The organism is Streptomyces sp. ISL-43 (genome assembly GCF_018614195.1).
In the GTDB taxonomy this organism is placed as follows: Bacteria; Actinomycetota; Actinomycetes; order Streptomycetales; family Streptomycetaceae; genus Streptomyces.
This window is the reverse complement of sequence record NZ_JAGGOT010000035.1, coordinates 114915-170756: the sequence shown is the minus strand read 5'-3', so window position 1 is coordinate 170756 and position 55842 is coordinate 114915. Positions and strand designations below refer to the sequence as shown.

Here is a 55842-nt window from a genome sequence, read left to right as displayed (position 1 = left end):
GCCGGAGCAGTACTACAAGGAGGCGCACCTGCCGGGCGCCCTGCTCCTCCCGCTCGACGACGTCGACGCGCTCGCCCCGGGCCTGCTGCCCGACAAGGACGCCGAGGTCATCGTCTACTGCACCGGCACGACCTGCTCCAACTCGGGGATCGCGGCCGAGCGGCTCGCGGAGCTCGGCTACTCGAAGGTCTTCACGTACAAGGACGGCAAGGAGGACTGGGTCGGCGGCGGTCTGCCGACCGAGTCCGGCGTCTGAACACCGGCGCCCGAACACCGGCGTCCGAGCACACGAGGAAAAGGAACGGACGATGACCAGTAGCGCAACATCGCCGACCCGCACCGTGGACGGCGTCGAGCTCCCGGCCGTGGGCGACTGGAAGGTCGACCCGGGGCACGCGGAGGTCGGCTTCCTCGGCCGGCACTTCATGTTGACGAAGGTGCGCGGCCGGTTCACCGGCGTCGACGCCACCGTCTACATCGGCGAGCGGCCCGAGGACAGCAAGGTCACCGCGGTGATCGACATGGCCACCGTCGACAGTGGTGACGCGACTCGGGACGACCACCTCCGGTCCGGCGACTTCTTCGACGTGACCGAGCACCCCCGGGCGACGTTCACCTCGACGTCGGTGAGCTGGGACGGCAAGAGCGGCGTACTCGCCGGCGATCTCACGATCAAGGGCCTGACCCGGCGCGTCGAGCTCGCGGTCGACTACCTGGGGTACGCCAGGGACCCGTGGGGCAACGACCGCACGGTCTTCTCGGCTCACGGCAGGATCAACCGCGAGGACTGGGGCCTGACCTGGAACATGGCCCTGGAAACCGGCGGAATCCTGGTTTCCAAGGAGATCGAGCTCTCGCTGGAGATCGAGGCGATCAGGGAGGTCTGACGCCCGGCGCGTCGCCGACCTGACGGTCCCGGCACGGCCACCGCCGTGCCGGGACCACCCGTACCCGCCGTGCCGGGACCACCCGCACCCGCCGTGCCGGGGCCACCCGTACCTGCGGGGTGGCGCTCAGGCCTCCAGGACCCGCCGCACCATCTCGCCCAGCGCTCCCCGGATGCGTCCGGGGGTGAACTCACTGCTGCGCAGAGCCTGTTGAAGGTCGGCGTCGACCATGGCGAGCAGGAGGTGCGACGTGCCCTGCGCGTCCAACTCCGGCCGCGCCTCGGACAGCAGCATGGAGAGGTGGCGCTGCCACAGGCAGTACGAGCCGATCTGGTAGCGGACGCCCGGCGCGGTGGTCTCCGAGAGCCTGACGAGCTCCAGGTTCGTGTCGAGCAGATCGAGATACGTATCGAAGAAGGCGGCGATCCGCATGCGCGCATCACCCCCGGGCCCCAGGGGCGGCGGCCCGTGCAGCATCTTGTCCTGCAGCTCGCTCTCCTGCGCGTCGAGGAGGGCCACGGCGAGCCCGGACTTGCTGCCGAACCGGCGGTACAACGTGCCCTTGCCGACGCCCGCGCGCGTCGCGATGGCGTCGAGCGACACGTTGTCGACGCCCTGCTCCCTGAAGAGCTCCGCGGCGACCAAGAGGATACGGGTGCGGTTGCGGGCGGCATCCGCCCGCTCGCGGGCCGGCTGGCGGCTGGATTCGGTCACTTCATGTGACCCGGCGGTCATGCTGTGCCTTCGTCCGTGACTTCGTAGGTACGTGGGTGGTCGCGAGTGTACCCATCTCGGACACGACTCGCGCCGGAGCGGCCGGGGTGGCCCCTCGTCCCGTCTCCCGGTCTTCGCCGTTCATTCGCTTGCCCCCGAGAACCTGATGTGCCAAGGTCGTCCCGAACCGGACCGCAGTCCGCTTACGGGGGATCACCATGACACAACTCGAGGGCCGCCGCACCTGCGCCCCATCGGGTGCGGGCCTCCCAAGGGGATGTCCAGTCCGCCGGAACGGCAACTGACCCCGCCGTCCGCGACCGTGAAGCAACAGCGCTCCGCGCGAACTCCCCATGGCACGCCCGTCCCTGATCGGAGGAACCGTGAACTCGCACACCAGCTCGGCCAGCTCGGACAACCAGCTCCTCGACCTGACGCAGCACGAGATCCAGGCCTTGCGCACCAGGTTCAACCTCGCCGACGCCCACACCCACCAGCAGCAGTCGGACAGCCAGCGCGAGATCGTCGCCCGGCTGCCCGAGCTCTGGTACGAGGCGGAGCGAGGCCTTCAGGCAACCGCCGAAGAACGTTTCACCGAGGCGTTCTTCACCCTGCACCGCCAGCCCACGGCCCTGGCCAAGAACAAGACCCTGCTCTCGTACGCCGCTTCGATCTCGACCATGGTCGCCGGCATGTACCTCAAGCAGCAGCGGAAGTCGGTCACGCTGGTCGAGCCCTGCTTCGACAACCTCTACGACGTCCTGAACAACATGGGCGTACCGATGTACCCGATCGACGAGTCCGCGCTCCACGACCCGGAGCGGATCTACGCCGAGCTCAAGCGCCGGGTCCGCACCGACGCGCTGTTCCTGGTCGACCCCAACAACCCCACCGGTTTCACGCTGCTCCAGCACGGCCGCAAGGGTTTCGAGGAGGTCGTCCGCTTCTGCAAGGACCACAACAAGCTGCTGGTCATCGACTTCTGCTTCGCCTCGTTCACGCTCTACGACGAGAAGCTCGCCCGCTTCGACATCTACGAACTCCTCGAAAGCTCCGGCATCTCGTACCTGGCCATCGAGGACACGGGCAAGACCTGGCCCGTCCAGGACGCCAAGTGCGCCATGATCACGGCCAGCGACGACATCCGCGAGGACGTCTACAACCTGCACACCAGCGTGCTGCTCAACGTCTCGCCGTTCGTGCTCAACATGCTCACGCAGTACGTCGAGGACTCAACCCGCGACCAGCTCGGCTCCATCCGCGACGTCCTCACCCAGAACCGCGAGGCGATACGCAAGGCGATCGACGGCACGATCCTGGAGTACCAGGAGCCCGTCGCCGAGGTGAGCGTCGCCTGGGCCAGGATCGAGCACCCCGAGCTGACGGCGACCGAGCTGCAGCGACTCCTGGCCGAGGCCGAGGTCTACGTCCTGCCCGGCCGGTTCTTCTACTGGAGCCAGCCCGACCGCGGCGAGGCCTACGTCAGGTTCGCCCTCGCCCGCGAACCGCAGGTGTTCGCCGACGCCATGGCCCGGATGCGTGAGGTGCTCGACCGCCATGCAGTCTGAATCCCACCCGGCCGACGAGTACGCCGACGCCGCGCTCTTCCTCGGCATGAACAGCGTGGACGAGGACGTGCGCCGCGCCTGCAAGGCCTTCTTCGTGGACCGGCTCGCCGGCCGGCTCGTCATGAGCCTGGAGCAAGTGGGCCGCTGCGACGACATCGTCTGGGGCTTCTCCCGCGAACTCCAGGACGCCTACTACCCTTTCATGGACAATCTGCACACCGTCATGGACATCCGCCGCCTCGGTTACGACGAGGCCGATGTGGAGCGCGGCACCGGCCCGGAACCGCCCCGGACGCTTCCGGCGCATGAGCGGCTGCTGCTCGGCATGGTGCTCAACCGCAAGGGCCTGCTGCATACGGCCAGCCCCCGGCTGGCGGCCACCACCGGGTTCGCCTTACGCGTGGCGGACTGCGCGGACGGGCCGGAGGCACGCTTCCCGGAGCCGCTGGAGAGCCTCTACCAGCAGTCCCTCGCCCTGCGCGTGCCCGCCGAAGCCCTGTGACGGAGGATCGATGATCACCGGAATGACCACAGCACTCGTCACCCCGATCGACGGAGCGGGAGAGGTCGACGAGAAGAGCACGGCCCGCCTGATCGCCTCCGTACGGCCTTACGCGGACGCCCTGCTGCCGGCCCTCAGCACCGGCGAGGGAAGCTCCCTGTCGGACCGGCAATGGCGGGACGTGCTGGCCGCCGTGGTCCGGCACGCCGACGGCGTACCGGTCCTCGCCGGCATCCTGCGGCCCACGACGGCCGAAGCCGTCGCCCGCGCACGTACCGCGAGCGGCCTCGGCGCGGCCGCGGTCGTGGTCACCACCCCGTACGGGCCGGACGTGACCCAGGAGGAGATGTACCTCCACTTCGAGGCCGTGGCCGGGGCCGGACTGCCCGTCGTCGCCTACCACGAGTCGGCCCTCTCCCGGAACAGCCTCGACCTCGACACGCTGCTGCGCGTCTGCGCGCTGCCGGGAGTGGCCGGGGTCAAGGACTCCGCCGGCGATACCGACTTCACCCGCGCGCTGATCGCGGCCGGCCCGGGCGTACCCGTCGTGCAGGGGCTCGAACACCTCCTGTTGGAGTCCGGCCCCGTGGACGGCTGGGTCGTCGCGCTGGCCAACATCGAACCAAAGCTCTGCAAGGCCCTGTTGACCGACCGCGGCGAGGAACGGGCAGCGCAACTGCACGCCGCGTGCGAGCGGTACGGCCTGGAACGCGACGACTGGTACCGCTCGCTGAAGACCGAGCTGCTGCGGCGCGCCGTGATCGAGACCGACCGGGAGGTTCCGTGCTGAACGTGACACCGAAGCCGACCGACAGCCCGCACAAGCGGCTGTTCGTCCTCAACCGCACGCGACAGACCTCCACGGTCCTCGCCCGGATCGAGGAGCTCGAAGCGGCGTGGATCGAGCCCCTCGTCAACGACCTCGCGGACCGCACCGCGCCGCTCGCCGACCGCGCCGAGTGGAAGCTGCGCCTCGGTGAGCTGCTGGCCCGCGAACGCGAGGGCAGCCCGGCCGGCAGCTTCCTCGCCGAGAAGTCCACGCGGGAGCAATTCGCCCACGTGGTAAAGGAGTTCGCGCTCGACGGACTGACCGAGGCGCAGAACTTCTTCCCGGCGATACCCCGGCTTCCGATGCGCGCGCAGATGGCCGTGATGCGGGTCCTCATCGACGAGTTCGGCTGCGGCAACCTGCAACAGACCCATTCGCAGCTCTATCTCGACCTGCTCGCCGAGCTGGGGCTCCCGCAGGAGCTGGAAAGCTTCCTGGACACCACGGGCGACGAGACGTACGAGTTCCTGAACGTCTTCTACTGGCTCACGCAACGCGCCGTCCACGTCGAATACTTCCTCGGCGCGCTCGCCTACCTCGAGGCCAGCATCCCGGACGCCTTCACCGTGCAGGCCCGCGCCTGCGCCCGGCTCGGCCTCGCGCAGGGCAAGTACTACACGGAGCACTTGCACATCGACACCTTCCACATGCGGGAGATGCAGACCGCGATCAAGGAGTACGAGGCCGCGCGCGGACTCGACGCCACGAAGCTCTGGATCGGGGCGCTGCTGCTGTCCCAGCTGATCGGCGGCGCCTTCGACGCCGCCGTCGAGCGGGCGCGGGAGCTGGCATGAACGACGCCGTACTGGAGGAACTGCCCGGCGACCGGCTCCGGGTCCGCGTCGCGGGCCGCGAGTTCGTGATCGACGCCGCCTGCACGCACCGGCTCGGCCGCCTCGTACACGGCCACGTCAATCCGCGCACGCTGCGCATCACCTGCCCCCTGCACAGCACCAGCTTCGACCTCACTACCGGCTGCCCGGTCGCCGGACCGTCGGCGCAGCCGCTGACCGTGCACCACACGGGTGTGCTCGGGCAGCTCTACGAGCCGCAGGACGTCTGGCTGCCGGCTTCCGAGCGCCTCCTCGAATGGGACGACGGCTTCCACGACCTCATGCTGGGCGACCGGCTGCGCATGGAGGCGTACAAGGCGGCCGTCACCGAGGCGGTCCGGCCCGGCGGGGTCGTTCTCGACCTGGGCACCGGTACCGGAATCCTGGCCCAGTGGGCGCTGGAGGCGGGAGCCGCGCGCGTCTACGGCATCGACCTCAACGAGAAGATCCTCGAGACCGCGACGCGGCGGCTCACCGAGGCGGGATTCGCGGACCGCTTCCACCCGCTCTCCGGGTTCTCCTTCGACATCGAGCTGCCCGAGCGGGTGGACCTCATCATCTCCGAGATCATGGGCAACCTCGCCGACAACGAGAACTGCGTCGCGATCCTCGACGACGCCCGCAGTCGCTTCCTTCGGCCGGGCGGCGCCATGCTTCCGGTGGCCGTGGAGAGCTATCTCGTGCCCGTGACCGCGGAGTCGGCCCACAGTGCGCTGAGCGACGGGGTTCCGAAGGACGCCGGCAGCCCGGCCGACTTCGCCGAGCTGCTGCGGGCGCGCGGGGCACGGGACGCCTTCGACCTCTACTACGACGCGATCATCCCGGTGAGCGGCCAGCTCGCCGCGCCGCGGCTCGCCCGCCGGTACGCCTTCGAGGGGACGCACGGTGCGCACGAGACCTCGTACGAGGTTCCGCTCGTGTACACCGTCCAGCGGGACGGCCTGTTCACCGGATTCAAGGGCTACTTCGTGGCCACCCTTTCGGACACCGTGGCACTGGACATCTCCGGTGACGACGTCTCCCCCGGCGACCCCGCGGCCCGTACGACCTCGGACAGCTGGAAGCACGCCTACCTGCCGGTCCGGGACGCCGTACCCGTACGGCGCGGCGACCGGATCGCGCTCGCCTTCTCCAGGCGGCGCCCGGCGGCCGGCGGATCCGGATCCTTCGGGCAGGTCTACGGCTGGGAGGGGTCGGTCGGGTCCGGGGACGTCACCGTCGCCCGGTTCGCACACAGCACCCAGCCCGATCAGGAAGGTCGGACCCCGTGACCACGACGAACACGACGACCGGAGCGGCCGCGACGGCCACGACGGCCGTCCACTCCGCCGCGGACCCGCGGCTGCCCGCGACGCCCGACACGATCAGCGTCTACACCGACCTGAACTGCTCCTTCGCCCACGTGGCCGTGCACCGGCTGCACGAGGCCCGGCGCAAGCTGGGCCTGGAGGGCCGGATCTGGTTCGACTTCCGGGCCTTCCCCCTGGAGCTGTTCAACCGCGAGGTCAACGCCCGCCCCGGCGTCGACTCCGAGATCTCGGTGCTCGGCGCGCTCGAACCGGAGGCCGGCTGGCGGCTCTGGCAGGGGCCCGACTGGACCTACCCGGTCACGACCCTGCCCGCGCTCGAAGCGGTCCACGCGGCCAAGTCCCAGTCCCTGGAGGCCAGCGAGCGACTCGACCGTGCGCTGCGCCGCGCCTTCTGGGCCGAGGGCCGCTGCATCTCGATGCGCCACGTCATCCTCGACGTGGCCGCCCGGGCGGGCGCCGTCGACGTGGACGCGCTCGCGGCGGCCCTGGACACGGGCTCGGCCAGGGCCGCCGTGATGGCGCAGTACGACTCGGCCCGCGAGGGCCGGGTCAACTGCAGCCCGCACGTGTTCCTCCACGACGGGACCGACATGGCCAACCCCGGGATCGAGGCGCACTGGCTGAACGGCGCCTTCGGCCAGGGATTCCCCGTGATCGACCGGGACCGCCCGGAGGTGTACGAGCAACTCCTCGCGCACGCCGCGCGGCTGGCCTGAGATCTCTGATGCGGGAGGAGCGGAACGGAGGGTGTCGGCGCGTCGCGCCATCTGCCACACTGTCGCCCGACCCGGCGCGGGCAGACTCCTCGGCCCGCCCGCGCCCCCTGGGAACCACGGGCTCTCGCAGGAGGAAACACGGTATGGGACTCACCGTCAGATCCTTTGTCGCCACCGGAATCGGGCTGCTGGGCATGGGCGCCGGACTGGTACTGGCCCCGGCGGCAGCGGCCGCCGCACCGGCCTGCCCGTATCCGTACGTCTGCTTCTACAATCTGGACGACCTCAGCAACCCGGCCGCGAAGATGACCGGCAAGTACCAGGTGGTGACCAGTGGCTGGCAGTGGTTCACCGGCAGCTCCCGGGGCGCCGACTATGTGGTGAACACCCGCAATGACGACGTGGTGTACGTGCACATGACGGACGGCAAGGTCATCTGCGTGGAGAACAACAGCAGTCACTCCTTCATCAACGACGAGCCGGCCCGCTACGCGGATGCCGTCCGGATCTCCTCCGCGTCCAACTGCTGACCATCCCCCGTACGACATTTCCGACACCCTGTCACCCCCACCCGGGTGGCGGGGTGTTGGCGTCCGAACCGGGGAGGGTGACCAAGGCGCGCATGCGGGGGTCCCGACGTGGCCGGCCGCACGGTGAGCCGTCCGCAACAACCCCCGTATGTGCGGCGCTTCCCATTTCGGCAGGCGTGCGTGGGAAGCCACGGCCCGGCCGGCCGCCCGACGTCAGCGGCCGTTCGTGTCACCGCCCTCTCGACGTCTGCGGTTGCGTCGGCCGAAGGCCCCCGCCAAACCGATCAAACCGCCTGTGAGCGCGCCGCCGACGAGGATGCGCAGCAGGTCTTCCATGGAGTACTCCCCTCTGGGTCAGGTTCACCGTTGCCCGGTCCGCCCCCGACTTCCGGTCGGAGATCTCTCCTTCTCGCGGCAGGGGCGTTCCACGCGCTCGGGTGCCTGATCGACTACGAAGGGGGACACTATCGACGCGTGGACGGCCTGGCTTGGATAAATTTGACCTCGCCTCTCACAAGGCGAGGGCTCCCTCCGCCACACATGCGGCGGCCATCCGGCCGGGGGTGGTCCCGGCCAGATCACGGAACTCACGGTTGAGATGGGCCTGGTCGTAGAAGCCACAGGCAGAGGTCACTTCGGTGAGGTTCGCACCCTCTCGAGCGAGCAGCCCCGCGGCCCGGTGGAAGCGCAGTACCCGGGCGGACATCTTGGGCGTCAGGCCGATCTGTTGGGTGAACCGGCGGATCAGGTGGCCCTGGCTCCAGCCGACTTCGGCCGCGATCGCGCCGACCGGGATCGCGCCACCGGCGCGGGACAGCAGTCGCCAGGCGTGGCTCACCTCGGGCGCGGGACACGGGCCGCGCCCGAGACGGGCCGACAACGCGATGTCCAGCAGGTCGAACCGGGCTCCCCAGTCGCCCATGGCTGCCAGTTGTTCCACCAGCACTCCGGCCTCGGGTCCGAGGACGTCGCGAAGCTCGACCACCCTGTTGGTCAACTCGCTCATGGGCACGGCGAACAGCCGATAGGCGCCGAGCGGGGTCAGCTCGAGCCGGATCGCCTCCTGGCCACCGGGGTGGTCACACACCCGGGGCCCGTCCTCCAGACCGGCGACCAGCGAGCCGGTCACCTGACTGTTCGGGCTCGCGTCGCCCAGCCGGCGGATCTGGGCGAACGGCTCCCCCAGGCTGATCACCAGCACGGCTCGCCCCGTGGGAACCAGCCGCACCCGATAGGGCGAGGCAGCCGCCTCCCAGTAGCCGGCATAGCTGTGCACGAACGGGCGCAACTGGGAGGGCCACGGCCGGGTCACCCGCCACCGGCCACCCACCCGCGTCACCTCGACTCCCTGACCGGCCGTGCCTGTGCTCGCGACCACCGGCACACCCCCTCCCTCCCGCGGCTACGGGCGTACAGAGCCGGCAATCGCTCGCCGTCATGGCGATGGCGATGGCGATGGCGATGGCGATGGCGATGGCGATGGCGATGGCGCCAGGCTACTGACAGCATCCGATATCGCCGCCCCGGATGCAGGGGGGCCGGGAGCGTCAGGGCGCGTGCAGGCGAGCACCTCCCGACGGTGCGGCGGGGGCGGGTGGGGCGAGCACGGTGTCCAACCGGCCGACGGAACAGCGGCGTTGGACGGCCGACAGGGTCACGATCGCCGCGCCGAGAGCGAGCCAGCCTGCCGGGCCTGCCGTCATCACCGCACCGGTCAGGAGCAGCGGTCCGGCGGACTTCTGGATGGATTGGGCCATGCCCGCCACGCCCAGGTAGGACGCCTTCGCCCCCGCGGGCGCGAGCGAGACCGCCAGCTCCCAGGAACTCACCGAACGCATCAGCTCCGCCGCGGTGGCCAGGACCGCCGCGGCGAGGAGCGCGATCGACGCGGCCCCGGCCCCGGCCCCCGCGGTGCCGGCCAGGAGGGCGCAGCACGCGAGCATCGTCAGCCCGTAGAGGAAGACCGCTGTCGCGGCCTGGCGCGGCTCCTGGACCTTCTCCGACACGCGCAGCTGGAGTACGACGACCAGCACGGTGTTGATCACGAGGAAGGCCGGGACCAGGGCGTGCGGTGCGTCGGTGTGGTCCACCAGCCACAGCGGCAGGCCGATGCTCAGGATCGAGTCGTCCAGGTTCATCGGTATGTCGAGCAGTACGAAGCGCAGATAGGCGCGGTCCCGCCAGGGGCTCGGCGCGCCCGGCTTGCCCGCCGCTGCCGCCGTATCGCCGGTGCGCGCGGCCACGCGCCCGTGGCCGCGCGGCTCTCGGGTGCGCCAGACCAGTGCGGCAGCCGCGAGGAACGACAGTGCGTTGGCCAGGATCAGGGCGTGGTAGGCCTCGCGGGTTCCCACGGCGAGACCGGCCGCGGCGATGCCCGCGCCGAGGGCGTAACCGGCGTTCGCCGTACTGCGCGACAGCGCCTGGTAGGTGGCTCGCCGCTCACCTGCCGCGCGCGTGGCGAAGAGCATTTCCAGGGTCTTGGCCGCGCGGTCGCCGAGGTACGTGACGGCGACCACGGGCAGCAGCACGTCGAAGCGGGTTACCACGAGCAGGGTGCCGAGGGTGCCGAGGCGCAGGAGGTGACAGCCGATCAGCAAGGAGCGCACCGGGAAACGGCCGGCCAGGTGGCCCGCCAGGGGTGATCCGGCGATCCCCGCCACCGCGGCCGCGCCCAGCAGGAGGCCGAGCCGACCGGCGTCCAGGCCGATGACGAAGGTGAAGAACAGGACCGAGGAGGCGGCCCACACTCCCGTACCGGCGCGGTCGAGGAACTGGGCGAGCAACATGATCCGGGCATCCCGGCCCCCCGGCGGCCGACGCAACTGCGCCACCAGGCCGGGCCGATCCTGGCGCTCCTTCCGGCTTCCCGCACCGCGCCGCCACATCCCAGGCCTCCGAATCCCCCACGAAAGTATCTCGATGTCGAGATACCTGGCGGTAGCCTGCCCGAGATTAATCTTGACGTCAAGATACTTGCGGCTCCCAGCCCCACCGCCGTCGAGTGCCGCACAGGGACGCCGCCGGGAGCGGTTGATCACGGGAACTTGCCGCAGTAGCATGCATTGCATGGTTCCTGGCAAAGCAAGACGAGAGCCGACCGGCAAGGTAGCCAGCCAACTGCGCAAGGGCGTGCTCGAGTACTGCGTCCTCGCGCTGCTCCGGGACGGCCCGCGATACGGCGTCGAGATTCTCGACGAGTTGGCTGCCGTCAGCGTCATGACCACCAGTCAAGGCACGATCTACCCCCTGCTGTCCCGGCTGCGCCGGGAGGAACTGGTCGACACCGAGCTGCGTGACTCCGCAACCGGTGCCGCACGCCGCTACTACACGCTTACGGCATCAGGCAGGGCGGCTCTCGCCGAATTCAGCGAGAGCTGGCCCTTCTTCCGCGACGGCGTCGACCACTTCCTGACCCCACTCGACGGAGGTTCCGCGTGAACGGCACAGAACACCCCCTCGTCACGGCCTACCTGGCCGCGTTCACGGAAGAGGCCGACGTCCTGCCCGCCTCTCGCCGGGACGAGCTGATCGCGGACCTGCGCGAACACCTCGACCTCGCCGTCAAGGACACCACCGACGAGAAGACCGTACGAGCGGCTCTCGAACAGCTCGGCAGCCCGGACGTGATCGTCGCTGCCGCACTGGCCGAGGAAGACGCAGGCGCGCCACACGGAGCCGCACCGCGGGCCACCGACCGCCCCCAGACGCGATCGCGGACCGTGATCACCGCCGTCCTGATCGGCGTGACGGGCCTGGCCGGCCTGTCGGGCTCCCTGGTCGGAGGGATCGCCCTCCTCTGCGGCCTGATCCTGCTGTGGACCTCCGCGCAATGGCAGCGCGGAACCAAGCTGCTGGTCACCGCCCTCGCCCTCGCGACCCCCGGGGTGCTCGCCCTCGGCGCGGCCACCGGCGTCCTCTCGAAGGGCACCACCCCGATGCAACTGCTCGTCCTCATGACGGCGGGCATCGTCCTGCCCGCGGTGGCTGCCGTGCGCCTCCTCCGCGCACCGGAGGGCCGGGCCCGGTAGGGAGGCCTTCAGCCGCCGACACGGCGCTCCGCCCGAGGCAGTGGGCCGCGGCCGCTCCTCCCGGGAACGACGCCGCGGGTCGGCGATCACGCCTCCAACTGCCAGGGGCGGTGCGGCGGGAAGAGGGACGCGGTCGGCAACAGTTGCCGACCGTCGGCGCGTCCGATCAGGACCTCCCCTACAGCGCGGCCCTGCCCGTCCTGTAGGGGAGTTGCCCTTCAGCGGCGGCGTGCGCAGGTCCAGGCCCCCATGCCCTGCATCTTGGCGAGTCTCCTCGCCGTCGCGATCTGCTCCGCCTTCGTGGCGAGGTCGGCGCGCGGTGCGTACTTGCGGCCTCCTGCCGCGTTCCAGCTCGACTGGGTGAACTGCAATCCGCCGTAATGGCCGTTGCCGGTGTTCGCCCGCCAGTTTCCGCCGGATTCACACCGGGCGATGGCGCCCCAGTCGGGGTTCGGTTTGGAGTGGACCGCTGCGGCGTGAGCACCGGAGGCGTCCAGTAGGACCACGGTCAACAAGACCGTGGAGACCAGTAGTTGACCGATCGTGCTCCGGCTTCGCCGGTCCTTCGGGTGGCGTGACATCAGTCCTCCTTCGCTGTTGGGGCGGACCTGCCACGAACAGCGGGCGGGCCCGCGTACGGCCTTCTTGGGGCCGTGGCCACAGCACAGCACGGACCGACGTGCTTCCAGCGGCACTTGCCGTCGGTGAAGGCATGACGCCACCCGAACGGACGCTGCACGGCCCCTGTGAGACCGCCGCGGCGGGGATACGGCTCGTTCCACCGGGTGGCGGCGTCGCGTTGTTCAGGAACGTGTGGGGGCTCACATGTGAGCCCGGAAGGTACGCAGCCGTTCGTCCGGAGCGGGACTACGCTCCACAAGGTGGAACGCGCAGAGGTACTCAAGCGAGTGATCGGCATCCTCACCGAGGCCCAGGACATCCGCCGGGCCGTCGAGACGGGCGAGGAGGACACCGGCGGCGGAGACGGCCCGGCGGCAACGGCCGGAGTGGCCACGATGCTTCTGAACGAGATGCTGCCGTCGATCAGTGTGCCGGCCGACGCGTCGCCGCAGCAGGTGGCGGCGCTGGTTGCCGAGGCCCTCGGCCCGGCACTGCACACGATGGTCTCCGGATTCAGCCTGGCGTTCACCAGCCTCGCGATCGCGCACGACAGCGGACGGACGGACGTCTCCGCGATCGAGGTCCTCCAGGAACTCGCCCTCGAGGTGGAGGCGGGGACCTACGACGAGGGTCCGTAGGAACGGGGCGCGGGCTCCTCCCTCAGCGTCCGCCCCAGGACATCACCGAAGGTCCCGCGGACCTCCCGCGCGACCCGGCCCCCGGCCGCCGGCCGGACCGGGAAGCGGTCGCCGTCGCCCCGCTGGGGGCCGGAGAAAGTACCGCCCCGCCATGCGTCATCCGGCGACGTCGCGGGAAGGTGTCCGGACATGCCCGAAATGATCAGCAGGCTTGTCACCCGTGTCGCACGGCGCCGCCGCGAGCCCGTCGCCGTCCAGGCCCTGCGGTCCACCGCCGCGGCAGTCATCAGCTACGCCGTCGCGCTCCGCCTGAGCAGTGAGCCGAACCCGCTGACCGCCCCGCTGACCGCCTTGCTCGTCGTCCAGGTCACTCTGTACTCCACGCTGACCACCAGCATCCGCAGGGTGAACTCCGTGGTCGTCGGCGTCCTGATCGCGATCGGCTTCAGCGTGCTGGTGGGCCTCACCTGGTGGAGTCTCGGCCTGCTCATCCTTGCCTCCCTGGTGGTGGGCCACCTGGTCCGGGTCGACGAATTCGTGCCCGAGGTCGCGATCAGCGCCATGCTCGTCCTCGGGGTCACCCAGGTCACGGACACCGCCTGGGACCGGGTCCTGGAAACGGTCATCGGCGCGGTGGTCGGGTTGCTGGTCAACCTGCTGCTGGCACCGCCCCTCTGGGTCGGCCCGGCGGGCGCCGCGATCACCGACCTCGCGCTGCGCATGAGCCGACTGCTCGACCACCTCGGCGAGGAACTGCCCGGACCGACCAAGGTCGAACAGGCCGCGGCCCGGCTGCACGAGGCGCGGCGGCTCGACAACGACATCGCGCAGGTCGACGCCGCCCTCCGGCAGGCCGAGGACAGCCTCCGGCTCAATCCGCGGGTCAAGGAGGGCCTGCTCTTCAGGCTGGTGCTGCGCACCGGCCTGGACACCCTGGAGATCTGCGCGGTGGTGCTCCGCGTGGCCTGCCGGACGCTGGCCGACCTGGCCAAGGCCCGCCCCGACGCTCCGCTCTTCGACGCCGGGACCGCGGCCGCGCTCCAGCAGGTGCTGCGCCACACGGCGATCGCCGTGGAGAGCTTCGCCCAGCTGATCACCGCTCAGGTCAGCGCCAACGCGGAAGAGGCGGAGTCCCGCCTGACCGGGGAGTTGGCCGTGGCCCGGGCCCACCGCGACCGGCTCGCGGACCTGCTGCTGGCCTGCGCCCGCGAGGATCCCGCGCACTGGCAGCTGCGCGGCGCGCTGCTCACGGAGATCGACCGGGTCCTCGACGAGCTGGACGTCGACACGCGATCCCAGCGCCTGCTGGAGGAACTCGACCGCCACGCCCGCTCCCGGCGCACGGGCCGCCTGCGTGGCCGCCTGCGTGGCCGCCTGCGTGGGATGTCGAGGTGAGCCCTGGTATTACGCCAAGAGGCGTATCGACCTGGTCGGTGAAGGCGTGGGTGACACGGCGGTAGCCGGGGACGGGCCGGGCGTGCCGCCGCCGCCGGGTCGCCCGTGCCGGGCAGCGCCGCCGTGGTGGCGCCCGCTCGCTACGGTGGCGGGCGAACGCCGGCGCTGTTTGGCTGGAGGGACCCGCATTCCCCGAAACGAGGATTGATCATGAGCGGCGAGAACCAGCCGAGCGACCGTGCCCGGCAGATGCGTGACAAGGCTCAAGAACTGGAGCAGGCGGCACAGCACGCCACCGATCCCGCGGAGCGACAGCGGCTGACGGAGAAGGCCCTGCGCATCCGGGAGAAGAGCGAGCAGGAGAACGGCAGGGGCAGCGGAACCATGGACCCCATGTAGCGGCGCGCTGACGGGCGGCCCCGCCGGCGCCGGGCCTCGACCGGCGTGTCGCCCGCCCGCGTCCCGTGTCCTGCTCCGCTCCTACTCCGCTCGGCCCGGCAGGGGCCTGCGCAACGCGGTGCGCCCTTGATCCCAGGCCCCGCGGATGCCGGTCGCGAGGCGGTCTTCCAGGAGGACGGTCGCCGCGCAGCCGAAGGCGACGTCCGCTTCGAGCCCGGGCTCGTCGGCGAGGAGGCCGCCGATGACCTCGCGGCGTACGACCTGCTCATGGACGGCGTCGGCCTCGACGTGCTCGGTGTAGAAGTGCTCTGCGGCAGGACCTCCTCCGCAGCGCCGCATGGCCTTGGCCAGGCGGCGGGATCCGGGTGACGAGGTGACCTCGACGCAGGCGAAGTGGCCGACGAGCGCGCCGCGCAGCGCCCTGTGCAGTCCGAAGAGGGACATCAGGTTCACGGTCGCGAGCAGGGCCGCCGGGGCCCGGTCGAGGTAGCGGCCGTACGTCGGATCCAGGTCCAGGTCGATCATGAGGTCCGCGAACAGCCGGGCGTGGATGCGGTCGGCGCGGCCGGCGCCGAACTCGTCGTACTCGATGGCGACCATCGCGGCCTTGGCGCGGCCGGTGAGTCGGGGAATGACCCAGGCGTGCGGGTCCGCCTCCTTGAGGTGGTAGAGGGAGCGCAGCGCCGCGTACTCGCGCAACTGCCAGAGCTCGCCCTCGGTTTCGAGGTAGTGGCTGAGGCTGTCGGAAAGGTCCACGGGCTCGACAAGGAGCGGGGCGAAGGCCTCGGTGGCCGACCGGGGCCCGTCGGACAGTTCGGTGCGCAGAGCGTGGAGGAAGCGGGCCTCCATGGCCTGGCGCAGCCGCAGCAGGTCCGGATCCCATTCCCGTTCCTCGTCCACCCCGTCGAAGCCGCGGTAGTGCAGTTCGTACAGCAGATAGAGCGCGAGCTGGAGGTCCTCACCCAACGGGTCGGCCTTCAGCAGGGCCCCTGGGCCGTATGCCGGCGGGGCACCGGATCGCAGGGCCCGCGTCACGGCACACGACAGCTCGCCCCTCCCTTCGACCGGGCGAGGGCCGGCAGCGGTCCCTGCCGTACTGGGGCCGGGCAGTGTCATCACGGGTTCCTGTCCTCGGGCGGCGCCGCGGCTCGCTCGCGCGGGCGGTGACTGGTGTCGCACCACGGGTACGTACGACTGCGGCGGCACGTGCACACCGCGACGACGAACCGGTCGGAGCGGGCGACCGTCCCGTCGTCCAGGACGATCTCGACAGGGCCCTCGACCAGGACCGGACCCAGTGGATCCACGGACACCCGGCGGGCTCGCGCCGCCGGGGACGCCGGGCACGGCGTGCTGTCAGAGGTGCCGGGCACGGATGACCACCAGCTCTTCCCATTCCTCGGCTCCGGCCGCCAGACCCTGCCGCTCCAGCCAGGCCCGCCGCGACCGCAGCACCGGGCCCCACGGGACGGAGGCCCGCGCCGTCACCGCCGCGGCCATCTCCGCCCCGGTCAGCCGGTCGAGGGTCTCTTCGGCCCCGCACATGCCCGAATGCACCATGAGCAGGACGCCCCCGGGACGCAGCAGGGCCGGGGCGCTCGCGCAGATCCGGTCGATGACGCTGCGCCCGTCGACGCCGGCGTCCCAAGCCCGTGCCGGTCCGCGCGACGGGAGCCGGTTCCCCGGGGAGGGAACGTACGGCGGATTCGCGATGACCAGGTCGAAGCGGCGCCCCGAGGTGCGTGCGGCGAAGTCGCCGTGCACGACGCGCAAGGGCAGCCGGTGACGCAGCGCGTTGAGGCGAGCCGTGGTCACCGCCGGCCAGGAGACGTCGACCGCCGTGACCCGGGCCCCCCTGTCCGCGGCGTGCAGGGCCAGCGCGCCGGTGCCCGTACCGATCTCCAGCACGTCCGTCCGGGGCCCCATGGCCTCGTGGGCGAGCGCCTCGGCGAGGAGCCGGGTGTCCGCCTGCGGGTGGTAGACACCGGGCAGGGAGATCAAGCCGGCAGGCAGCTTGTCCCAGGTCAGAGCCGTACTGGACACCGCATACCTCCGGGATCGACGAGGCCCTGCAAGCGGGCCGCAGCCATGGGCGACAGCGTGCGCCTGCCCTCGGCGGAGCACTCCATCCGGAAATCCGGCGATCTTCAGAGGATCAAACGGAATTCCGGGAGGTGTGCGAGTGCCCAGTGACATGAGTGCCGCCGAACCGGACACCCGCGAGGTATGACACGCGACTCACAGGCACACCGTGGCGACGGACAGAAACGCCCGGACACCGGCGAGGATGACGGCGCGAGGGCCGGCGCGGCAGGCGGGCGCCGCCCTGGGAATGGGCAACAGCGCGCTGACGGTGTGGTCCATCGCGAAATGGCGTGACCCGCCGGCGCGCGATCGCCGGCCGGCTGCCCAAGGACGAGGAGCCCTATGCCGAGCCCCGCGACACACGTGCCTGGAGCGACGAGGAACGCCGCCGAATGGCGTGCCCCCTGACCGCTGGGCACCGGTGGGGCCGGCGATGCGGTGGGTTCACCCCGGCCAGGTGCCCGTCACCCGCCGGGTCGCGACAGCCCCGGACCGGTCGACGGCAGCCTTGACGACGGCGAAGATCGCGCCCTGGAGACCGGCGGCGATGAGGATCTCCTTCCAGGAGCGGTCCTCGTCGGTGGCGTCCGGAGCGTCGTCCTCCCCCTCGATCAACTTCCAGGCCTGCCTGAACGCCATCCCGGCGATCATGCCGCCGACGACGCCCAGAGCCAGTCCTACCGGCTTGTAAGCGATCTTGGAGGTCTTCACTTGTGCCTCCGCCCACGACGCACGGAAACTCGGTCGGCCTGCGCTGTAGTCACCACTTGGCCTCCTCTGTCCAGAACCGGTTCGGGGTCCTCTCCACGGCAAACCGACCCGTGCAGCGGATCCGCCTGAGCTCCGCCTGCCCCGCCCCCCGCGACTCATTCGCACGGCCGCCGGGTGGCGGGCACCCCGGCAGCTCCGGCCGGTCCTTCGTCCGTACGGCGGGGAGCCAGGCCGTGGGGGGTGTGGAGCCGGGCGGGAGACGGACGTGGAACCAGCGGGTTGACTGCAGGTTCGCCTCGTCGATGACAGACCGCCCGTCGGGCAACTGGCAGTCGACGGCGAGGACGTCTCCGTGCCACACCCGGGACGGCACGACGTTGTCCGCGGTGTACTCACGCAGGGGATCGATCGCCAGCCCCAGACTGCACTGCGGGTCCCGGTCGGCCCGCTCCTGGCACCCCCGTTCCGCGTTGAACACCCGGATCGTGCCGGCAACCGCCGCACCCGCGCGGCCGGGCGGTGCGGACGGGCTCGCCCGTACCGCGTCCGACCACAGGGTGGCGCCGGCGATCCCGCAGAGCGCGGTGGCGAGGACGGCGGCGCGGGCTCGGCGCCACAGCCGTCCTGCCCCCGTCTCGCCCGTCCCTCGTTCGGCGGCGATGCGCGCGAGCAGGCTCTCGGCGGTGTGCGGGGCGCGCGCCGTGTGGGTCGGGGCGAGGCAGTCGGCGGCCAGCGCGCGCCAGAACGGCGGCACGGCGTGGTCCATGCGCAGCGGCGCACGCCCCTCTCCGTACTCCTGGACGGCGGCGCCCCGCGCCATGGGTGTGGCGCCGGAGAACGGGGAGGCACCGGACGCGAACACCTCGTGGATGACGATGCCCAGGGCCCAGATGTCGGCACTCGGCCGGACCTGCACGCCCAGTTCCCCGAGGGGCGCCCGCCAGCGCTCGGGCGGGAGGTAGTCCAGGGTGCCCATGGGAGGCGCGTACCCGTGCGTCCCCGTCATTTCGGTGGCGAGGCCGAAGTCCGCGAGCTTCACGGAGCGGTCGGTGCCCAGCAGTACGTTCTCCGGCTTGAGATCGGCGTGGACCCAGCCCGACCGGTGGAGGTGGGCGAGTCCCTCGCAGATTCCCGCGATCAGCCGGGCGCGATCGGCCTCGGCCACCCCCGCGTCGAGGAGTTCGCGCAGGCTGCCCGCGGCCCGCTCCATGACCAGCACGATCGCGCCGTCCAGGGAGGGGCGGTCCGGTGCGGCGAGGACGAAGGAGTCCAGGAGGCCGATCAGCCGGGGATGCCCGGCCCTGCGCCCGAGTTCGACCTCGCGGCGGGCGGATTCCACGATCCTGCGTGTCTGGCGCGGCGCGTACCCGGCGGTCGGCATGATTTTGAGCGCGACGTCGGCGGGTCCCGCCGACCGGCCCGCAGGGGTCCCGCCGGTCCGGTCCGGGTGCCTGTCGGCCGGCCGTGCCGCGTAGACCGTGGACCAGCCACCGGCGCCGATCAAGTCGGTGACCGTCCAGTCCCGCACCCGGTAGCCGGGCGGGAGCAGGTCCCTGCGATCGCGTTCCGTGGTGTCGCGCAGGCCGTGCGGCGGCGTCATCGCGCGCTCTGCCGCTCCCGCCCGCCGGCCCCCGTCAGGGGCGGCAGCAGCGTGAGGTGCTCCTCCCGTACGAGCCCGAACCGCAGCGCGAGCCCGACGATCTCCTCCCGCTTCCCGTTGCGGCGGTCGCCCTTGCCGGGTTCGCGGAGGTCCGAGACGCCGATGCGCAGCTTCTCCTCGGCGAGGTAGTCGATGTGCGAGCTGATCGCACGCGCGGTCAGCGTGCCGCAGGTGACGTGCCCCCTGAGACGCTCGACGATCTGGGGAGTCGTGGGGACCGCCACGCGGGACTGGTCGCGCAGGCGCGGCTCGCAGAGTGCGACGAGGACGAGGAAGTAGGTGGCCGTCTCGTCCAGGGAGTACGCGGTGACCGTGAGGCGGCCCCAGGGGACGCCCATGGCCTCCGGGTCCAGATAGACGTGGTCGGGCGCGAACACCTGGAAGGAAACGGTGACGTCGCTGCGGGTGGGCAGCACCACGCGCGAGAACTCGAACGGGACGGGCGCCCCGATCCGTCGCGGCGGAACCCTCAGGTACTCCCCGGCTCCCTCCGGGTTCTCCACCAGGTAGCTGTGGGTGGTGCTGTGGTTCGTCAGCTGCCAATGGTCGTCGGTCACGCGGATCTCCCCGGCGAGCCGGGAAATCGCCGCGTCGGCGAGGCGAAGCTCGACGGGGATGGCCGCGGAGCCCCGTCCGAAGCGGGCGACTTCGCCCGGTCCGAGCCGTAGCGTCACCGCGTCACCGTACGGTTCGCCGCCGTCGGCGCCACTACATCCCTGCGGCAGATGGACGACTACGCCGCTCACCGCTCCCCCCTGTTCCACGCGTCGTATCGGTCCGACGAGTGGAACAATACTCATCTCTCAAGGGAGTTCATCGGCGTACTTCGGCCACTTCGGCCGGGACCGCCGGCCCGGGCGGGCTGCCCGCCCCGGCTGCCCCTGGAGGCTCCCGAAGCTCCTTCCCGGGAGGCTCGCCGGCCCTCCCCCGCCAGAGCGCCTCCCGCTGTGTCCCGGGTCACCTCGACTCTGCGGCAGCGGTGGCCATTTGGGGTTGTTTTCGACTCTCTGCCGAGCTGATCGGAGGAAGTTCTCACGCCGGGGCGTGGGGACACGGTGCACCGATATTCAAGGCCGCCGAGCGGGACCCGCCCTCCCGCCCTGGGCGCGGAAACCCCGTCCCGACCCGGCCAAGGTGGGGAACGTCACCGTTCTCGGGGCATCACAGCGCCGCCTAACCGCCCGTTTTCCCTTTTCACTTGGCGAGATCCGCACTCCGCGCTCAGAGAGCGGGACTGCCCGACACGACAGGTGCGACCGTGCGGTCGCCGAAGGCCGTCCACGGCCGCCACCCGCCGCTCGGCTGAGCCTGGACGCGGGTGCGCATCCGGCCTTCGGCGGTGACGGCGAAGACGTGCGTCCGCCCGGTGGAATCGAGCACGGCCGTGGGCGTGGCGGCGAGCCTGATGCCGGGCTCGCCGAACTCCCCGCCGGAATTCCAGCTTCCACCCGGGGCGATCTGCCAGCGGTGGCTGAGCCGGGCGCCACCGGGCGTCAGCGAGAACGCCTCGAGGCGGCCGTCGGCGTTGGCGACGAGCGCCGGGGCGGCGGCGCTCCAGCCGAACATCGGCAGCCAGGCGTCCCAGCCGCCGTTCGCCGCGGACTGCTGCCGGCTGAAGGTTCCCACGCTCGACGGTCCGATCGCGGCGACGGTGAGCCGGCCGCTACCGTCCCCGGCCACCCGAGGTACGGCGCCGGCCGCGGTGCCGAAGCGGTGCCATGCGGCGGTCCAAGCGCCGCCCGGGGCCTCCTGCCACCGGTGGTGGATCCCGGAGCCGCCGGGCGCGAGGGTGAACACCTCCAGCCGGCCGTCGGCGTTCGCCGCGACCACCGGTGGCGCGCCCGCGGCCCCGCCGAAGCCGGGCTCCCACGGGTCCCAGGCCAGGGATCCGGGTGACCACTGCCGTCGCCGGGCGACGGAGGCGCCGCCGGGGCTCAGGGCGAACACCTCCAGCCGGCCGTCGGCGTCGCGGGCGACGGAAGGGGCAGCGCCGGCCGGGCCGCCGAACTCCTCCCAGTCGTACCAGCCACCGTCCGGCCGCTGCACCCGGTGGTGCAGGTTGACACCCTCCGGGGCGAGCGAGAACACCTCGAGCCTGCCGCCGGCGTTGCGGCCGAGTGTGGGAACGGCACCGGCCGGCCCTCCGAAGGACTCCCACTGCGACCAGGTGTCGGTGTCCGGGTCGAGCTGGACGCGCCGCAACACCGAGCGGTCGGAGGCGTCGAGCGCGAACACCGTAAGGCGGCCGCCGACGTCGAGGCCGGCCACCGGGTTGTCCGCGCTCTGCCACGGCGATGGCGTGTCCCGCCAGTCAAGGGGCGCCACGTGCAGACCGTACCGAAACCAGCCCGCGGCGCTGGCGTACCACGTCTCCCCGTCGGCGAACACCTCTACGGCGTGACCGGGCACGTGGCCCGCGTAGCCGGAGACGTCGAAGTGGAACGGGTCCCGGGACGCCAGCACGTCCGTGCCCTCGTAGCCGCCCCTCGGCCCGATGAACAGGTAGTACCAGCCGTCCCGTTCGACGACGTACGGCGACTCGGTGACCGAGACGGTCGTGTCCGTGGTCGCGTCGGTGAACGCGACGCCCGGCTCGCTCCAGTGCACCAGATCGGCGGACCGTCTGCAGGCCACGACGTGGTGGCCGTCCGCGCTCGAGAGTTCCGTGTAGTACATGACCCACTCGCCGCCGACCCGCAGCACCATCGGGTCGCGCGCCGCGAGCCCGCGGAACAGTGGTCCGGACGGCTCGCGCGTCCAGGTGAACAGGTCCGACGACGTGGCGAGATTGATCGCGGCACCGCTCTCGCCGCCTGCGGCGTAGAACAACCAGAATCTGCCGCCCGCCGCGACGACGTGGGGCGCCCACAGGTGTTCCTCGCCGAAATAGGACGGGGCGACGGTGAGTGCGTCGGCGTGGGAGGTCCACGGCCCGTTCGGGCTCGGCGCGGAGGCGTGGGCGAAGGAGGTCTCCCCCGCGCTGTCCGGGGATTCGCCGCGCGGCGCACTGTCCCCGACGATGCTGAACAGGTGCCAGCGGCCCTGGGCCTTGATCAGCGTGTGGTCGTTGAGATAGCGCGGACCGGCGGAGGTGGACGGGTCGTAGACGTACGCGAAAGGTCCTGCGCCGACCCACCGATGGGGCGGCACGGCGTCGGCGGCCCTGGCCGCGGCCCGGCCGGCGCCCAGGAGCGGGAGCGCGCCCGCCCCGGCGGCACCCCGCAACAGGTTCCGTCTGCTGATCGGAAGCATGAGTCTCTCCAGGGAGGCCGCGTGGTCGGCCGTGCCCGTCCGGGCACGGCCGACCACGGGTCGTTTGTGGGGGCGGTCGGAGGGGGGTCAGTCGAGGGCAGGGCCGGCGGTGTTGTTGAGCCAGGTCCAGTCGGACCAGGTGGAGAAGCCGGTCTGCCATTTGTGGAAGGTGCCGGCGTGGCTCGTGCCGAAGATCTCCATCCGCCCGTCGGCGTTGGTGACCGCCGTGACTTCGGTGCCGCCGCCACCGAAGGCGGCCCAGTCGCCGTAGGGCGCGTTGACGGCGGTCTGCCAGGCGTGCATGGCCGTACTGCCGTTCATGGCGAAGACCTCGACCCGTCCGTCCGGCGTGTGCTCGCTGGAGAGTTGTGAGTTCGCGGGGCCGCCGGTCGGTTCCCAGTTCGACCAACTGGTCGGACTGGTCATGTATTTGTGGAACACGCCCTCCGGGCCGGAGGCGAAGACCTCCAGGCGGCCGTCGGCGTTGTGGTCGGCGGTGAGGTCGTGGCCGCCGCCGCCGAAGGTGTCCCATGGGGACCAGCCGCCGTTGGGGGCCGTCTGGTATTTGTGCTGGAAGGTGTCGCCGCCCAGGGCGAACACTTCCAGACGTCCGTCAGGCGACTTCTCCATCTCCACGCGACCGTTGGCGGGGCCACCTCCTGTGGGCTCCCAGTCCGACCACCCGCCGTTGGGGGCGACTTGGTACCTGTGGAAGAGCCCGGCCGGATTGGAGGCGTAGACCTCGATGCGACCGTCGGCGTTCACGCCGGCCGCGGTGTCGTGCCCGCCACCGCCGAAGGTCTCCCAGTTCGACCAGCCGCCGGAGGGAGAGAGCTGCCAGCGGTGTTGGAAGGTGTTGGCGCCCAGGGCGAACATCTCCAGACGGCCGTCGGCATTGGGTGCGATCGCCAGTTCGGCGTTGCCCGGCCCGCCCAGCGGTTCCCAGGCCGACCAGTTGCCGTTCACTTCCTGCTGCCAGGCGTGGTGCACACCATCGCTGCCGGCGGCGAACACCTCGAGGCGTCCGTCCGCCGACCGCGCCGACACCACCCGGCCCGACTCCGCCGGATACACCAACGGCTTGGGCCGCGGACCGCTGCCCGGAGTACAGGGCAGCACCACGCCGCGCTCCGCGAGGTAGGCCTCGGGGTCGATGCCGTACGAGGTGGACGTGTCCCCCCAGATCCGCAGATGGAGGTGGGAGCCGTCGACGTTGGTGCCCTCGGCTCCCATCAGGGCGATCTGCTGGCCGGCCACGACGTGGTCGCCGACGGAGACGTCCCGCCGGGACATGTGCCCGTACTCGGAGATCCTCCCGTCGGGGTGCAGGACGCGGATCCACTGGCCGTAGTCGCCGATGTACCCGGAGATGGTCACCTCGCCGTCGCCCACGGCATAGATCGGCGTCCCGACGTCGTTGGCGATGTCGACGCCGTTGTGGCCGCTGTGGAAGTGCTGGGACACGAAACCGGTGGTCGGGCAGGCCGCGGTGAGATCGGCGGTCCGGGCCGCGGCCGGATGCGTGGCCGCCAGCGCCGACAGGAGGATCGCTGCCACCGCGAGAACACGGTTCAGTGGGCGTCGGGATAATCCGGGAAGCACGAGACGCTCCTCCCCTTGTCGGTCTCGGGGTGAGTGGGATGGACGTGCGGTGTGAGGAGCGACGGTCACGCCTTGCGGAGCCGGTCGATGATGCCGTTGATGTCGTGTTCCATCAGGTCGTGGCGGATGAAGTGCCCGCCGGGCCGCTCGTGCCACTCGTGCGGGATGCCCGCGTTGCCGAGCAGGGAGCGGAACTCCCTCTGTCCTGCCAGCACTTGGGTCTCGTTCAGGGTGTCGAACCAGTTGATCGGATCGGGGCTGGTGCCGGCGACCAGGAAGACCCGCTTGTTGCGGTAGCTCTCGATCCGCTGCACCGGGTTGTCCGCGTTCACCCGGGCCTCGTCCCAGAACGGCGCCCCGTAGATCGTGCCGCCGTTCAGGTCCAGGGCCGCGGCGGAGGCGTTGGCCCAGTGGACCACGAGGCCGTTGTCCCGGCGCAGGCTGGCCGGACCGGAGTGGGCGCTCACCGAGGCGAAGTGGCCCCAGTACTTGGCGGCGTACTTCAGCGCTCCGAAGCCGCCCATCGAGAATCCGGACACGGCACGGCCTTCGTACTCCGCGTAGGTGCGGAAGTTCGCGTCGATCCACGGGATCAGCTGCGAGATGTGGAAGTGCTCCCAGTTCCGCGGGCCGACGTTGGAGCTCACGGGGTTGGAGTACCAGCCCGCGTGGCCGCCGTCGGGCATCACGATGATGATCGGCTTGCCCGCCGTCCAGTTGCGGACGCCCTCGCGGTCGAACGTGATGAAGTCCTGGTCCGTACCGCCCCCGTGGAAGAGGTAGAGCACGGGGTACCGACGTCCGCTCCAGTGGTAGTCGTAGGGGAGGAGCACGTTGACGGCGGGATTCCATCCGATCGCACTCGTCTGGAACCGGTAGTAGCGCATGCGGGCGTCGGCCTCGCCGCGCTCGAGGACGCGCAAGCCGAAGCCGTCATCGACGGCGGAGGCGGTCGACGCGGTGGCGAGGACTCCTGCCCCGCCCATCGCCATTGCGGCCGAGAAGCCTCCGGCGGTCTTGAGGATGCTCCTGCGGGTGGGGTGCTGCGCGCTCAATGTGTCCTCCTGCTCGCAAGCCTGACGATGCGTATGGGCGCAGCGGAAGAAGCCCCCCGTCGCGCCGCTCCATACCGTGCCGGCCCTCTGAACAGACCATGCGCACGGACGGTCTGGAAGGTAGCAACGGTGCGGCGGCCGGGAGACCCCGGAAGGTTACGGACTGACAGGAAGGAGCGCGTCGGCTAGGCCGTGTCCCGAGAGTGCGGGAGCTGCGGGAGCGTCATCGAGATTTCATCGGTCCTCCTTAGCATGGCCGCCTTCGGACAAAGGCCTGGACCACAGGGGAAGGACGGCTCGATGGCGCGGAGGAGATCAGGATCGAGGCTGCCGATGGTGGCCGTGGCCGCGGTGGCGGTCATGAGCACGATGGCGGCCACCGGCTCACAGGCTCCGGGACAGGCGCCGGACAAGCCGACGGTCCGCTACACCGAATACGGAATCCCGCACATCATCGCCTCGAACTGGGAGGGGCTGGGCACGGGCTACGGATACGCAGCGGCCAAGGACAACGTCTGCACCTTGGCCGACACCTATCTGATGGTCAACGCCCAGAGGTCCCGCTACCTGGGGCCCGATGGCAAGGCGAGCCCCGGCGAGCACCAGAACACCACCACCAATCTCAACAGCGACATGTACTTCCAGCGGATGAACGACGACCGGGTGGTGGAGCGGCTGATCGACCAGCCCGCCCCCGACGGGCCGGAGCCGGAGGTCAAAGAGGCCATTCGCGGCTACGTCCAGGGATACAACAGGTACCTGGCCGAGACGGGCGTGAACAACATCTCCGACCCGGCCTGCCGCGGTGCGGCCTGGGTGCGGCCGATCACCGAGTTGGACGTCTACCGGCACGCGCACGCCGAGATCATCATGGGCAGCGCCGACGTGCTGCTGAACGGTCAGGTGAACGCCGCGCCCATGGGGGCGTCTGCCGCCGCGCCGCCGGCGTCCTCGGCCACGGAGACCGCGACGAAGATCCGCGACGCGATGGCTGTCAGCCGTCAGCAGAGCATGGGCAGCAATGCTTTGGCGGTCGGTTCGCAGGGCGTGTCCGGGGGCACCAGCATGCTGCTGGCGAACCCGCACTTTCCCTGGCAGGGCAAGAACCGGATGTGGCAGAGCCAGCTGACGATCCCAGGGAAGATCAATGTCTCCGGGGCCAGCCTGCTCGGGTTCCCCGCGGTGAACATCGGGCACAACGACGACGTCGCCTGGAGCCACACCGTCGCCACGGTGGCTCCGTTCGGGCTTTTCGACGTGCAGGTGGATCCGCTGAACCCGACCAACTACCTGGTCGACGGCACCTGGCAGCCGATGACCTCGCAGCAGGTCGGTGTCGACGTGCTGAACGCGGACGGCTCCGTCGGCAGGGTCACCAGGACGCTGTGGTCCACCCGTTACGGCCCGATCACCACGCAGATACTGACCGTTCCGCTGCCCTGGGTGGTCAGCGCGCACGCGGTGCGCGATGTGAACATGCACAACCTGCGGGCGCTGAACACCTGGTTCCACCTCGACCAGGCCAAGGACGTCCACGACGTGGTGGACATCTTGGAGACCACGGAGGGCGTCCCCTTCTTCAACACCGTCGCCTCCGACCGCAAGGGCAACGCGCTGTACGCGGACATCCAGGCCACCCCGAACATCACCGACGAGCACGCGCAGTCGTGCCTCACCCTGACCGGCCAGCAGCTGTTCAACCAGACGCTACGGCTGCCGAACGTGCCGCCGGTCTCCATCTTCGACGGCAAGCGCAGCGAGTGCGACTGGCCCGACGACCCGAACGCGGTCGCGCCGGGACTGCTGGACCCGCGCAAGCAACCACGCCTGATCCGGAATGACTTCGTGGGCAACGCCAACGACAGCGCCTGGCTGGCCAACCCCGAGCAGCCGCTGTCCTTCCCCCGGGTGATGGGCGACACGGCGACGCCTCGATCGCTGCGCACCCAGGAGTTGATACTGACCGCGCGGAACCGGATCAACGGCACCGACGGCCTGCCGGGCCGGGGCTTCACACCGGAGAGCATGCGGCAGTTGCTGTTCGCCGACAACAGCCGGGCCGCCGACCTGGCCCTCAATGCCACGGTGGCGATGTGCCGGAGCGTCCCCTTCGGGCTCATCCTGGTGGACGGCCAGCTGGTCAACGTGAGCGAGGCGTGTCCGATCCTGGCCGCCTGGAAGGACCACAACTTCACGGCGGACAGCCGGGGTTCCTGGCTCTTCGAGAACTACTGGGCCTTCCTGCTCAACAACCAGTCGATCGAGAAGCTGCCGTGGCGAGTGCCCTTCGATCCCAAGGACCCGGTGCACACGCCCAATTCGCTGGACTCCGGAAGTTCCGCCGTCCGCGACGCGTTCGGCCGCGCGGTCATCGCGCTGCGCAACGCGGGCATTCCGCTGAACGCGCCGCTGTCGGACATCCAGAAGATCACGCGCAACGGTGAGCAGATCCCGATCCACGGCGCGATCAGCGAACTGGGCGTGCTGAACGTGATCACGCCCGGCTCGGTCGACGGGAAACTGGACATCACCTTCGGGTCCAGTTTCGTCCAGCAGGTGCGGTTCACCGCCGAGGGCCCGCCGCAGGCTTCCTCCGTACTGGCCTACTCCCAGTCGGCCAACCCGAATTCGCCGCACTACGCCGATCAGACCAGGTTGTTCTCTGCCGGCCAGTGGGTGACCGAACGGTTCACCGAGGAGCAGATCGCGGCCTCACCGGCATTGGAGGTCAAGGTCCTGGACTGAGACCGATCTCCCGATCGGTTTCGCGCCCACGCAACGACAAGGCTCACGAGGGAGCACGCTGTGACGAGGACTTCAATTCGATGGCGAATGGTGGTGGCCTTGATGGCCGCCGTGGTGGGAATGGCGGTGCCGGCAGGTTCTGCACAGGCCGCTGACGGCACCGCGCCGCCGAGGATGGCGGACGGGTTCGGCCTGACCCAGGTCGACACGGCCGTAGGCGGTCCCACCAACTTCCACATCACCGTGACCACACCCCAGGTCACGGGCAAGCACCACATCAAAATCATCCTGCCGAGCGGCTACTACGACGACCCGGCCAGGCGATACCCGGTGCTGTACTTCCTGCACGGTTCGCCCGACGACCCGATCCAGCAGAACTATCCGGCGCTGACCACCTCGAACGAGATGATCACCGTCATCCCGGACGGCGGCGCCCGGGGCTGGTATGCCAACTGGCTCAACCAGAGGACTCCGGCCGGGGCCCAGAACTGGGAGAACTTCCACCTCAAGCAGGTGATTCCCTTCATCGACGCGAACCTGCGGACCATCGCCACCAAGAAGGCCAGGGCCATCGCCGGTGTCTCGATGGGCGGGTTCGGGGCCCTCCACTACGCCCAGGACCGCCCCGACCTGTTCAGCCAGACCGCGTCTCTGTCGGGAGACATCGATCTGTCGGTCAGGTCCATGGACCTGCGGCTGGCCGTCGTCGCCTCCCTCGTCGCCTACGAGCCCAGCGTGGACAGTGACGCCGCGTTCGGCTCGCCCTACCCGGTGTTCAACGCCGACTGGAGGTGGAACGAGGTGGACCCGGCGCAGCACATGGACAAACTCGCCGGAGTCGGGGTCTCCATCTACGTGGGCAACGGACGTGGAGACGTCACCGACTTGGAGTTCTGGGTCGAAAGCGCGTCCAAGCACGTCAAGGACAGCATGGACGCCCTGGGCATGCCCTACTACTACGTCGACTACGGCGACGGTTCCGCCTGGGGCACGCAGTGCAACGGCGGCCACAACGCCGGCTGCTGGGAAGAGGACCTCCGGGACCTGATCCCCAGGCTGGAAAGGGCCTTCGCCTCCTGACCGCCCGGAACCGGGCCGCGCCGATCCGGGAGCGGTCCGGTCACGGGGTCCTGATGAGGCCGAGACCGGCTTCGTCCCCGCGCAGGATCATCTGACGCGTCTGCCGCAGCATCCGGCTCGGAGGGACTCCGAGGTCGTCGGCCAGACGGCGGCGGACGTGATCGAACACGGTCAATGCCTCGGCCTGTCGGCCGCCGCGGTACAGCGCGCGCATCAGCATCGCGGCCACCGGCTCGTGCAGGGGGTGGGCCGCGGACAGGGCGAACAGCTCGGCGACCGCTTCGGAGTGCCGGCCCAGCCGCAGCTGCCACTCCAGCTTCCGCTGCGCGATGGTGATCCTGCGCTCGGTGAGCCGCAGCCGCTCCAGCTCGGCGAGCGGCCCGGGCAGGCCGGCCAGAGGCTCCCCGCGAAACAGCTCCAGGGCCTGGGAGCACAGGCGGACCGCCTCGGCCGGTTCGCCCGCTCGCTCGGCCGTACCGACGTCGGCGACCAGCTCCTCCATGCGCGCCACGTCCACGTCGACCGCGCCGGGGACCAGCCGGTAGCCGCACCGGTCGTGCTCGATCACCGAGTCCGGGCGACTGTCCGCGACGCGCAGGGTCTTGCGCAGCCGGTAGACGTACACCGGCACCACATTCGTGACCGGCGGCTCCGTCCCCCATGCTCCGTCGAGCAGTTCCTGCCTGCTGACCGTCCGTCCCGCGCACAGCGCCAGCGCCGCGAGTACGGCTTGCTGACGCAGATGCCCCAGCTTCAGGGGCCGCCCGTCCTGCCGTGCCTGCAGCGGTCCGAGCAGGGATATCTGCACCTTGGGTCCGGCCGCTCGGCCGGCGGCGGTCCGCGGCACCGGGTCCACCGCCCGCGTGCGGGGGCCGCTGCCGGGGACGACCAAGCCGCAGTCGAAGGCGTGGACGATGGCGGCGGCCCGGTCGCGCAGCCCGAGTTTGACGAGGATCCGCGCGAGGTGTCCGGCGACGGCGTCCTCGGGCATGGCGAGGGCGGCGGCGATCTCGTCGTCCCGCAGGCCGCAACCGATCGCGTGGAGCACCTTGCGCTCCTGATGCCTGAGGTCGGTGGCGGTTGGTCCGCAGGTGGTGGCGGTCGTCGGCATCACTGCTCCCCTGGCTCCAGGCTGGCCGGTCTGGCCGACGCCGTCGACAAGGTAGTGGTGAGAGTGCCGGGCAAGGCATCCGGAACGATCCGGAGTGACACGCGCGATGGCCCCCGGTGGACCCCGTGTGCCGGCCCGCGCCACTGACGCTCCGACAGCACCGCGACGGGGCGGCGCGCCCATTCCATCGGTATTTCATCGGTGCGCCCTACTGTCGGCCGCCGCGGACCGGAGAGGTTCTGGTGACGACTTCCAGATCGTTGTTCCTCGCCGGCTGGTCCGACTGGGGCCGGGTCACGACAGAAGGGTAGACAGTGGCGATAAACAGCTTGTGCCGCATGTTCAGCAGAATGGCCTTCCTGGCCGGTATCTGGGCGTTGGTCGTCGGAATGACCGCCTCGGTCGCCTTCGCCGAACACGCGTCAGTTCCGGGACCGGGCGATGACCGGTACGGCGTCTCGCGGTATTTCAGTGGCCCACAGGGCTTCGCCATTCCGACCGTGCCGTGTGATCCGGCCGGCCCGTCGGCCACCGACGGCATCATGGCCGACCAGCTCAACCCGCAGTTGCACGCGAAGATGGCCGGCTACATGAACGCCTACAAGATGTCCTGCGCGCGGATGGTCACGCAGGCGGTGAAGGACCGGGGGCTCAACCAGAGGGCCGCAGCCATCGCCATCGCCACGGTCATCGTGGAGACCAGCATCAACAACTACTCCCAGGCCGTGGACTACACGAGTCTCGGGCTGTTCCAGCAGCAGGACTGGTGGGGTACCCGGGAAGAGCGTCTGAACCCGGCCCACGCCACCAACGCCTTCTTCGATCGGGTGGAAGAGCTGTATCCGGGCGGATCGTGGAACAACGAGGCGATCGGCGAGGTGTGCTGGCATGTCCAGCAGCCGAGGGAGGACCTGCGCGGCCTGTACGCGATCGAGGCGGACGACGCGGCGGTCATTGCCAACGCGCTGTGGTCCGGCATGAGCGGCGGCCCCAAGCACCCGTACGCCTCGGGCCGGGTGGCGTCCGGACGGTCTGCGGACGGGCGGCTGGAGGCCTTTGCCGCCGGCGCCGATGGTGTGTACCACTCGTGGCAGACCGCGGTGAACGGCGATTGGTCGCAGTGGCGGTTCGAGGGTGGACCGCGTAACGCGCAGCTGGCCGTAGCGCCCAACGCGGACGGCCGGCTGGAAGTGTTCGCGCTGTCGGGCAGCACCTTCGACCACATGTGGCAGACCGCGCCCGGTGCGGGTTGGTCCGCCTGGGAGAACTTCGGCGGCGGCGGATACCAACTGGCTGCGGGCAACAACGCCGACGGGCGCATCGAGGTGTTCGCTTCCAACGCCAACGGCGTGTTCCACCGCTGGCAGACGGCACCCAGCGGCAGTTGGGCCGGCTGGGAAGGCGCCGGCGGCGGCCCGGCCAATTCACGGCTCGCCATCGAAACCGCACCCGACGGTCGACTCGAGGTGTTCGCGCTCTCGGACTCGACCTTCGAGCACCTTTACCAGACCGGGGTCAACGGCGGTTGGTCCGCCTGGGAGAACTTCGGCGGCGGCGGACACGACCTGACCGCCGGCTACAACCAGGACGGCAGGCTCGAGGTGTTCGCCTCCAATGCCAACGGCGTGTTCCACCGCTGGCAGACCAGCCCGACCTCATGGTCGGACTGGGCGGGCATGGGCGGGATCTCCAACGCCGAGCTGACCCTCTCGCGGTCGGCCGACGGCCGGGTCGAGGTGTTCGCGATCAACGCCGACACCGCGAGCCACGCCTGGCAGACCCGCCCGAACGCGCCGTTCTCGGAGTGGGAGACCTTCGGTGGCGGTGGCGCCGAGATCGCCGCGAGCAACGACGCCGACGGCCGCATCGAAGTGTTCGCCACCAGCCACGCCGGTGTCTACCACAAGTGGCAGACCGGTTTCGCCACTTGGTCGGACTGGTCCTGGCTGAACGATTCCGGCCCCGCCATCAACTAGCCGCTCCGACGTGGATCCGTTCCTGGGATGAGGCCTCCGAAGAACGCCCGACCGTCGTCCCGCAGACCGCACCCGCGGTGGACGGGACGACGGCCGGGCGGTTGACCAGGTCCCGGACATCCGGGCGGCCGTACGTCCTGGGCCGTGCGGGTCTCCGCGATCCACGAACCCTCGCGGTCAGATGTACATGTTCCTCTCGTCGTACGAGGGCCCGTAGTAGCGCTCCAGCTGTTCCAGGGACTCGTGCGTGCGCTCCAGGCTCTTCGAGATCCTCGCCCTGGAGGGTCCGGCCTCGGGGTTCCAGGTCTCCGGCTTCCACAGGGCGGAGCGTACGAAGGCCCGGGAGCAGTGGAAGTAGACCTGTTCGACCTCCACGAGGAGCGCGAGCGTGGGGCGGTGACCCTTGACGGTCAGGTCGTCGAAGAAGGGCGCCTCGCGGAGCAGCCGGGCCCGGCCGTTGACGCGGAGGGAGTCGCCGCGGCCCGGGATCAGGAAGAGCAGACCGACGTGGGGGTTGGTGAGGACGTTGTGGTAGCTGTCCGCACGGCGGTTGCCGGGGCGGTCCGGGATCACGAGGGTGGTGTCGTCGAGGACCTTGGCGAAGCCGGCCGGGTCGCCCTTGGGCGAGACGTCACAGGTGCCGTTGGCCGCGGAGGTGGAGATCAAGCAGAGCGGGGACCGTGCGAGCCACTGTTTGTGGTGGTCGTGGAGGGTCCGCCGTTCCTTGCTGCGGGCCACGGGGGTGGGTTCGCCGAGCAGCTCGCGCAACTCCCCCTCGGTGGTGATCTCCTCGAACGCCTCTGATCTCATTGCCCACCCCGTCTGCTCGCGCGCGGCCGGACCGCCGCCCTCCCGCGACTATGCCACGGCCATCCGGCGCGGCACGGAGGCCCGGGGCGGCCGTGGTCTTCCTGGCCAACGCTCACCCTGCGGCGCCGCGAGAACCGCTATCCAGGATCCGGCGCGGATCCGCACCTCGACCTGCCGCGTGTCGAGGAGGGCCGAATCGGCGGCGCGCTCTCACCAGGGCAGCTCCCGCACCTGCTGTGCGCACAGCAGTACGAAGAGCAGCCCCGCCGCCGCCAGCATCACGTTGCTCAGCAGGCCATTGCGCCAATCGGGGGGCGTACGCGAGGAGTTGAGCAGCCATAGGAGCGTCAGCGCCAGGAACGGCATGAAGAAGGCGCCGATGACCCCGTACACGATGACGAGCCCGAAGGGCTGGTCCAGGAAGAGCAGGGTCATTGGCGGGAAGGTGAGCCAGAGCAGGTACGCCCGGAAGGGCAGCGACTTCTCACGGCTCGTCCCGACCGGGGTCAGGGACGGCCGGTACTTCGCCATGAAGTCGGCGAACATCAGACTCACCCCGTGCCAGACGCCGATCAGCGAGGTGAAGGACGTGGCGAAGAAGCCGATCAGGAAGAGCTTGGAGGTCACCGTGCCATAGCGGTCCTTCAGGATTCCGGTCAGATCGAGCAGGCCCTTGTCGCCCTTCGCGATCGCCAGCCCCGACGAGTGCAGCAGCTCGGCGCCGACGAAGAGCATGGCTACGACGAAGACGCCGGTGGTGATGTAGGCGACGCGGTTGTCGAGGCGCATGACCTTCATCCAACCCGCGTCCTTCCAGCCCTTGGCGTTGACCCAGTAGCCGTACGCGGCGAGCGTGATGGTACCGCCGACACCGCCGATCAGCCCGAGCGTGTAGATCAGCGAACCGTCCGGCAGCACGGGCACGAGGCCGGCGAAGGCGTCGCCGAGGTGGGGCGTGACCCGGATCGCGAGGTACACGGTCACCAGGAACATCGCGCCGACCATGACCGTCATGACCTTCTCGAAGACGGCGTACCGGTTGAACCAGACGAAGACCAGACCCACCAGGCCGCACAGGACGGCCCAGCCCTTGAGGTTCATCGTGTCCGGAAAGAGCGCGGCCAGCGGGAGGGCGCTGGAGGACATCGCGGCGGCGCCGTAGACGAAGCCCCAGACGATGACGTACCCCGCGAAGTAGACCGTGGTCCAGGACCCGAGGCTGCGCCAGCCGTCGAAGAGGGTGCGGCCGGTGGCGAGGTGCCATCGACCTGCGGCCTCGGCGAGCGAGATCTTGACCAGGCAGCCGATCACCGCCGCCCACAGCAGGGTGTAGCCGAACTTGCTGCCCGCGATGAGCGTGGCGACGAGGTCGCCGGCGCCGACACCGGTCGCGGCAACGACGATTCCCGGTCCGATGTGGCGCCAACTCGCCTTCCGCGGAGGCTGCTTCTCACTCTCTCCGGTCCCGACCTGAGCAGTATCCGCCATCCCCGTCACCTTCCCGTTCGCCCTGCGTGACCTGGATCACCGAAGCGGCTCCGCGGCCCTCGCGCAAGAGGGCCTGCGCCATCGCCGTACGCGGCGCCGCCCCGGGTGGCCCTGCGCGCTTGGGGTTCCGGTACCGGGCCACCGCCACCACCAGGGACGACGGCGCAACCAGAGCGCACGCCTCCACGACCGGCACACCCACCCGACCGCGAACGCGTGCGCCGCCCGAGACCACCCCGCGCGCACGTGCCCACGTCATGTCCACGCCGCCGGCCTTCGGCCACTCCCAGCCGAACCGCCACCCTTTCGCACACTGCACGCAAGAACGGAGTGAACTCTTTCGGTTTCGCTGGAGACTTCAGACTGCGACCGCGACCTGGGGTTAGGCCAGTGGGCCGAGTACTTCCTGGGACTCGATGAGTCCCTGTTCGCTCGGGGCCTTCCCGTCACCGAAGACTCGTACCGCCTGCCGTGCCCGGAACTCGGCGTGGGCGGCGGCGGGCTTCACGTAGCCGTGGCGGGTGCGAGCCTGCTCGGGAGTGAGGACCTCCTTGGTGCGGGGAGGAACGCCGAGCTTGATGGGCGCGACCACCTTGACCGTGGAGGGGGAGAGCATCCCCAACAGGAACAGTTCGACCCGGGGGCTGAGGTGGGCGAGCGCGAAGGCCGTCCGCATGACCGGCACGATGAGGACGTCCAGAAGGCGTGACTGCCGGATCTGCGCCATCTCCCGCATCCAGCGCGGCATGGTGGCGATGGTGGCGATCCGGTGCGTCCTCGCCACTACCATCCGCGCGGGCTTCATCCACCACGGGGTCGGCGGGAGGACGAGGTCGGTGTTCAGGAGGTGGTTCATGGCCTGGCGCGCGATCGGGCTGGCCGCCAACTGCGGGCGCATGCGCTCGAAGTACGCCCGGATTCCCGCGCGGTCGCGCGGGACGTCGTCGGGCGAGCACGTCTGCAGCTCCGCGGCGAGGGCGCAGGCCTCCCAGTACTCCTTCTCCTCCTCCTCGGTGAGCTTGCCCGGCCCGTACTTCTCGTACGCGTAGAGGATCGAGTGCCAGCCGGTGAGCTGTATCCATAGCTGCGAGGCGGGGTCGTTGGCGTCGTAGGTGCCTTCGCCGTAAGGGAGTTGACCGATGGCCTTCGAGTGTATCTTCACCAGGACGTCGGCGGCCTTGCACACCTGCTCCGAGCCGGCGAAGGCCACCATGGCGAAGTAGCGCAACGTGCGGTCGTAGCGGGTGCGCGTGCGCTCGTAGATGCCCTGGGTGCCGTGGACCGCGGCCACCAGTGGGGGATCGAGCTCCTCGACCACCACGGAGCGCTGGAAGCCCACCGTGGGCGCCGTCGGATAGCTCCACACCTTCCAGACCACCGATCCGGGACCGAAGAACCCGTAGTCCTCGTGCGGTTCGACCTCTTTGCCGTTCAATCGGGTCATCAGGCCGCTCCCTCGTGTCCGTGGCGGCGGGAGCATGCCGCTCCCCCAATAAGACAGTGCTGTCGTAAATTAAGACACGGCTGTCGTAAGATGCCAAGGTGCCGACACCGACGTCTCCCACCGACAGGCCGCGCAGACGGCGCCCCTACGCTCCGCGCGTGCCGATCACCGAACGGCGGGAGCAACTGCTCGACGCGGCCCTCGCCGTGATCGTCAGTGACGGCTACGGCCGGGTCTCCATCGACGCGATCGCCAAGCGGGCCCAGGTCGCACGCTCAGTGGTCTACGGCGCCTTCGACGACCTCGACGTGCTGCTGCTCACCCTGCTCGACCGCCAGCAGGAGCGCGCCTTCACCCGTCTGCTCGCGAGCGTGCCCGACACCGGCCGCGCCGCCGACCCGGTCGGCTTCGCCTGCGAGGCGGTGCACCGGATGGCCGCCATGCTGCGGGAGGACCCGGACACCTGGCGCCTGATCCTGCTGACTCCGGCGACCACTCCCCCGGCCGTCCATGCGCGCATCGAAGCGGACCGGGAGCGCTTCCGGCGCAGGGTCGCCTCGTGGATCGAGTCCGCGCCGGCCGTCGCGGAAGAGGCCGCACCGGACCCCGAGGTCCTCGCCCACGCCCTGGTCGTCTCCGCGGAACACTTCGCGCGCCTCGCCCTCACCTCCCCCGGCGCCATCGACGCCACCCGGCTCACCGGACAACTGCGGCTCCTGCTCGGTGGCATATGGCCTGCGACATCGCCCGGGCCGGCCAGTCAGTAGGTGCCGCGCCAGGTGGGCTGCCGCACGGCCGCCGGTCGCGATCACCAGGGTGACAAGCCGCCGACCCGCCTCACCAACCAGCGGGTGGCATCCGGGGTGCGCACACAGTTTGGGGGCTAAGTGTGGTGGTCTCCCACATAGCTGTCTGACCTGGGCCGCCGCTGCAACCGCTCCCCCGTCCGCCTCCACCGGTATCAGACGCATCGTCGCGACGCTGAATCCCCGTGTCCGTCCTCGCCAACCCGACTGTCGCTTACCGCGTCGGCAGCAGCCTGGACGCACTGAAGCGAGGAAACAGGAGCGGACGAGCGCCGAATCCCGTCGCGGCCTTCCGGGACGAGGAAGGATCGAGTGCGTCTACTGGTTCGAGGACGGTTCCTGGCACCGTGCGCCGTACCCCGACGACCTTGACGACGACGGGCTGGACTGCGGGATCGGCCATCTGACCTCGCGTGACCACGCGGTCGACGCGATCGCGGCACTGTTCGAGTTCGACGACGACTGCGAAGGCGCCTGGGAGGCCTGCGAGCGGCTCTTCGAGCACGCGGAGCGGGGCACGGTCACCGATGAGGTCGTACGCTCCTACCCCGATGAGATCCTTCGGATCCAGACCGAGTGCGGACTGCTCTGGGGCGAGGCCTCGATCGCCCGCTCGGAGACGGACCTTGCAGCGATGACCGCCCTGCTGCGCCGGAGGTGACGCCGAGGTCAGGTCGGGGGAGGTCAGCGGCACCCATTGGGACAGCTCCCGTCCCGCGGATCCCCGCCGTCGACGCCGAAGACGTACAAGCAGTCGTGGCACATCCGCACGAAGTGGTCGTTGCAGCCGTTGAAGCAGTCGAGATCCTCGCAGGCGGGCCTGCCCGTGCAGACGTAGAGCTCGTCAGCGCGGCCGAGCTCGTCCCTGGTCCAGGACAGAGGAGTCTCGCAGGCTGGGCAGGCCTGCGGGCAGTCCCAGTTGTGCCCGCTCACGCCGTCGCACGGTGGAGGCGGGGCGAGGGCCGCAAGGAGACGGGCGTGGTCGACTGCCTTGGCTGCGCGGTAGTAGCTGTCGCCGGTCGCAGCCATGTACTGGCGGATGGCCGTCTTGCGGGAGTGGTCGGCAGGCATGAAGGGCTCCGGGCGCGAGTTGAGGACTCAAGCGCGGCGCGGAGCACCTTGAACGAAGCGGCGCAGCCGCTCTCGCGGGCCGGCGCGGCGGCCCGGATACAGCGGGAGCGTAGCAGCACCACCCCGTTTCGCCTCCGGGCGCACCCGAAGGGCCCTCCCGGCTTCGCGACCAACGACAACGGGAGGGCCGTTTGCCGATCAAGACATGGTCACCGTGCCTTCGGCACCTGGGAGATCAGCCCACCTGCACCCATCACATCGCCACGCTCATCCGGAACGGCATACTCCGGCCCTCGCCGTCACCATCCGGAGCGACCATCACCAGGGCGGGCCTTCGCCGGCCCGCCTGCCGCTCCTTGGCCTCGTTCCGCGCTGCGCCCGGCTCCTTGAGCCGGGCGCAGCGCCCTGTCGGATTCAGCGGAGAGTGATGACCGACTTGCCGGGTTCACCTTCCCGGCGGCCCCCGTCGGCGCGCGCTGCGACGACGGGGGGTCCGCTCGTACTCACGACACCGCGGGAAGGTGCTGGGTGATGCAGTGGACGCCGCCACCACCCCAGGCCAGGGTGCGGGCCGGGATGCCGACGATCTCCCGGCCCGGGAAGAGCTCGGCGTACCGGCACAGCGCGGCGGCGTCGTCCGGCTCCTGCGCCGTGGGAACGACGACGCTGCCGCTGGTCAGGTAGTAGTTCGTGTAGCTGAACGTGTCCACGAGCGCGCCGTACACCTGGAAGTGGGGCTGCTGGTGGAGCTCCTCGATCCGGAAGGGCCGTCCGCAGGCGTCGGTGGCGGCCAGGAGCACGGACCGGTTGGCCTCCATGCGCGTGTGGTTGGGGCTGGAGGTGTCGGGCTGGGTGTGGAGCAGGACGCGCGCGGGGCCGAGGTAGGAGGCGACGAGGTCGACGTGTCCGTTGGTGATGAGGTCGTTGTCCAGTCCGTACGGCAGCCAGATCACCTTGCTCGCCCCGTACGCGGCGAGCAGCGCGGCTTCGATCTGGGCGCGGGTCATCCCGGGGTTGCGGTTCGGGTTGAGTAGGCATTCCTCGGTGGTGATGAGGGTGCCCTGGCCGTCGGTGATGACGGAGCCGCCCTCCAGGACGAGGTCCACCGGCCGGCGCGGTACGGAGAGGTAGTTGCAGACGCCGACGGGCAGGAGGTCGTCCTTGTCGTACGGGTACTTGTTGCCCCAGCCGTTGAAGCGGAAGTCCAGACCGGTGCGCTGGGTGCGGGCCGCGTTCAGGGCGAAGATCGGTCCGGTGTCCCTGGTCCAGCAGTCGTTGACCGGGTACTCGACGACGGTGACGGAGGGCCCGCACTGGCGACGGGCGTCGGCGGTCGTGCCGGGTTCGGCGAACATCAGGACGGTCTCGAAGCGCGCGATGCTCTTGGCGACGGCGGCCACCTCGGCCTGCACCTGGGGGAGCAGCCCGCCCCACCCGTTCGTGCGGTCCCAGGGCCAGGCCATGACGCAGCCGGAGTGGCTCTCCCACTCGGCGGGGACGATCGGCGTGCCGGTGGACGGCAGCGCCGCGGCCGGCCCGGCGCCGCGGGAGGTGAGCAATACGGTCGCGGCGGCGGTCAGTGCGGTCGCACAGAACATCCGGCGGGTGGTGCGGGGCTGGTCCATGGCGGTGTGTCCCTCCGGGGAGTTGGAGCGGATGGGGGGCGGGGCGGCGCCGACGGCTCGGCGCCGCCCTCGTATCAGGGGCGTTCGGCGGCGACTTCCAGCCCCTCGGGCAGCGGCGACGCGGAGGCCGCCGCGCCGTCGCGCAGCCGGTCGTGCGGGCGGCGTGCGGCCAGGTAGACCAGGCCCGTGCCCAGCACCACGCCGGTTCCGAGCAGGGCGGCCCACACCTGGTACCAGGGGGCGTCCGGGGGCGCCAGGATCGTGCGCGGCCAGCAGACGTTCACCACTTCGAAGGCCGTCCAGGCCACGGCGAGGACGTTGAGGACGGTGCCCTTGGCGCCCTGCCGGATGTGGCCGGAGGGCACCCAGGTCCCGCGCAGCCGGGCGATGAGCGCGGCGAGGGAGACGAGGAAGAAGGGCAGGTACGTGGCTGCGGTGCCGAAGGAGATGAGGCTGCCGATGGCGGTGGCATTGAGCCCGAGGGCGAGTGCGCTCCCGCTGATGAGGGTGGATGCGACGAGGCCGCCGATGGGGGCCTTGCGCGCGTTGACCTTGCGTACGTGCCGGGAGAACGGGAAGACGCCGTCACGGGCGAGCGAGAACAGGCCGCGGGCCGCCCCGCCCTGGGAGGCCATAGCGCAGGCCAGGAACCCGATCAGGACCACCACCACGAACGGCTTGTCCGACCAGCCGCCGAAGGCGTGCACCACGGCCGTCGTGACGGGGTCGATGTCCTGACCGGCCACCACCGCCTCCGGATGCGGGTGCGCCAGCGCGACGGCCATCGCGTTGAGGATGACGACGGCGCCGACGCTCAGCAGCGACCACCACATGGCGCGCGGAACCTGACGGCCGGCGTCCTTGGTCTCCTCCGCGGTCGATACGCAGGCGTCGAAGCCGATGAACGCCCATCCGGCGACGGCGACGGCCGCGAGGAACCCGGCGACGGTGGAACCACCGGACAGCGCCTCGGCGCCCAGCGTCTCGGTGAACAGCGGGAAGCCGTGCTCACGGAAGAACAGCAGCAGGATCAGGCCGACCAGTACGGAGGCGACCGCTTCCGCCGCGATCCCGAGCGAGACGAACCAGCGCAGGATGGTGATCCCGTACGCGTTGACCATCATGCACACGAGCAGGATCGCAACGGCCACCGCGACCAGCCCACCGGGCGTCGGCACGGCCCCGAAGAGCGCGTACACCCAGGGCGCCGCGAGGTACGCCACCGTGGTGTTGCCGAACATGACGGCGAACTGCCAGACCCAGCCGCCCAGCCAGCCGAACGCCGGGCCGAGCAGGCGTCTGCCCCACTGGTACGGGCCGCCCGCCAGCGGCCACTGCGAAGTCAGCTCCGCGTAGACGTTGACTACCAGGCACTGGCCGACGAGCACCAGCGGCAGCGCCCACACCCACATCGGGCCCGCCACCGTGGTTCCCACCATGGAGACGGCGTACAGGGCCACGACGGGGGACACCACCGCGAACCCCATCGATATGTTCCCGATGATGCCCAGGCTGCGCCGCAGCTCCTGGCGGTAGCCGAGCGCGTGCAGCCGCGCGGCATCCGAATCGGGGTTCGACGTGTCGTTCATGATCACCTCACCGGGCGCGGGCAGCCGTTGGCGGCGCCGGCGCGCTAAATCTAACCGCGTTAGGAAAACGAGGTGGCGTGAATGTAGCGGTGCTCCCCACGGCTTGTGAAGCGTTCCCGGCAGGTAATCTGCAACCCGACACGAGGGAGCCCCCGATGGCACGGCCGAGCCAGAACCTCCTCAGCCGTGCGCTCATCGCCCGCGCGGCTCTGGACCTGTTGGACGAACAGGGCGTGGAAGCGCTGAAAATGCGCACGATCGCCGACCGGCTCGGGGTGCGCGGGGCTTCCCTGTACCACCACGTCGCGTCCAAGGAGGACCTGCTCGACGCGGTCGCGGAGCTGATCAACGACGAGATCGACCTCGGCCCGCTGACGGACCCGGGCGGCGTGGAAGGAATCTCCGCGTACGCCCACGGCTACCGGGGCGTCTACCTCCGCTACCCGCACATGATCCCGCTGGTCGCCCGCCGCCGGGTCGCCTCCGACAAGGCTCTGCGCGGCTACGACGCCCTCCTCGACGCGCTGACCCGCTCCGGGTGCTCACCGGCCGAGGCCGCGGAGGCCGCCGCCGCCATCGACAACCTCGTGCTCGGCTCCGCCCTGGAGACCTTCACCGCCGGCTTCAACCTCCCCCCGGCGGACTACGCCTCCCGCTACCCCGCCCTGTCCGCCTCCCTCCAGGCGTCAGCCACCCACCCCGGCGGCCTCCCCGCCCTGGACACCCGCGGCTTCACCTTGGGCATCCGCCTCATCCTCCGCGGCCTCCCGCCGGCAGCGCACCCGTAACCGACCAGGCGAGCTCAGCGGGCCGGGCCGTCGCCCGCACCGGACGGTGTCAGGATGCGCCGAAGCGGGCGCGATCGGGCCTCGCGGGCGTCCGGCTGAGAGCCGCCCCTGGCGCGAAGGTGTCGAAGCCGTGGAAGGCCCCGGGCCATACGTACAGTTCGGCTCCGCCGCCGGCCTGCCAGATCGCATTGGCGTAGGCCACGTCCTCGTCCCTGAAGGTCTCTGCCGACTCGACCTCAATGGAGGCCGGGGGCAGGTTGGACAGATCCGTCGCGCGGGCGGGAGCCGCGTAGGGCGGGTCCGGCCCGCTCGAGGACGTGCCGGACCTGGAGGCCGCCCAGGCCCTCGTCCGCTTCGTTCACGCAGGACTGGAAGCCTTCGGCACCAGTGGCGGCGAACAGGTCGATGACGAAGGAAGTGAGGAGCTCCTGCGCTGCCTCAAGGCAGTGCTGCGGAGACACGGCATCGACTTCAACCCGCCCTTTCGCAGCCATGCAGGATTTCGCCGGTACTGGATCGAGAAGGGAATGCACGGCGGAGGCGGCTACGCGAAGCGCCGCGGCTACCTGCAAGAGCTGTTCGATCCCATCCGTGCTCGGCTGGACGAGCTGGAGGTGGCCAGCGAACGCTCGGACGGCCTGCGAGGCGTCGACGGCACCCTCAAGTACATCGTCTTCGCTTCCACTGGCCACAAGCCGAGATCATCATGAGCGAGATGATCGACGGCGCGATCGAGATCGTTGAGCACGCAGACGCGTGCCTGGTTTATGACCGCCCGCTGGGCGACGCCGGACTCACCTGGGGCGAACTCGTCGACTGGTGGCGTGAGAAGAACAAGATGGCGGACGCCGACGATCGCACCGTTGCAGTGTCGCTGCACGACCGACTGAAGAGGTCCCTTGCCTCCGAGGCCGAACGCTTCCTCTTCTACGCCTTCGTCAGTCGCTACGCGGAGCCGGACGGGATGTCGCAGCCCGCGCTTCTTCCTCAGGTCTATGTGCACTTTGACCCGCTCACCGAGCGCCAGCTTCTCCGGAAGCCTCGCCGGCTCGCTCGGGAGCGCATGGAGTTCCTACTCAGTGAGAGCTGGCACTGACCAAGAGGACGAAGCCAACGTGCTCAGCGGCCGTACTCATCCGGCGGAGTAGGCGCCTAGGGTCGACCGGCCCAGAAAAGTGCCATGTCTCACCGACATTCTCATCGATCTTGCCCATACCACTGACAGGGCCGCGCCCGACTTGGAGTTGTCCGGTTGCGGAACGTACGGACGGAGAAGTTCCCGTCACCCCTGCCGGCACCCTCCTTGGTGGAGGCGAACGGGAACTCGTCACATTGATCGGTCGGGTTTGGCTTCGTCAGCTTTTTGTACGCCGTGTCCTTGGCGCTGCGATTGGCGCTCGTGATCGCCTTCGAGCTCGCGTTGAAGCCGGGGGAGTTCGGGTCATCGGCGGCATGGGCGGGCTGCTCCTGGGCAGCCTGACCGCATACGCCTATGCCCTGGTCCAGGGCTGGCCGGCGGCCATTCCGCTCTACACACTGCTCGCCGGCCCCGCGGCTTCGGTGGTCGTCGCCGCCCGCTCCCCGCGGCCGGGCAGAAGATGGTGACGGCACGACGGCTGGGCCAGAGATGGTCGTGGCCTTGGCCGCAGACCCGGCGGCGCAGCTACTACTCATCTCTGTCCACCTGCTGGTGCGAGGGCCCGCAGGCTCGCCGTCCCCGGGCCCGGGCGGCTTCCTCCGAGGGACGCCGCATGGCGGCAGGAGAACGGGGTCCCCGGCGACATACGAGCCGGGAACCCTTCAGCGACGACACTGTCCCGCAGGAGCTGCTCGACGGATTGCGCGGTGCCGCGCGGGCCGAGGGGGCCCACTTGGAGTTCCCCGGTGACTGGCAGGTGCAGGAGCTACTCGACCTCGTATCGGAGGCCGAACGCGCGGAGAAGCTCTCCCCCGCCGTACGGGAGGAGGTGGCGCGCTGGGCGTCCGAGGGCATTCCCCCCTTCCGCGCTGGGCCCCCGGCGCTACGACGGTCGCGCGCCGGTACGGGACCTCTCCGGCGGGCGTCAGCTCGAGGGCCGCGGGTCCGCGGTGTTCGAGCGGTCGCCGTGCGGCTCGGTTACGGCCCCGATGTGCCCGCCACTTCCCGTAGGCAAGTGTCCGAGGTGCTCGTCGTCCGCTGAAGTGCCAGCCGTCGCGGCGTCGTCACGACCCGTGTACGCGGATCCGGCGCCCGGTCACCTGGGCGGGAGAGACACAAATCCACAGGTTCCGCACGCCACCGGCCCAGGGGCGCGGTGCGGGCAAGGGTCTCCAGTCTCTGTACGGCATGGGATTCGGGCACAGTGCGGGCGTCACCCACCACCAGGACGCTCCAGCCTCAGCGGGTACACCTCGAAGGCGACCACCTGGCCGGAGGCCCGGGCCGGCGCGGCCTGCGGGGAGGTCCGGAAGGAGACCTCGCCGCCGAGGGCCAGATAGTTGACCGGAAGGATGGCCGGTCCGGTATCGGTGCTCACGGACACCCGGCCCACGCCGTGGCTGGCGAGCAGCTCCCAGCACTCCTGGGGGCCGAGCTCGACGAGTTCGGGATGGTAGGCCGCCTGGCCGATGCCGGGTGGAAGCTCTGCCTGGTTACCGGTGAGGTCTTCGACGGTCGTTTCCAGGGCATCGGCGAGGCTCAGCAGGAAGCCGATACCGGGTGTCGCGGGCCCCGTCTCGACGTACTCGATGTATTCGGGCGCGTAGCCGGTGCGCAGACCGAGCTCCTCATAGGAGAGGTGCAGCTGCTCCCGTCGTGCCGCCACCCGGCGTCCGACGTCGCCGCTGGCCTTGGACGCCGGGGCGGCAGGGCCGGTCTGCGGTCCTTCGGCCATCGCAGCTCGCTCTCCGGGTTCGGGGGTTTAGGCCGGCGCTCGCACGTCGTGGCCACCAGGCGCCGACGGGTGAGCCCGCGTTCTTCCACGGTAGGCAGGGATCCGGGTCATCGCACCAGGAGCGCGATGCCGCGGAGCGGGTCCACGGGCATCAGCAATCTTCCGATCACAACGCGCCAGTTCTCCGTCAGACGCAGCCCGGCAGTGATGCGCGGACGAACCGCCGACTGTCGTGCAAGGGGTCTCAGCCTGCCAGCTTGTTGAACTTGCGGATCTGCTGGTCGAAGACCCGCGCCGGAGCGAGGCGGCGCAGCACGCTGAGACGCCTGGCGAAGGGGCCGGCGGTGTAGCGCGGCTTCGGCTTGGGGGTGGTGGCCGCTGTGACGATCGCCCGGGCGACGGTGGTGGGGGCGTCTCCGCCCTTGACCGCTTGCGCCACCACCTGGTCGGTGACGCGCCGCTGTTCGGCGTAGACCGGCAGCGGCGCGTCGGGCTGCACGATGTTCCCTTCGAACGCCGTGTTGGTCCCACCGGGCTCGACGAGGAGGACTCGCACGCCGTGCTCGCGGACCTCGTGGTCCAGGGACTCGGAGTACCCCTCGACCGCGTGCTTGGACGCGACGTAGACGGCCATGTAGGGCTGGGGGATGAACCCGTAGATCGACGACATGTTGATGATGCGCCCGCGGCGCTGGGCCCGCATGTGCGGCAGGACGGCCTTCGTCATGCGGATGACGCCGAAGAGGTTGATGTCGAAGACACGCTGGTCCTGGCCCAAAGAGGTCTCCTCGGCGGCGCCTGTCGAGCCGATTCCGGCGTTGTTGACCAGGACGTCGATCCGGCCGAACCGTTCGATGACCTGCTCGACCAGCGTGGTGACCGACGCATCACTGGTCACGTCGAGGTCGAGGAAGGTCACGCCGTCGCGCGGGGTGACCTTGGAGGTGTCGCGGCTGGTGCCGACCACCTCGAAGCCGGCTTCGACGAGCGCGAGAGCGGCGGCTTGCCCAATACCGGACGATGCCCCTGTGACGAGTGCTACCGGACGGTTCGTGGTCATCATGAACTCCTGGAGAGTTGATCATTTTCGTGGTGGTTCCACGGGCTTGTGGGGCGTCGGCCGGCCGTCGGCGCGGGCCTTCGAGCGGCTGTGTCACGCCATGCTGACGACGACCTTCCCGGCGGTGAACTCGCACAGCTGGTTCCCGCTCGCCTTCATGAACAGGAACTCGTACGTCACGTGACGGCGCCGGGTACGGAAGCTCAGCGCGGCCATGGCCGTCCGCAGGAGGGGGTTGGCTCCCAGCTCCCTGGCGAAGGCGGCGTCGGGAGTTCCGGCGATGCTGATGACCTTTCTCGGCGCCGAGCGGGTCGAGGACGACGACGTAGTCGTGCAGGTCCGTCTCGGAACGCCTGATGCCTGTAGTCGACGACCGTGTCCGCGCCCAGGCTCCTCACGAGGTCGATGTCGGCCGCGCTGGTGGTCGTGGCCACGTGGGCGCCCAGGCACTTCGCCCATTGGATGGCGATGGTGCCGACGCCGCCGGAGCCTGCGTGTACGAGGGCCTTCTGGCCCGGCCGCACGTGCGCCCGCTCGACCAGAGCCTGCCACGAGGTCAGGGCGAGCAGGGGGAGGGACGCGGCCTCGTCCATCGTCAGCGTGGCCGGTTTGTGCGCCACGCCGTCCTGGCGTACCGCGATGCGCTCGGCGAACGTGCCGATCCGGTCCTTGTCGGGCCGCGCGTAGACCTCGTCGCCCACCGCGAACCGTGTCACGGCCGGACCCGTCTCGATCACTGTCCCGGCAAGATCGCTGCCCAGGATGAACGGGACCCCGTACGGCAGGATCGCCTTGAACTCCCCGTCCCGGATCTTGAGGTCGATCGGGTTGACGCCCGCCGCGTGGATCCGGACCAGGACGTCGTCCGCGCCCAGGCGCGGCTGCGGCGCCTCAGCGGCGCGCGGCCCGGCTCGGTCGCCGTAGCGCTCGACCATGAAGGCCCTCATCGTCGTCTCCGTCCTTCTCGTGGGCCCGGCGCTCACGACGCGTTCGGCGCCAGCGCCAGGCCCTGCTTGACGAGCCGGGTGACGTCGTCGGCGAGGATCTCGGGCAGGCCCTGCTCGATGCCGTCCAGGGCCTGGACGGCGACGTCGGCGGGGTCGGCCTTCTGATCCGCCGGGACGACACTGGCCATGTCGGTGTCCATGTATCCGACGTGCAGTGCGGAGACGGTGATGCCGCGGGGCGCCAGCTCCTCGCGGGCGGCGTCGGTCAGCGCCCAGGCGGCGGCCTTGGCTGCCGCGTAGGCGCCGAGGCCGGCCGGGTGGAGCCAGGACAGCACGGACAGGACGTTGAGTACGGCGCCGCCGCCGTTGCCCTCGATGACCGGGGCGAAGGCCCGGGTCACGGCGAGGGGACCGAAGAAGTTGGTCTCCATCTCCAGGCGCACCGTGTCCAGGTCGCCGCCTATCAGCGGGGTGCCGGTGGAGATTCCCGCGTTGTTCACCAGCAACGTCGCGTCGGAGGCGAGGTGCGCGGCGGCCCGGATGGATGCCTCGTCGCCCAGGTCGAGGCGCAGCGGGATGACACCGGCCAGGTCCACGGACTCGGGACGGCGGGCCGCGGCGTAGACGGTGGCTCCTCGCTCCAGGAGCTGGGCGGCCATGTGGCGTCCCAGTCCTCGGTTGGCTCCGGTGACGACGGCGACCGCGTCCTTGAGTTCCATGTCCGCTCCTTGCGTTTCTGTCGCCCGAGGGGCGGGCCGACATTTAGATTATGGCTGCAATCTAATCGGAGTCTAGGATAGATGGCAACCGACATCCAACTGGGAGGTGGCCGATGGGCCGCGTGTCACAGACGCAGGCGCAGGAGAACCGGCAGCGGGTCGTGGAGATCGCCTCTCGGCTGTTCCGTGAGCAGGGCACCCACGTCAGCGTCGCCGACCTCATGAAGGCCGCCGGGTTGACCCACGGCGGCTTCTACAAGCAGTTCGCCTCCAAAGCGGCACTCATAGACGAGGCCACCACTCACGCCTTCGGCGAACTCGCCCAGCGCCATACGGCCGGTCTCGAGCGGCACGCCGGACAGCGCGAGGCCGCGCAGCGGGAGTTGATCGACACCTACCTCTCCATCGAGCACCGCGACAACGCGGCGGACGGCTGCCCCGCCGCCGGGCTCGCCGCCGACATGGGGCGCGCGGGCGGCCCTCAGGAAGCTCATCGCGTCTACGCCGGTGGCGTACGCGCCTTCGCCGACGCGCTCGCCACCGAGGACCAGGAGGGCATCACCCGGCTGTGCACCATGCTCGGGGCCCTCGTCCTGGCCCGCGCCACCAAGGGCTCCCCGATCTCGGAAGAGATCCTCACCACCGCACGCGCGGCCTTGACGACGGCGAACGGCTGATCCGGAAGATCCCCCGAACCTCGACCATGGACTGCCCGGTCTCACAGGCGCATCGCGCACGGGAGTTACGCGGGCCAATGCCTGGAGCGCGGCGAAGTCGGCGCGTGCCCGGAACCGACCCCCTCGACGCCGGCGGTACAGGTCGTTCGCGGCGCATGGCCGAACGGCAGAGCCCGCAACAGGATCTACCACCCGGTAGACCGCTGCCGTCCAGCTGCGCGCCGAGGGCCACGAGATCCACGAGATCCACGACGAGGGCATCGGCCGACCGTCCCCGCTCAAGCAAGCCCACGCCGGGGTCATCCCCCGCGGGCGCGGGGAGCGGGACATCAGGCTTGATCCTTTCGGTGCCGGCCCGGGGCCATCCCCGCAGGCGCTCGAGCGGCGGTGAGCCCCGTCCGCGGACGGCGAGGCAGCCGACCATTCCGTACTGATCGCCTCGGTCGCCCAGTACGCGGCCTACTCCCCCAGCCTCCATGTCGACTGCCCCAGCACCCGCTGACGCGCCGCCGCCCTCCCTGACACCATCGTCCCGTCCGTGCCCGCCTCCGAGGAGCGCTTCGCCCACGGCATTGCCGTCGTCCACACCGAGGCATCCGGCAAGACGGCGAGGCCCCTCACGAACTCCGGCGCGTGTTGCCGTTCGTACCGGCGGTGGAGGCGACGGGGGGCCGGCGGGCGGCTGGACCGCCCACGACGGCACCTGCGTCGTGGACGGCGAGAACATGGTCGCCCTGGCCCGCTACACCGCCACCAACAAGGCCACCGGAGAGCCGATCGCCGTCCGGGTGGCGCACCACTTCGTCGTTCGCGGCGGCCTCGTCGTGCGCTTCGAGCAGTTCGCGGACACCGCCGAGGTCCGCGCCGCCATGCAGCGTGGGCGCGTGCTGCTTCCCGCTGCTGGAATACGGCCTGGACATCGACCTGAGCGACGCCCTCGCCGACAACGGAGGCGACCTCCAGGCCGCCGTCGACCGCGTCGCCGCCACCGTCCACCAGACCGAAGACGAATTCCGCGCCCTCAGCATCCGCCTGTCGGCCTCACCGGCCGGCCAGGACCCCGCAACTGAAGCGATACGTGGAAGCCCTGGACCGGATGATCGTCGGCAACCTGCACCGGTCATACATCGCCCCCCGCCACAACGGCCGCGGCCACATCTGGGCCGGACACACCACCACCGTCATCCTCACGCCACACCGCACCCTCTACCGGCTCGAAAGCAGAAACGGACTCCAGCCCCTCCTGCCCTGACCCGGGGACAGTGCGGGCGCAGCCACCGCCGATTGTGAACGGATCCATACCCGCGTGATTGGTCCGTGCCGGATCCATTGACGCTCTGCCCCCCCGCGGGCCTACAACTCTCCTCATATAGATGAAAGTGCAGATAGGTGGGGGGTGGCCCATGGTGAAGTTCGAGTACGTGCTGCTCGCGTTGCTCGCCGGGCGTCCTCGAAGCGGGTTCGACCTGGGCAGATGGGTGGAGACCGAGGGGCAGTTCCTGCGGTCGCGGGCCCACCACAGCCATATCTACCGGCTGTTGGGACGGATGGACACCGATGGGTGGATCGCGTACGAAGTCGATCCGCGCGACGGGCGGCCGGACGCCAAGGTGTACCGGCTCAGGCCGCGCGGGCGTGAGGTCCTGCTGGATTGGGTGCGCTCGCCGTACGAGCCGACGAGCCGCTTCCAGGACCCGGACTTCCTGGCCCGGTTCGCCTTCGCCGCACCGCTGGACGCGGAAGCGGCGATCCGGCTCGTACGGACTGAACTCGCCTACCGCCGGGAGCAGATCGCCCGGAACCGGGAGCGGGACCGCACGCTCGGCTTCCAGGATCCGTTGCCCGAGCTGGACCCGGGCCTCGCCCAGGAGATCTTCGACGAACTGCACCGCCACGGCGCGTCCGCCGTCGACACCTGGGTGGCGTGGCTGGAGCGGATGCTGCACCGGCTGGAAGCCCGCCGGACACAGAGAGGGAATACTCCCGCATGAAAGCCATCATGGTCATGTTCGACAGCCTCAACCGGCACATGCTGCCGCCGTACGGCGCCGGCTGGACGCACGCGCCGAACTTCGCCCGGCTCGCGGAGCGATCGGTCACCTTCGACCACGCGTACGCGTGGCTCGATGCCCTGCATGCCGGCCCGCCGTGAACTCCACACCGGCCGCCACAACTTCCTGCACCGCAGCTGGGGACCGCTTGAGCCGTTCGACGCGGGGACGTCATCACCATGGGGGGCGCTCGCTTCTGTGCCGGAGTATCGGCCCGAAACCAGAAGCGGCCCCTGACCAGTTGCAACCGTCTCGCAGTAAAGACCGCATCGGCTACAAGGGATTGCTTGACATCAGGGCGACGCGGTCGGCTGCTCGGCTTGCAGCCGGGCGATGAGCAGGGCGACGTCATCGTGATCGCCGGGGTGCCGCAGAGCGCGCAGAAGGAGGTCGCAGGTGTCCTCCAGGGTGCGGCGGGGGCCGGTGAGCAGGGACAGGAGAAGGTCCAGCCGCTCGTCGAGGGATTGGTCGCGGGTTTCCACCAGGCCGTCTGTGTACAGGACCAGCTGGTCCTCGGTGGCGAGGTCGAGGCGGGTGGTGTGGAAGGGGACGCCGCCCACCCCGAGCGGGGCGCCTGTGGGCAGGTCGAGCAGTTCCGGGGGCCGGCCCAGGCGCATCAGGACCGGCGGCAGGTGTCCGGCCAGCGAGATGCGGCACTGCCCGTCGTGGGGGTTGTAGACGGCGTAGGCGCAGGTCGCGAGGGTGTGGTCCATGCCGGCGGTGGCCTGGTCGAGGTAGTGCAGGATCTGGGCGGGGCCGAGGTCGAGCTGGGCCAGGGTGCGGGTCGCGGTGCGTAGCTGTCCCATGGTCGCGGCGGCGTCGATGCCGCTGCCCATGACGTCGCCGATGATCAGGGCGGTCTTGTCGCCGGGCAGCGGGATGACATCGAACCAGTCGCCGCCGATCTCACTGGTGTCGCCGGCGGGCTGGTAGCGGTGGGCAATGTCCAGGCCCGGCCGGTGTGCGGGCCGGTTCGGCAGAAGATTGCGCTGGAGGGTGAGGGCGGCGTGCCGCTGGCTCTGGAACCAGCGGGCGTTGTCGATGCACACGGCCGCCCGGGCAGCCAGCTCGCCGGCCAGGATGACATCGTCACCGTCGAACGGTGCCGGGTTGCGGGCGCGCTGGAGGCCCACGACGCCGATCACCTCGCCGCGGGCGATCAGCGGTACCGCGAGGTAGGAGTGCAGCCCGGCCGCGGCAAGGAGCGTGGCGGCCGTGTCGTCCCGGGCGATGCGGCGCAGGTCCGCACCAGTCACTGTCGCCCTCACGACGGTACGGCCGGTGTTCACGCACTGGGTGACCAGGCGGTCGGTGTCGTACTGGGCGAGGTCGCCGACGGGGTCGGCGGCCCGCGTCGCCTCGGTGGGGTACGCCGACACCACCGCCAGCGCTCTGAAGCGCGCCGGACCGGTCGGCGGCGTGGCGGTGCGCAGGCCGTGCAGAACGCTGTCGAGTACATCCACGGTGGCCACGTCGGCCACCTGAGGCACGCACACCCCGGCCAGCTCCCGGGCCGTCTGCTCCAGGTCGAGGGTGGTGCCGATCCGTACCGAAGCGTCGGCGACCAGCGCCAGGCGGCGCCGTGCCCGGGCGGCGTCGACAGCCGCCCGGTGCTGCTCGGTGACGTCCACCACCGAGGTGGCCAAACCGAGCACCCGCCCGGCGGGGTCCTCCAGCCGGTAGAAGGACACCGACCAGGCGCGCTCCTGGCCGGGATCGGCCGGGTCGGGGCCAACCGCGAACCGGTCCACCAGCGGAACACCTGTGGCCAGGACCTCGCGCAGCGCCGATTCATTGGCATCCCCACCCAGAAACGGCATCCTCTCCCCCACCGTGAGCCCGGCACCGTCCGAGGCGGAGCGGCCGTTCATACGTTCCAGCGCCGGGTTGACCAGCACATACCGGAGGTCGGTGTCCATGACCCCCAATCCGATCGGGGACTGGGAGACCAACCGCAAGGACAGCGCCAGATCCCGTTCCACGCGCCGCAGCGTGGCCTGGTCGGTGGCGATGCCCAGCGCGTAGCGGTCTCCCCGCTCATCCTGCAGCCGCATGTTGCGGAACTCCACCAGCCGCGTGCTGCCGTCCTTGTGTCTGACCGGGAAGCCGCCTGCCCAGCGCCTCCCGCTCTCCATCACGCGGGCGAACAGCTCGATGACGAGATCCAGGTGCTGCTCATCGACAAGCAGCCGGGCCGCGAACTGCCCCAGCGCCTCGTCGGCGGAATAGCCGAACAAATCCTCGGCCTGCGGGCTCCACAGCACGATCCGGCCGCCGTCGTCCAACACCACCGCGGCCAGACTCAGCACATCCAGCAGCCCGCCGGGGGCCGCCGGGCCCGCACCCGTCTGGCCGACCTCAGCCCGGAACGCATCGGACGTACTCACCCCGGCACCCTTTCCCAGTCACCCGTACGACAGCAGCCCCGTACCGGCCTGACCACAGGCTCCGATCTCCTCTCACCCGGCTCCCACCGTCTCATCGTCTCTCCGAACCGGCGGCGGGGCGCCTCACGGCTGCCCGCCGCCTGACCGTGTGGCCTTGGCCGGGGCCGAAGCGGGGGGTACTTCCTCCAGAGCGGCGGCCAGGGCATCCACATCGAGCTCGTCAGGTGGCATCAAGATCACGACGCTGCCGGCGCGGGGGAAGATCCGCAACGCCCGCCACCGCCCTCCCCCCATCCCGGCTAATTGATAATGGAATCCATTTTTATATAGAGTTGCAGTGGCGTTTGCCCTTGCCGTGGCAGCGTCCGGCCGCTGGGCGGTGGGGGTGGGGCAGACGGCAGCCCGGCGGCCGGCGTTCCCCCGCTTGTCGGTTGAAGGCGCCTGGGTTGGGTGCCCGTCAGGGCGCTCTGCCCGGAGGGGCACTGCCGCCCAAAGGCCCCGCACGCCCCGGGTGTGTTACACAGGTAGTAATCAAAGGGGTATTTTGCAGCAGCTCAAGCTCGGAATCATGTCGCAGAGCCGTAAAGAGAACGAGCACCGTCTGCCGATCCACCCAGCGCACTTCGAACGGATCGACGTCGACCTTCAGCCCAGCATCTATCTGCAGACCGGTTACGGAGAGCATTTCGGTGTTTCGGACCGTCAGCTTGCACCGTGGGTCGCCGGTTTCCGCTCCCCCGAGGAGCTGATCGCGGAGTGTGACGTCATCCTGCTGGCCAAGCCGTTGCACGAGGATCTGGCGGAGTTGCGGGACGGGCAGGTGCTGTGGGGGTGGCCGCACTGCGTGCAGGACGAGAAGGTCACGCAGACCGCCATCGACCGCAGGCTCACGGTGATCGCCTTCGAGGCGATGAACCACTGGACCCGGGACGGTGCGTTCAACCTGCACGTTTTCCACAAGAACAACGAGCTGGCCGGCTACTCATCGGTGCTGCATGCCATGCAGCTGACCGGGGCGACCGGTGACTACGGGCGCAGGCGGCGTGCCGTGGTCATCGGCTTCGGCGCCACCGCCCGCGGCGCGGTAACCGCGCTCAGCGCGCTGGGCGTTCACGACGTGGACGTGCTGACTGCCCGCGGCATCGCCGCCGTCAGCTCACCGATCCACTCGGCGCGGATCGTGCACTTCGACCACGACGTGGCCGACGACACCCTCGACCCGCGGCGCAGCATCGTGCTCACAGAGGACGGCCCGGAGCCGCTGGCCGAGTTCCTCGCCGGGCACGACATCATCGTCAACTGCGTGCTGCAGGACACCGCGGCGCCGCTGATGTTCCTGATAGAGGAGGACCTGCCGAAGCTCGCGGCCGGCACCCTGGTCATCGACGTCTCCTGCGACGAGGGCATGGGCTTCGCCTGGGCTCGGCCCACCACCTTCAACGACCCGATGTTCACCGTCGGCGACCACGTCCACTACTACGCCGTGGACCACAGCCCCTCCTACCTGTGGGATGCGGCTACCTGGGAGAACAGCGAGGCGCTGATCCCGTTCCTGCGGTCGGTCCTCGAAGGACCGGCAGGCTGGGACGGTGACCGCACGATTCGCCGAGCGATCGAGATCCGCGGCGGCACCGTCCAGAACCCCGCGGTCCTGGCCTTCCAGCACCGCGCCGAACAGTACCCGCACGCACTGCTCTGAACCGACGCCGCCTGGCCGACGGCAAACCCACACCGGTTACGCCGCCGGTCAGGCCTGAGCCCTGCTGGACGAGCACACCGCGCTGCGCGGGTCCGGTCCGGGCTCGCACGGTGCCGTCGGCGTTGGCTCGTCGTTATGCGTCGATGGGACATCGGAACGTGGTGCAGCGGAGCAGTGAGAGGATCGCGAGTGTGACGGCAAACAGTGACATCGAGAAGGCGGCCGGTGTGCTGCGCGCCGGGGGCCTGGTGGCCTTCCCGACCGAAACGGTCTACGGTCTGGGCGCCAACGCCGAGGATCCCGCCGCGGTCGCGCGTATCTTCCAGGTCAAGGGGCGCCCGCCCTCCCACCCGCTGATCGTCCACATCGCCGGCGCCGAGCATCTGGACGACTGGGTCGAGGACGTGCCCACCACCGCGCGCCTGTTGGCCGACCGCTTCTGGCCGGGGCCACTGACGCTGGTCCTGCGGCGCGGTCGCCGGGTGCCCCTCGAAGCAACTGGTGGACTGGAGACGGTGGCCGTGCGCGTGCCCGACCACCCGGCGGCACTCGCGCTGCTGTCGGCCTTCGGCGGCGGTGTGACGGCCCCGTCCGCCAACCGCTTCGGCTCGGTCAGCCCCACAACGGCAGGCCACGTCCGTGCGGAGCTCGGTGATGCCGTCGACTTCGTACTGGACGGCGGCCCCTGCGAGGTCGGCGTCGAGTCGACCATCGTCGACGCCACGGGCGATATCCCGAGCATCCTCCGGCCAGGAGGAGTGACACGCGAGGACCTCGAAGCGGTGCTGGGGCGCCCGATCGCGGTGCCCTCCACGAGCCATGTCCGGGTCCCGGGCCAGCACCCGTCACACTACGCACCGCGGGCGCGGGTCGTCCTCGTCGAGCCCGAGAAGGTCGTCGCCGAAGCGGAACTCGCGCAGAAGCTAGGGCACCAGGTGGGCGTCTTTCTTCCTCCCTCCTTCGCCGGCGCCCAGGTGAAGGCGCACGCCGTGGTGGCGGTCCCCGGTTCGACGGCCGCCTACGCGCGCGGGCTGTACGGGTTCCTGCGCGAGCTCGACCAGCAAGGGTGCGACCTCATCGTCGCGTCCTTGCCTGCGGAGGCGGGGCTTGGAATGGCGATCGCCAACCGGCTCCGCCGCGCCGCGGGGCCCCGGCCCACTGGCTGAACGCGCGGCGGCCGGCTGCGTCCGGGCGGGCTCCGGGCATGTCGATGCGTGATGCCATGCCCGGGCGGGAGAGCATGACGCGATGCCGCCGACACACATGCACATCGTCGTGTCGCACCAGGTCAACTACACGTGCGCAGACCAAGGGCCTCGACCCCGGACCTCCCCAAAACAGGCGCAACTCTGCAATTCCGGCAGGCCGCGGCCACCCCCTCCAGGAGGGGGCTGAGGGGATCGGTTCGAGCCGTGTGGTGGTCGGACACACCCTGCGGGGGCTTATTGTGCCGACCGGCCACATATGCCGTTGACCTGCGAACTTCTACGTTGTGGCCACACCCGACGTCCCCGCAGACACCCTGGAAGTGGTGCACATGGCCTCCCCCGCAACCGCCCCG

General features: G+C 70.3%; 55 protein-coding genes and 3 pseudogenes (2 of these 58 running past the window's edge). 31 read left to right on the top strand and 27 right to left on the bottom strand.

The window, feature by feature from the left end:
- Together J7F03_RS21685 and J7F03_RS21680 are read left to right on the top strand one after the other, a co-directional pair.
- Positions 1–256 carry the 3' portion of a rhodanese-like domain-containing protein gene (locus J7F03_RS21685; RefSeq protein WP_214951864.1) on the top strand. Its footprint begins 77 nt before the window's first position, so the window shows 256 of its 333 coding nt (coding positions 78–333); its start codon lies off the left edge, out of view; its stop codon occupies positions 254–256.
- Between the two features lie 52 nt (positions 257–308).
- A complete protein-coding gene (locus J7F03_RS21680) occupies positions 309–887 on the top strand; it encodes a YceI family protein (protein WP_214951862.1) in 579 nt (192 codons plus the stop codon).
- A gap of 126 nt (positions 888–1013) precedes the next feature.
- Here J7F03_RS21680 and J7F03_RS21675 read toward each other — a convergent pair whose 3' ends face one another.
- A complete protein-coding gene (locus J7F03_RS21675; protein ID WP_308379866.1) occupies positions 1014–1601 on the bottom strand; it encodes a helix-turn-helix domain-containing protein in 588 nt (195 codons plus the stop codon).
- Positions 1602–1984: 383 nt separating this feature from the next.
- Between J7F03_RS21675 and J7F03_RS21670 the strand changes: the two genes are divergently transcribed.
- The 7 genes from J7F03_RS21670 to J7F03_RS21635 all read left to right on the top strand — a co-directional run bounded on the left by J7F03_RS21670 (position 1985) and on the right by J7F03_RS21635 (position 7889).
- Positions 1985–3169: a pyridoxal phosphate-dependent aminotransferase gene (locus J7F03_RS21670; RefSeq protein ID WP_308379865.1), complete on the top strand. Its 1185-nt coding sequence runs from the start codon at positions 1985–1987 to the stop codon at positions 3167–3169.
- Positions 3159–3671, top strand: coding sequence for a DUF6190 family protein (locus J7F03_RS21665; protein WP_214951856.1), 513 nt, complete (start codon positions 3159–3161; stop codon positions 3669–3671). Before J7F03_RS21670 ends, J7F03_RS21665 begins: the two co-directional genes overlap by 11 nt.
- 22 nt (positions 3672–3693) lie before the next feature.
- Positions 3694–4461, top strand: coding sequence for a dihydrodipicolinate synthase family protein (locus tag J7F03_RS21660; protein ID WP_251072244.1), 768 nt, complete (start codon positions 3694–3696; stop codon positions 4459–4461).
- Positions 4455–5294, top strand: a complete 840-nt coding sequence (locus J7F03_RS21655; RefSeq protein ID WP_214951852.1) for an iron-containing redox enzyme family protein — start codon at positions 4455–4457, stop codon at positions 5292–5294. Before J7F03_RS21660 ends, J7F03_RS21655 begins: the two co-directional genes overlap by 7 nt.
- Complete coding sequence (locus J7F03_RS21645; protein ID WP_251072243.1) at positions 5291–6604, top strand: methyltransferase domain-containing protein; 1314 nt, start codon at positions 5291–5293, stop codon at positions 6602–6604. Before J7F03_RS21655 ends, J7F03_RS21645 begins: the two co-directional genes overlap by 4 nt.
- Before the next feature lie 71 nt (positions 6605–6675).
- Positions 6676–7359, top strand: a complete 684-nt coding sequence (locus J7F03_RS21640) for a DsbA family protein (RefSeq protein ID WP_214951917.1) — start codon at positions 6676–6678, stop codon at positions 7357–7359.
- Positions 7360–7502: 143 nt separating this feature from the next.
- Positions 7503–7889 (top strand): hypothetical protein, encoded by a 387-nt coding sequence (locus tag J7F03_RS21635; RefSeq protein WP_214951850.1) that lies wholly within the window; start codon positions 7503–7505, stop codon positions 7887–7889.
- 213 nt (positions 7890–8102) lie between these two features.
- Here J7F03_RS21635 and J7F03_RS42025 read toward each other — a convergent pair whose 3' ends face one another.
- The 3 genes from J7F03_RS42025 to J7F03_RS21625 form a co-directional block, all read right to left on the bottom strand.
- The gene (locus tag J7F03_RS42025; RefSeq protein ID WP_285440478.1) at positions 8103–8225 is read right to left on the bottom strand and encodes a hypothetical protein; all 123 of its coding nucleotides are present in this window, start codon (positions 8223–8225) and stop codon (positions 8103–8105) included.
- A 175-nt stretch (positions 8226–8400) separates the two neighbouring features.
- On the bottom strand, positions 8401–9267 hold the full coding sequence (locus tag J7F03_RS21630; protein ID WP_214951849.1) for an AraC family transcriptional regulator: 867 nt from the start codon (positions 9265–9267) through the stop codon (positions 8401–8403).
- A 169-nt stretch (positions 9268–9436) separates the two neighbouring features.
- The gene (locus J7F03_RS21625) at positions 9437–10675 is read right to left on the bottom strand and encodes an MFS transporter (RefSeq protein ID WP_214951847.1); all 1239 of its coding nucleotides are present in this window, start codon (positions 10673–10675) and stop codon (positions 9437–9439) included.
- Positions 10676–10955: 280 nt separating this feature from the next.
- On the opposite strand from J7F03_RS21625, the gene J7F03_RS21620 reads away from it, so the two are divergent.
- Positions 10956–11327 carry a PadR family transcriptional regulator gene (locus J7F03_RS21620; protein ID WP_214951845.1) on the top strand — a complete coding sequence of 124 codons (372 nt, stop codon included), beginning with the start codon at positions 10956–10958 and terminating at the stop codon, positions 11325–11327.
- Positions 11324–11917 (top strand): hypothetical protein, encoded by a 594-nt coding sequence (locus J7F03_RS21615; RefSeq protein WP_214951843.1) that lies wholly within the window; start codon positions 11324–11326, stop codon positions 11915–11917. The genes J7F03_RS21620 and J7F03_RS21615 overlap by 4 nt, the downstream gene beginning before the upstream one ends.
- Positions 11918–12135: 218 nt before the next feature.
- Here J7F03_RS21615 and J7F03_RS21610 read toward each other — a convergent pair whose 3' ends face one another.
- Positions 12136–12498, bottom strand: a complete 363-nt coding sequence (locus tag J7F03_RS21610) for a transglycosylase family protein (protein WP_214951841.1) — start codon at positions 12496–12498, stop codon at positions 12136–12138.
- Between the two features lie 300 nt (positions 12499–12798).
- On the opposite strand from J7F03_RS21610, the gene J7F03_RS21605 reads away from it, so the two are divergent.
- The 3 genes from J7F03_RS21605 to J7F03_RS21595 all read left to right on the top strand — a co-directional run bounded on the left by J7F03_RS21605 (position 12799) and on the right by J7F03_RS21595 (position 14970).
- Positions 12799–13176 (top strand): hypothetical protein, encoded by a 378-nt coding sequence (locus J7F03_RS21605; protein ID WP_214951839.1) that lies wholly within the window; start codon positions 12799–12801, stop codon positions 13174–13176.
- A 189-nt stretch (positions 13177–13365) separates the two neighbouring features.
- Positions 13366–14571: an aromatic acid exporter family protein gene (locus J7F03_RS21600; RefSeq protein ID WP_214951836.1), complete on the top strand. Its 1206-nt coding sequence runs from the start codon at positions 13366–13368 to the stop codon at positions 14569–14571.
- Positions 14572–14781: 210 nt separating this feature from the next.
- Positions 14782–14970, top strand: coding sequence for a DUF6381 family protein (locus tag J7F03_RS21595; protein WP_214951834.1), 189 nt, complete (start codon positions 14782–14784; stop codon positions 14968–14970).
- An 81-nt stretch (positions 14971–15051) separates the two neighbouring features.
- Here the strand turns inward: J7F03_RS21595 and J7F03_RS21590 are convergent, their stop codons facing one another.
- Genes J7F03_RS21590 through J7F03_RS21580 form a run of 3 tightly spaced genes read right to left on the bottom strand, consistent with a single transcriptional unit; the run spans position 15052 to position 17013 of the window.
- Entirely contained in the window at positions 15052–16086 is a 1035-nt protein-coding gene (locus tag J7F03_RS21590) for an iron-containing redox enzyme family protein (protein WP_214951832.1), read from the bottom strand.
- The gene (locus tag J7F03_RS21585) at positions 16086–16343 is read right to left on the bottom strand and encodes a CDGSH iron-sulfur domain-containing protein (protein ID WP_308379860.1); all 258 of its coding nucleotides are present in this window, start codon (positions 16341–16343) and stop codon (positions 16086–16088) included. The genes J7F03_RS21590 and J7F03_RS21585 overlap by 1 nt, the downstream gene beginning before the upstream one ends.
- Positions 16327–17013 (bottom strand): HemK2/MTQ2 family protein methyltransferase, encoded by a 687-nt coding sequence (locus J7F03_RS21580; protein WP_308379858.1) that lies wholly within the window; start codon positions 17011–17013, stop codon positions 16327–16329. Before J7F03_RS21580 ends, J7F03_RS21585 begins: the two co-directional genes overlap by 17 nt.
- A gap of 332 nt (positions 17014–17345) precedes the next feature.
- On the opposite strand from J7F03_RS21580, the pseudogene J7F03_RS41140 reads away from it, so the two are divergent.
- Positions 17346–17567 (top strand): annotated as a pseudogene (locus J7F03_RS41140) (YihY/virulence factor BrkB family protein); the annotation flags it as partial.
- On the opposite strand, the gene J7F03_RS21575 reads toward J7F03_RS41140, so the two are convergent.
- The 6 genes from J7F03_RS21575 to J7F03_RS21550 all read right to left on the bottom strand — a co-directional run bounded on the left by J7F03_RS21575 (position 17500) and on the right by J7F03_RS21550 (position 25335).
- Positions 17500–17766, bottom strand: a complete 267-nt coding sequence (locus J7F03_RS21575; protein ID WP_214951828.1) for a DUF4235 domain-containing protein — start codon at positions 17764–17766, stop codon at positions 17500–17502. The pseudogene J7F03_RS41140 and the gene J7F03_RS21575 overlap by 68 nt on opposite strands.
- A gap of 49 nt (positions 17767–17815) precedes the next feature.
- The gene (locus tag J7F03_RS21570) at positions 17816–19366 is read right to left on the bottom strand and encodes a serine/threonine-protein kinase (RefSeq protein WP_214951826.1); all 1551 of its coding nucleotides are present in this window, start codon (positions 19364–19366) and stop codon (positions 17816–17818) included.
- Positions 19363–20172 (bottom strand): serine/threonine protein kinase, encoded by an 810-nt coding sequence (locus tag J7F03_RS21565; RefSeq protein WP_214951824.1) that lies wholly within the window; start codon positions 20170–20172, stop codon positions 19363–19365. Before J7F03_RS21565 ends, J7F03_RS21570 begins: the two co-directional genes overlap by 4 nt.
- 475 nt (positions 20173–20647) lie before the next feature.
- Positions 20648–22678 (bottom strand): family 43 glycosylhydrolase, encoded by a 2031-nt coding sequence (locus J7F03_RS21560; protein ID WP_214951822.1) that lies wholly within the window; start codon positions 22676–22678, stop codon positions 20648–20650.
- Between the two features lie 87 nt (positions 22679–22765).
- Positions 22766–24280: a peptidoglycan DD-metalloendopeptidase family protein gene (locus J7F03_RS21555; RefSeq protein ID WP_214951820.1), complete on the bottom strand. Its 1515-nt coding sequence runs from the start codon at positions 24278–24280 to the stop codon at positions 22766–22768.
- Positions 24281–24345: 65 nt separating this feature from the next.
- A complete protein-coding gene (locus tag J7F03_RS21550) occupies positions 24346–25335 on the bottom strand; it encodes an alpha/beta hydrolase family protein (protein WP_214951818.1) in 990 nt (329 codons plus the stop codon).
- A gap of 300 nt (positions 25336–25635) precedes the next feature.
- Between J7F03_RS21550 and J7F03_RS21545 the strand changes: the two genes are divergently transcribed.
- The gene (locus tag J7F03_RS21545; RefSeq protein WP_214951816.1) at positions 25636–28080 is read left to right on the top strand and encodes a penicillin acylase family protein; all 2445 of its coding nucleotides are present in this window, start codon (positions 25636–25638) and stop codon (positions 28078–28080) included.
- A gap of 60 nt (positions 28081–28140) precedes the next feature.
- Positions 28141–29160 (top strand): alpha/beta hydrolase, encoded by a 1020-nt coding sequence (locus J7F03_RS21540; RefSeq protein WP_374104373.1) that lies wholly within the window; start codon positions 28141–28143, stop codon positions 29158–29160.
- 40 nt (positions 29161–29200) lie between these two features.
- Here the strand turns inward: J7F03_RS21540 and J7F03_RS21535 are convergent, their stop codons facing one another.
- Positions 29201–30271 carry a BTAD domain-containing putative transcriptional regulator gene (locus tag J7F03_RS21535; protein WP_214951811.1) on the bottom strand — a complete coding sequence of 357 codons (1071 nt, stop codon included), beginning with the start codon at positions 30269–30271 and terminating at the stop codon, positions 29201–29203.
- A gap of 338 nt (positions 30272–30609) precedes the next feature.
- Between J7F03_RS21535 and J7F03_RS21530 the strand changes: the two genes are divergently transcribed.
- On the top strand, positions 30610–32247 hold the full coding sequence (locus tag J7F03_RS21530) for a peptidase M23 (RefSeq protein ID WP_251072240.1): 1638 nt from the start codon (positions 30610–30612) through the stop codon (positions 32245–32247).
- A 177-nt stretch (positions 32248–32424) separates the two neighbouring features.
- On the opposite strand, the gene J7F03_RS21525 is transcribed toward J7F03_RS21530, so the two are convergent.
- From J7F03_RS21525 to J7F03_RS21515, 3 genes are all read right to left on the bottom strand, one after another.
- Positions 32425–33057, bottom strand: a complete 633-nt coding sequence (locus J7F03_RS21525; RefSeq protein ID WP_214951808.1) for a pyridoxamine 5'-phosphate oxidase family protein — start codon at positions 33055–33057, stop codon at positions 32425–32427.
- 210 nt (positions 33058–33267) lie between these two features.
- Positions 33268–34545 carry an Nramp family divalent metal transporter gene (locus J7F03_RS21520; protein ID WP_214951806.1) on the bottom strand — a complete coding sequence of 426 codons (1278 nt, stop codon included), beginning with the start codon at positions 34543–34545 and terminating at the stop codon, positions 33268–33270.
- Positions 34546–34927: 382 nt separating this feature from the next.
- Positions 34928–35989, bottom strand: coding sequence for an oxygenase MpaB family protein (locus J7F03_RS21515; RefSeq protein ID WP_214951804.1), 1062 nt, complete (start codon positions 35987–35989; stop codon positions 34928–34930).
- Between the two features lie 158 nt (positions 35990–36147).
- On the opposite strand from J7F03_RS21515, the gene J7F03_RS21510 reads away from it, so the two are divergent.
- Positions 36148–36756, top strand: a complete 609-nt coding sequence (locus J7F03_RS21510; RefSeq protein WP_214951802.1) for a TetR/AcrR family transcriptional regulator — start codon at positions 36148–36150, stop codon at positions 36754–36756.
- Between the two features lie 723 nt (positions 36757–37479).
- On the opposite strand, the gene J7F03_RS21505 is transcribed toward J7F03_RS21510, so the two are convergent.
- From J7F03_RS21505 to J7F03_RS21495, 3 genes are all read right to left on the bottom strand, one after another.
- Positions 37480–37866 (bottom strand): hypothetical protein, encoded by a 387-nt coding sequence (locus tag J7F03_RS21505; protein WP_214951800.1) that lies wholly within the window; start codon positions 37864–37866, stop codon positions 37480–37482.
- A 503-nt stretch (positions 37867–38369) separates the two neighbouring features.
- Positions 38370–39491 carry an agmatine deiminase family protein gene (locus J7F03_RS21500; RefSeq protein ID WP_214951798.1) on the bottom strand — a complete coding sequence of 374 codons (1122 nt, stop codon included), beginning with the start codon at positions 39489–39491 and terminating at the stop codon, positions 38370–38372.
- A 74-nt stretch (positions 39492–39565) separates the two neighbouring features.
- Positions 39566–41080: an APC family permease gene (locus J7F03_RS21495; RefSeq protein ID WP_214951796.1), complete on the bottom strand. Its 1515-nt coding sequence runs from the start codon at positions 41078–41080 to the stop codon at positions 39566–39568.
- A 155-nt stretch (positions 41081–41235) separates the two neighbouring features.
- Here J7F03_RS21495 and J7F03_RS21490 point away from each other — a divergent pair, with 155 nt between their 5' ends.
- Positions 41236–41868 (top strand): TetR/AcrR family transcriptional regulator, encoded by a 633-nt coding sequence (locus J7F03_RS21490; protein WP_214951793.1) that lies wholly within the window; start codon positions 41236–41238, stop codon positions 41866–41868.
- 49 nt (positions 41869–41917) lie between these two features.
- On the opposite strand, the gene J7F03_RS21485 is transcribed toward J7F03_RS21490, so the two are convergent.
- A complete protein-coding gene (locus J7F03_RS21485) occupies positions 41918–42124 on the bottom strand; it encodes a hypothetical protein (protein ID WP_374104377.1) in 207 nt (68 codons plus the stop codon).
- 61 nt (positions 42125–42185) lie between these two features.
- Here J7F03_RS21485 and J7F03_RS21480 point away from each other — a divergent pair, with 61 nt between their 5' ends.
- The 3 genes from J7F03_RS21480 (at position 42186) to J7F03_RS21470 (ending at position 43473) form a co-directional block, all read left to right on the top strand.
- Positions 42186–42578: a hypothetical protein gene (locus tag J7F03_RS21480; protein WP_214951791.1), complete on the top strand. Its 393-nt coding sequence runs from the start codon at positions 42186–42188 to the stop codon at positions 42576–42578.
- The gene (locus J7F03_RS21475; RefSeq protein WP_214951789.1) at positions 42575–42964 is read left to right on the top strand and encodes a hypothetical protein; all 390 of its coding nucleotides are present in this window, start codon (positions 42575–42577) and stop codon (positions 42962–42964) included. The genes J7F03_RS21480 and J7F03_RS21475 overlap by 4 nt, the downstream gene beginning before the upstream one ends.
- 356 nt (positions 42965–43320) lie before the next feature.
- Positions 43321–43473 (top strand): hypothetical protein, encoded by a 153-nt coding sequence (locus tag J7F03_RS21470; RefSeq protein ID WP_214951787.1) that lies wholly within the window; start codon positions 43321–43323, stop codon positions 43471–43473.
- A gap of 746 nt (positions 43474–44219) precedes the next feature.
- Here J7F03_RS21470 and J7F03_RS21465 read toward each other — a convergent pair.
- The 4 genes and pseudogenes from J7F03_RS21465 to J7F03_RS21450 all read right to left on the bottom strand — a co-directional run bounded on the left by J7F03_RS21465 (position 44220) and on the right by J7F03_RS21450 (position 47467).
- Positions 44220–44741: a pyridoxamine 5'-phosphate oxidase family protein gene (locus tag J7F03_RS21465; RefSeq protein WP_308379852.1), complete on the bottom strand. Its 522-nt coding sequence runs from the start codon at positions 44739–44741 to the stop codon at positions 44220–44222.
- A 244-nt stretch (positions 44742–44985) separates the two neighbouring features.
- Positions 44986–45801: an oxidoreductase gene (locus J7F03_RS21460; protein WP_214951785.1), complete on the bottom strand. Its 816-nt coding sequence runs from the start codon at positions 45799–45801 to the stop codon at positions 44986–44988.
- A 123-nt stretch (positions 45802–45924) separates the two neighbouring features.
- Positions 45925–46748, bottom strand: a pseudogene (locus J7F03_RS21455) (NADP-dependent oxidoreductase); the annotation flags it as partial.
- 32 nt (positions 46749–46780) lie between these two features.
- The gene (locus J7F03_RS21450; protein ID WP_214951783.1) at positions 46781–47467 is read right to left on the bottom strand and encodes an SDR family oxidoreductase; all 687 of its coding nucleotides are present in this window, start codon (positions 47465–47467) and stop codon (positions 46781–46783) included.
- A 113-nt stretch (positions 47468–47580) separates the two neighbouring features.
- Between J7F03_RS21450 and J7F03_RS21445 the strand changes: the two genes are divergently transcribed.
- From J7F03_RS21445 to J7F03_RS21425, 5 genes and pseudogenes are all read left to right on the top strand, one after another.
- On the top strand, positions 47581–48144 hold the full coding sequence (locus J7F03_RS21445) for a TetR family transcriptional regulator (RefSeq protein ID WP_214951781.1): 564 nt from the start codon (positions 47581–47583) through the stop codon (positions 48142–48144).
- A gap of 680 nt (positions 48145–48824) precedes the next feature.
- Positions 48825–49016, top strand: a pseudogene (locus tag J7F03_RS42700) (nuclear transport factor 2 family protein); the annotation flags it as partial.
- A gap of 206 nt (positions 49017–49222) precedes the next feature.
- Positions 49223–49396 carry a hypothetical protein gene (locus J7F03_RS21435; RefSeq protein WP_214951777.1) on the top strand — a complete coding sequence of 58 codons (174 nt, stop codon included), beginning with the start codon at positions 49223–49225 and terminating at the stop codon, positions 49394–49396.
- Positions 49397–49547: 151 nt separating this feature from the next.
- Complete coding sequence (locus J7F03_RS21430; RefSeq protein WP_214951775.1) at positions 49548–50135, top strand: helix-turn-helix transcriptional regulator; 588 nt, start codon at positions 49548–49550, stop codon at positions 50133–50135.
- Positions 50132–50296, top strand: coding sequence for a hypothetical protein (locus J7F03_RS21425; protein ID WP_251072239.1), 165 nt, complete (start codon positions 50132–50134; stop codon positions 50294–50296). The genes J7F03_RS21430 and J7F03_RS21425 overlap by 4 nt, the downstream gene beginning before the upstream one ends.
- A gap of 192 nt (positions 50297–50488) precedes the next feature.
- On the opposite strand, the gene J7F03_RS21420 is transcribed toward J7F03_RS21425, so the two are convergent.
- Positions 50489–52582: a SpoIIE family protein phosphatase gene (locus J7F03_RS21420; RefSeq protein ID WP_214951773.1), complete on the bottom strand. Its 2094-nt coding sequence runs from the start codon at positions 52580–52582 to the stop codon at positions 50489–50491.
- A 544-nt stretch (positions 52583–53126) separates the two neighbouring features.
- On the opposite strand from J7F03_RS21420, the gene J7F03_RS21415 reads away from it, so the two are divergent.
- The 3 genes from J7F03_RS21415 to J7F03_RS21405 form a co-directional block, all read left to right on the top strand.
- Positions 53127–54281 (top strand): N(5)-(carboxyethyl)ornithine synthase, encoded by a 1155-nt coding sequence (locus tag J7F03_RS21415; RefSeq protein WP_214951771.1) that lies wholly within the window; start codon positions 53127–53129, stop codon positions 54279–54281.
- A gap of 191 nt (positions 54282–54472) precedes the next feature.
- Entirely contained in the window at positions 54473–55447 is a 975-nt protein-coding gene (locus J7F03_RS21410; RefSeq protein ID WP_374104372.1) for an L-threonylcarbamoyladenylate synthase, read from the top strand.
- A gap of 371 nt (positions 55448–55818) precedes the next feature.
- Positions 55819–55842, top strand: the beginning of a protein-coding gene (locus J7F03_RS21405; protein WP_214951913.1) for an MFS transporter. 1359 nt of this gene lie beyond the right edge of the window; the window shows 24 of its 1383 coding nt (coding positions 1–24); it begins with the start codon at positions 55819–55821; its stop codon lies off the right edge, out of view.

What these genes read in the sequence shown, in the direction of transcription:
- J7F03_RS21680 (WP_214951862.1), top strand. Translation starts at nt 309, where the DNA reads ATGACCAGTAGCGCAACATCGCCGACCCGCACCGTGGACGGCGTCGAG.
- J7F03_RS21665 (WP_214951856.1), top strand. Translation starts at nt 3,159, where the DNA reads ATGCAGTCTGAATCCCACCCGGCCGACGAGTACGCCGACGCCGCGCTC.
- J7F03_RS21660 (WP_251072244.1), top strand. Translation starts at nt 3,694, where the DNA reads ATGACCACAGCACTCGTCACCCCGATCGACGGAGCGGGAGAGGTCGAC.
- J7F03_RS21645 (WP_251072243.1), top strand. Translation starts at nt 5,291, where the DNA reads ATGAACGACGCCGTACTGGAGGAACTGCCCGGCGACCGGCTCCGGGTC.
- J7F03_RS21635 (WP_214951850.1), top strand. Translation starts at nt 7,503, where the DNA reads ATGGGACTCACCGTCAGATCCTTTGTCGCCACCGGAATCGGGCTGCTG.
- J7F03_RS42025 (WP_285440478.1), bottom strand. Translation starts at nt 8,225, where the DNA reads ATGGAAGACCTGCTGCGCATCCTCGTCGGCGGCGCGCTCACAGGCGGT.
- J7F03_RS21625 (WP_214951847.1), bottom strand. Translation starts at nt 10,675, where the DNA reads ATGTTGCTCGCCCAGTTCCTCGACCGCGCCGGTACGGGAGTGTGGGCC.
- J7F03_RS21620 (WP_214951845.1), top strand. Translation starts at nt 10,956, where the DNA reads ATGGTTCCTGGCAAAGCAAGACGAGAGCCGACCGGCAAGGTAGCCAGC.
- J7F03_RS21610 (WP_214951841.1), bottom strand. Translation starts at nt 12,498, where the DNA reads ATGTCACGCCACCCGAAGGACCGGCGAAGCCGGAGCACGATCGGTCAA.
- J7F03_RS21600 (WP_214951836.1), top strand. Translation starts at nt 13,366, where the DNA reads ATGCCCGAAATGATCAGCAGGCTTGTCACCCGTGTCGCACGGCGCCGC.
- J7F03_RS21595 (WP_214951834.1), top strand. Translation starts at nt 14,782, where the DNA reads ATGAGCGGCGAGAACCAGCCGAGCGACCGTGCCCGGCAGATGCGTGAC.
- J7F03_RS21590 (WP_214951832.1), bottom strand. Translation starts at nt 16,086, where the DNA reads ATGACACTGCCCGGCCCCAGTACGGCAGGGACCGCTGCCGGCCCTCGC.
- J7F03_RS21570 (WP_214951826.1), bottom strand. Translation starts at nt 19,366, where the DNA reads ATGACGCCGCCGCACGGCCTGCGCGACACCACGGAACGCGATCGCAGG.
- J7F03_RS21560 (WP_214951822.1), bottom strand. Translation starts at nt 22,678, where the DNA reads ATGCTTCCGATCAGCAGACGGAACCTGTTGCGGGGTGCCGCCGGGGCG.
- J7F03_RS21545 (WP_214951816.1), top strand. Translation starts at nt 25,636, where the DNA reads ATGGCGCGGAGGAGATCAGGATCGAGGCTGCCGATGGTGGCCGTGGCC.
- J7F03_RS21535 (WP_214951811.1), bottom strand. Translation starts at nt 30,271, where the DNA reads ATGCCGACGACCGCCACCACCTGCGGACCAACCGCCACCGACCTCAGG.
- J7F03_RS21530 (WP_251072240.1), top strand. Translation starts at nt 30,610, where the DNA reads ATGTTCAGCAGAATGGCCTTCCTGGCCGGTATCTGGGCGTTGGTCGTC.
- J7F03_RS21525 (WP_214951808.1), bottom strand. Translation starts at nt 33,057, where the DNA reads ATGAGATCAGAGGCGTTCGAGGAGATCACCACCGAGGGGGAGTTGCGC.
- J7F03_RS21520 (WP_214951806.1), bottom strand. Translation starts at nt 34,545, where the DNA reads ATGGCGGATACTGCTCAGGTCGGGACCGGAGAGAGTGAGAAGCAGCCT.
- J7F03_RS21515 (WP_214951804.1), bottom strand. Translation starts at nt 35,989, where the DNA reads ATGACCCGATTGAACGGCAAAGAGGTCGAACCGCACGAGGACTACGGG.
- J7F03_RS21505 (WP_214951800.1), bottom strand. Translation starts at nt 37,866, where the DNA reads ATGCCTGCCGACCACTCCCGCAAGACGGCCATCCGCCAGTACATGGCT.
- J7F03_RS21500 (WP_214951798.1), bottom strand. Translation starts at nt 39,491, where the DNA reads ATGGACCAGCCCCGCACCACCCGCCGGATGTTCTGTGCGACCGCACTG.
- J7F03_RS21495 (WP_214951796.1), bottom strand. Translation starts at nt 41,080, where the DNA reads ATGAACGACACGTCGAACCCCGATTCGGATGCCGCGCGGCTGCACGCG.
- J7F03_RS21490 (WP_214951793.1), top strand. Translation starts at nt 41,236, where the DNA reads ATGGCACGGCCGAGCCAGAACCTCCTCAGCCGTGCGCTCATCGCCCGC.
- J7F03_RS21475 (WP_214951789.1), top strand. Translation starts at nt 42,575, where the DNA reads ATGAGCGAGATGATCGACGGCGCGATCGAGATCGTTGAGCACGCAGAC.
- J7F03_RS21470 (WP_214951787.1), top strand. Translation starts at nt 43,321, where the DNA reads ATGGGCGGGCTGCTCCTGGGCAGCCTGACCGCATACGCCTATGCCCTG.
- J7F03_RS21465 (WP_308379852.1), bottom strand. Translation starts at nt 44,741, where the DNA reads ATGGCCGAAGGACCGCAGACCGGCCCTGCCGCCCCGGCGTCCAAGGCC.
- J7F03_RS21460 (WP_214951785.1), bottom strand. Translation starts at nt 45,801, where the DNA reads ATGACCACGAACCGTCCGGTAGCACTCGTCACAGGGGCATCGTCCGGT.
- J7F03_RS21450 (WP_214951783.1), bottom strand. Translation starts at nt 47,467, where the DNA reads ATGGAACTCAAGGACGCGGTCGCCGTCGTCACCGGAGCCAACCGAGGA.
- J7F03_RS21445 (WP_214951781.1), top strand. Translation starts at nt 47,581, where the DNA reads ATGGGCCGCGTGTCACAGACGCAGGCGCAGGAGAACCGGCAGCGGGTC.
- J7F03_RS21430 (WP_214951775.1), top strand. Translation starts at nt 49,548, where the DNA reads ATGGTGAAGTTCGAGTACGTGCTGCTCGCGTTGCTCGCCGGGCGTCCT.
- J7F03_RS21425 (WP_251072239.1), top strand. Translation starts at nt 50,132, where the DNA reads ATGAAAGCCATCATGGTCATGTTCGACAGCCTCAACCGGCACATGCTG.